Origin of the sequence: Paenibacillus sp. FSL P4-0081, from assembly GCF_000758565.1 — a bacterium.
Lineage (GTDB): Bacteria > Bacillota > Bacilli > Paenibacillales > Paenibacillaceae > Paenibacillus_AQ > Paenibacillus_AQ phytohabitans.
The window spans coordinates 2,652,888-2,710,558 of the sequence record NZ_CP009280.1; the positions used below are offsets into that span (position 1 = coordinate 2,652,888).

Annotated in this window: 50 protein-coding genes, 1 tRNA gene and 1 pseudogene (2 of these 52 cut by a window edge); 40 read left to right on the top strand and 12 right to left on the bottom strand. The window is 52.5% G+C overall.

Going from position 1 to position 57,671, the window contains the following annotated elements; genetic code table 11:
- The 5 genes from P40081_RS11140 to P40081_RS11165 form a co-directional block, all read right to left on the bottom strand.
- A protein-coding gene (locus tag P40081_RS11140) for an asparaginase (RefSeq protein ID WP_052421764.1) crosses the window boundary here: on the bottom strand, positions 1–209 show its 5' end (the start). The gene continues 934 nt to the left of window position 1, outside the view; only the first 209 of its 1,143 coding nucleotides appear in the window; the start codon lies at positions 207–209; its stop codon lies off the left edge, out of view.
- A gap of 357 nt (positions 210–566) precedes the next feature.
- Positions 567–1,562, bottom strand: coding sequence for an ABC transporter ATP-binding protein (locus P40081_RS11150; protein ID WP_042135467.1), 996 nt, complete (start codon positions 1,560–1,562; stop codon positions 567–569).
- The gene (locus P40081_RS11155; RefSeq protein ID WP_042135468.1) at positions 1,559–2,341 is read right to left on the bottom strand and encodes an ABC transporter permease; all 783 of its coding nucleotides are present in this window, start codon (positions 2,339–2,341) and stop codon (positions 1,559–1,561) included. Before P40081_RS11155 ends, P40081_RS11150 begins: the two co-directional genes overlap by 4 nt.
- Positions 2,342–2,369: 28 nt before the next feature.
- Positions 2,370–3,188: an ABC transporter permease gene (locus tag P40081_RS11160; RefSeq protein ID WP_042135469.1), complete on the bottom strand. Its 819-nt coding sequence runs from the start codon at positions 3,186–3,188 to the stop codon at positions 2,370–2,372.
- A complete protein-coding gene (locus P40081_RS11165) occupies positions 3,189–4,382 on the bottom strand; it encodes a serine hydrolase domain-containing protein (protein WP_042135470.1) in 1,194 nt (397 codons plus the stop codon).
- A 293-nt stretch (positions 4,383–4,675) separates the two neighbouring features.
- Here P40081_RS11165 and P40081_RS11170 point away from each other — a divergent pair, with 293 nt between their 5' ends.
- From P40081_RS11170 to P40081_RS11185, 5 genes are all read left to right on the top strand, one after another.
- Positions 4,676–5,095, top strand: a complete 420-nt coding sequence (locus tag P40081_RS11170; protein ID WP_042135471.1) for a DUF1801 domain-containing protein — start codon at positions 4,676–4,678, stop codon at positions 5,093–5,095.
- Between the two features lie 161 nt (positions 5,096–5,256).
- Positions 5,257–7,230 carry a serine hydrolase domain-containing protein gene (locus tag P40081_RS11175; protein ID WP_052421765.1) on the top strand — a complete coding sequence of 658 codons (1,974 nt, stop codon included), beginning with the start codon at positions 5,257–5,259 and terminating at the stop codon, positions 7,228–7,230.
- Entirely contained in the window at positions 7,217–7,345 is a 129-nt protein-coding gene (locus P40081_RS39765; protein WP_269323248.1) for a hypothetical protein, read from the top strand. The genes P40081_RS11175 and P40081_RS39765 overlap by 14 nt, the downstream gene beginning before the upstream one ends.
- Positions 7,346–7,596: 251 nt before the next feature.
- Complete coding sequence (locus P40081_RS11180; protein WP_197074348.1) at positions 7,597–8,916, top strand: APC family permease; 1,320 nt, start codon at positions 7,597–7,599, stop codon at positions 8,914–8,916.
- A 224-nt stretch (positions 8,917–9,140) separates the two neighbouring features.
- Positions 9,141–9,213 (top strand) — tRNA-Lys (locus P40081_RS11185).
- Positions 9,214–9,668: 455 nt separating this feature from the next.
- On the opposite strand, the gene P40081_RS11190 is transcribed toward P40081_RS11185, so the two are convergent.
- Positions 9,669–10,034, bottom strand: coding sequence for a VOC family protein (locus tag P40081_RS11190; RefSeq protein ID WP_052421766.1), 366 nt, complete (start codon positions 10,032–10,034; stop codon positions 9,669–9,671).
- 136 nt (positions 10,035–10,170) lie between these two features.
- Here P40081_RS11190 and P40081_RS11195 point away from each other — a divergent pair, with 136 nt between their 5' ends.
- The 22 genes from P40081_RS11195 to P40081_RS11305 all read left to right on the top strand — a co-directional run bounded on the left by P40081_RS11195 (position 10,171) and on the right by P40081_RS11305 (position 39,159).
- Positions 10,171–11,724: a S41 family peptidase gene (locus P40081_RS11195; RefSeq protein ID WP_042135472.1), complete on the top strand. Its 1,554-nt coding sequence runs from the start codon at positions 10,171–10,173 to the stop codon at positions 11,722–11,724.
- Positions 11,725–11,764: 40 nt separating this feature from the next.
- On the top strand, positions 11,765–12,130 hold the full coding sequence (locus P40081_RS11200; protein WP_042135473.1) for a DUF4180 domain-containing protein: 366 nt from the start codon (positions 11,765–11,767) through the stop codon (positions 12,128–12,130).
- Between the two features lie 186 nt (positions 12,131–12,316).
- Complete coding sequence (locus P40081_RS11205; RefSeq protein ID WP_042135474.1) at positions 12,317–13,789, top strand: YVTN family beta-propeller repeat protein; 1,473 nt, start codon at positions 12,317–12,319, stop codon at positions 13,787–13,789.
- 15 nt (positions 13,790–13,804) lie between these two features.
- Complete coding sequence (locus P40081_RS11210; RefSeq protein WP_042135475.1) at positions 13,805–14,926, top strand: glycosyltransferase family 2 protein; 1,122 nt, start codon at positions 13,805–13,807, stop codon at positions 14,924–14,926.
- Between the two features lie 53 nt (positions 14,927–14,979).
- Positions 14,980–16,407 carry an extracellular solute-binding protein gene (locus P40081_RS11215; protein WP_042135476.1) on the top strand — a complete coding sequence of 476 codons (1,428 nt, stop codon included), beginning with the start codon at positions 14,980–14,982 and terminating at the stop codon, positions 16,405–16,407.
- A 530-nt stretch (positions 16,408–16,937) separates the two neighbouring features.
- Positions 16,938–18,602: an extracellular solute-binding protein gene (locus P40081_RS11220; RefSeq protein WP_042135477.1), complete on the top strand. Its 1,665-nt coding sequence runs from the start codon at positions 16,938–16,940 to the stop codon at positions 18,600–18,602.
- Positions 18,603–18,705: 103 nt separating this feature from the next.
- Positions 18,706–19,671: an ABC transporter permease gene (locus tag P40081_RS11225; RefSeq protein ID WP_042135478.1), complete on the top strand. Its 966-nt coding sequence runs from the start codon at positions 18,706–18,708 to the stop codon at positions 19,669–19,671.
- A gap of 147 nt (positions 19,672–19,818) precedes the next feature.
- Positions 19,819–20,697, top strand: a complete 879-nt coding sequence (locus P40081_RS11230; RefSeq protein ID WP_042135479.1) for a carbohydrate ABC transporter permease — start codon at positions 19,819–19,821, stop codon at positions 20,695–20,697.
- A gap of 121 nt (positions 20,698–20,818) precedes the next feature.
- The gene (locus P40081_RS11235) at positions 20,819–21,874 is read left to right on the top strand and encodes a zinc-dependent alcohol dehydrogenase (protein ID WP_042135480.1); all 1,056 of its coding nucleotides are present in this window, start codon (positions 20,819–20,821) and stop codon (positions 21,872–21,874) included.
- Between the two features lie 2 nt (positions 21,875–21,876).
- Complete coding sequence (locus tag P40081_RS11240) at positions 21,877–23,769, top strand: NHL repeat-containing protein (RefSeq protein WP_042135481.1); 1,893 nt, start codon at positions 21,877–21,879, stop codon at positions 23,767–23,769.
- Entirely contained in the window at positions 23,766–24,830 is a 1,065-nt protein-coding gene (locus tag P40081_RS11245) for a glycosyltransferase family 4 protein (protein WP_042135482.1), read from the top strand. The genes P40081_RS11240 and P40081_RS11245 overlap by 4 nt, the downstream gene beginning before the upstream one ends.
- A 648-nt stretch (positions 24,831–25,478) precedes the next feature.
- Positions 25,479–26,384, top strand: coding sequence for a Gfo/Idh/MocA family protein (locus tag P40081_RS11255; RefSeq protein WP_042135484.1), 906 nt, complete (start codon positions 25,479–25,481; stop codon positions 26,382–26,384).
- Positions 26,385–26,463: 79 nt separating this feature from the next.
- Entirely contained in the window at positions 26,464–27,465 is a 1,002-nt protein-coding gene (locus tag P40081_RS11260) for a Gfo/Idh/MocA family protein (RefSeq protein ID WP_042135485.1), read from the top strand.
- Positions 27,462–28,466, top strand: coding sequence for a Gfo/Idh/MocA family protein (locus P40081_RS11265; RefSeq protein WP_042135486.1), 1,005 nt, complete (start codon positions 27,462–27,464; stop codon positions 28,464–28,466). The genes P40081_RS11260 and P40081_RS11265 overlap by 4 nt, the downstream gene beginning before the upstream one ends.
- 48 nt (positions 28,467–28,514) lie before the next feature.
- Complete coding sequence (locus P40081_RS11270; protein ID WP_042135487.1) at positions 28,515–29,171, top strand: RraA family protein; 657 nt, start codon at positions 28,515–28,517, stop codon at positions 29,169–29,171.
- A 25-nt stretch (positions 29,172–29,196) separates the two neighbouring features.
- The gene (locus P40081_RS11275; RefSeq protein WP_042135488.1) at positions 29,197–29,958 is read left to right on the top strand and encodes an SDR family NAD(P)-dependent oxidoreductase; all 762 of its coding nucleotides are present in this window, start codon (positions 29,197–29,199) and stop codon (positions 29,956–29,958) included.
- Between the two features lie 18 nt (positions 29,959–29,976).
- Positions 29,977–30,816, top strand: a complete 840-nt coding sequence (locus P40081_RS11280) for an amidohydrolase family protein (protein WP_052421767.1) — start codon at positions 29,977–29,979, stop codon at positions 30,814–30,816.
- Entirely contained in the window at positions 30,767–32,629 is a 1,863-nt protein-coding gene (locus P40081_RS11285) for an IlvD/Edd family dehydratase (protein WP_231575326.1), read from the top strand. The genes P40081_RS11280 and P40081_RS11285 overlap by 50 nt, the downstream gene beginning before the upstream one ends.
- A 57-nt stretch (positions 32,630–32,686) precedes the next feature.
- Positions 32,687–33,703 (top strand): NAD-dependent epimerase/dehydratase family protein, encoded by a 1,017-nt coding sequence (locus P40081_RS11290; protein WP_042140966.1) that lies wholly within the window; start codon positions 32,687–32,689, stop codon positions 33,701–33,703.
- On the top strand, positions 33,703–34,773 hold the full coding sequence (locus P40081_RS11295; RefSeq protein WP_042135489.1) for a dihydrodipicolinate synthase family protein: 1,071 nt from the start codon (positions 33,703–33,705) through the stop codon (positions 34,771–34,773). Before P40081_RS11290 ends, P40081_RS11295 begins: the two co-directional genes overlap by 1 nt.
- A 93-nt stretch (positions 34,774–34,866) precedes the next feature.
- A complete protein-coding gene (locus tag P40081_RS11300; protein ID WP_042135490.1) occupies positions 34,867–37,797 on the top strand; it encodes an insulinase family protein in 2,931 nt (976 codons plus the stop codon).
- Between the two features lie 312 nt (positions 37,798–38,109).
- Positions 38,110–39,159, top strand: coding sequence for an Atu2307/SP_0267 family LLM class monooxygenase (locus P40081_RS11305; protein ID WP_042135491.1), 1,050 nt, complete (start codon positions 38,110–38,112; stop codon positions 39,157–39,159).
- 398 nt (positions 39,160–39,557) lie between these two features.
- On the opposite strand, the gene P40081_RS11310 is transcribed toward P40081_RS11305, so the two are convergent.
- The gene (locus P40081_RS11310) at positions 39,558–40,445 is read right to left on the bottom strand and encodes a fructose bisphosphate aldolase (RefSeq protein WP_042135492.1); all 888 of its coding nucleotides are present in this window, start codon (positions 40,443–40,445) and stop codon (positions 39,558–39,560) included.
- 173 nt (positions 40,446–40,618) lie between these two features.
- On the opposite strand from P40081_RS11310, the gene P40081_RS11315 reads away from it, so the two are divergent.
- The 6 genes from P40081_RS11315 to P40081_RS11340 all read left to right on the top strand — a co-directional run bounded on the left by P40081_RS11315 (position 40,619) and on the right by P40081_RS11340 (position 46,244).
- Positions 40,619–41,278 (top strand): hypothetical protein, encoded by a 660-nt coding sequence (locus P40081_RS11315; RefSeq protein WP_042140967.1) that lies wholly within the window; start codon positions 40,619–40,621, stop codon positions 41,276–41,278.
- A 300-nt stretch (positions 41,279–41,578) separates the two neighbouring features.
- Positions 41,579–42,820: an RICIN domain-containing protein gene (locus tag P40081_RS11320; RefSeq protein ID WP_042135493.1), complete on the top strand. Its 1,242-nt coding sequence runs from the start codon at positions 41,579–41,581 to the stop codon at positions 42,818–42,820.
- A gap of 307 nt (positions 42,821–43,127) precedes the next feature.
- On the top strand, positions 43,128–44,117 hold the full coding sequence (locus tag P40081_RS11325; protein ID WP_052421768.1) for an alpha/beta hydrolase: 990 nt from the start codon (positions 43,128–43,130) through the stop codon (positions 44,115–44,117).
- Between the two features lie 56 nt (positions 44,118–44,173).
- Positions 44,174–45,151 (top strand): phosphotransferase enzyme family protein, encoded by a 978-nt coding sequence (locus P40081_RS11330; protein ID WP_179093429.1) that lies wholly within the window; start codon positions 44,174–44,176, stop codon positions 45,149–45,151.
- A gap of 16 nt (positions 45,152–45,167) precedes the next feature.
- Positions 45,168–45,557, top strand: coding sequence for an iron chaperone (locus tag P40081_RS11335; protein WP_042135495.1), 390 nt, complete (start codon positions 45,168–45,170; stop codon positions 45,555–45,557).
- Positions 45,558–45,593: 36 nt separating this feature from the next.
- Positions 45,594–46,244, top strand: coding sequence for a hypothetical protein (locus P40081_RS11340; RefSeq protein WP_052421769.1), 651 nt, complete (start codon positions 45,594–45,596; stop codon positions 46,242–46,244).
- A gap of 106 nt (positions 46,245–46,350) precedes the next feature.
- Here the strand turns inward: P40081_RS11340 and P40081_RS11345 are convergent, their stop codons facing one another.
- Both P40081_RS11345 and P40081_RS11350 read right to left on the bottom strand, forming a co-directional pair.
- Positions 46,351–46,806, bottom strand: a complete 456-nt coding sequence (locus P40081_RS11345) for an ABC transporter substrate-binding protein (protein WP_269323249.1) — start codon at positions 46,804–46,806, stop codon at positions 46,351–46,353.
- Between the two features lie 332 nt (positions 46,807–47,138).
- On the bottom strand, positions 47,139–48,830 hold the full coding sequence (locus tag P40081_RS11350; protein ID WP_042135496.1) for a M3 family oligoendopeptidase: 1,692 nt from the start codon (positions 48,828–48,830) through the stop codon (positions 47,139–47,141).
- Between the two features lie 407 nt (positions 48,831–49,237).
- On the opposite strand from P40081_RS11350, the gene P40081_RS11355 reads away from it, so the two are divergent.
- Positions 49,238–49,513 (top strand): CD3324 family protein, encoded by a 276-nt coding sequence (locus tag P40081_RS11355; RefSeq protein WP_039305165.1) that lies wholly within the window; start codon positions 49,238–49,240, stop codon positions 49,511–49,513.
- Between the two features lie 107 nt (positions 49,514–49,620).
- Positions 49,621–50,523, top strand: coding sequence for a GNAT family N-acetyltransferase (locus P40081_RS11360; RefSeq protein ID WP_042135498.1), 903 nt, complete (start codon positions 49,621–49,623; stop codon positions 50,521–50,523).
- Positions 50,524–50,841: 318 nt separating this feature from the next.
- Here the strand turns inward: P40081_RS11360 and P40081_RS11365 are convergent.
- Positions 50,842–51,167, bottom strand: a pseudogene (locus P40081_RS11365) (transcriptional regulator); the annotation flags it as partial.
- A 316-nt stretch (positions 51,168–51,483) separates the two neighbouring features.
- Between P40081_RS11365 and P40081_RS11370 the strand changes: the two are divergent.
- The 4 genes from P40081_RS11370 (at position 51,484) to P40081_RS11385 (ending at position 55,174) form a co-directional block, all read left to right on the top strand.
- Entirely contained in the window at positions 51,484–52,500 is a 1,017-nt protein-coding gene (locus tag P40081_RS11370) for an alpha/beta fold hydrolase (RefSeq protein ID WP_042140972.1), read from the top strand.
- A 230-nt stretch (positions 52,501–52,730) separates the two neighbouring features.
- A complete protein-coding gene (locus tag P40081_RS11375; protein ID WP_042135500.1) occupies positions 52,731–53,168 on the top strand; it encodes a LytTR family DNA-binding domain-containing protein in 438 nt (145 codons plus the stop codon).
- 53 nt (positions 53,169–53,221) lie between these two features.
- Positions 53,222–53,665, top strand: a complete 444-nt coding sequence (locus tag P40081_RS11380; protein WP_042135502.1) for a hypothetical protein — start codon at positions 53,222–53,224, stop codon at positions 53,663–53,665.
- A gap of 198 nt (positions 53,666–53,863) precedes the next feature.
- The gene (locus tag P40081_RS11385; protein ID WP_052421771.1) at positions 53,864–55,174 is read left to right on the top strand and encodes an amidase; all 1,311 of its coding nucleotides are present in this window, start codon (positions 53,864–53,866) and stop codon (positions 55,172–55,174) included.
- Here P40081_RS11385 and P40081_RS11390 read toward each other — a convergent pair.
- Positions 55,153–56,076: a GNAT family N-acetyltransferase gene (locus tag P40081_RS11390; RefSeq protein ID WP_042135504.1), complete on the bottom strand. Its 924-nt coding sequence runs from the start codon at positions 56,074–56,076 to the stop codon at positions 55,153–55,155. The two genes, P40081_RS11385 and P40081_RS11390, sit on opposite strands and share 22 nt — an antisense overlap.
- Before the next feature lie 108 nt (positions 56,077–56,184).
- On the opposite strand from P40081_RS11390, the gene P40081_RS11395 reads away from it, so the two are divergent.
- Positions 56,185–56,637 carry a GNAT family N-acetyltransferase gene (locus P40081_RS11395; protein WP_052421772.1) on the top strand — a complete coding sequence of 151 codons (453 nt, stop codon included), beginning with the start codon at positions 56,185–56,187 and terminating at the stop codon, positions 56,635–56,637.
- A 478-nt stretch (positions 56,638–57,115) separates the two neighbouring features.
- On the opposite strand, the gene P40081_RS11400 is transcribed toward P40081_RS11395, so the two are convergent.
- Positions 57,116–57,671, bottom strand: partial view of a S8 family peptidase gene (locus tag P40081_RS11400; protein WP_042135506.1) — the final stretch only. Its footprint extends 743 nt past the window's final position; 556 of the gene's 1,299 nt are visible here — the last part of the coding sequence; its start codon lies beyond the right edge, outside the window; it ends in the stop codon at positions 57,116–57,118.

A 57,671-nucleotide genomic window follows, 5' to 3' on the forward strand; every position in this document is an offset into this window, starting at 1 on the left:
ACCTTGGGTGTGCCGTAAGTCTGAAACAGTTCTCTGGAAGGCGAAGTGGAGGTGATCGTTCCGCCGACGCCTACCACTACGACATTAGGAATAATTTTCCCGGGTACGCTGACTTCGGCGGCCTTCGTGATGGAAGGGAATGACAACATGGTGAAGAGAACAAGTAGGGCGGTGAAGAGACGTAGACTTCTTTTGTGAATAAAATTCATAAGTGACCTCCTTTTATTTTAAATTCAATGTAATTATATATGACATAAATCATAAATGTCAAAATGATATTTTTACTTTTATGTAAAATAAATCAATAATTATGCATTAATCATGTATAAATATTAAATAAATTAATTTCAATGTTACTATATATAACACGATAAGCATATTTGGCTCCGATAACCTGTTGCCGGTGCCAGCGTGGATGTCATGAGCGGGCTTCGCAAAGTTCATTGCGGTCGGGACGGGGCCGAGAAGCTGGCGTCCGAGCTGGCTGCTGTGAAGTAAGAGGTTGTCCCGAATACAACAGAATGGGCCGATCACATCCCTGTGACGGCCCATTCTGCTTTTGTACATTAAGCTTTCGCATTCTCATAGATATTCATGACCACCTGCTGGATCGGCAGTTCCTTGACGGAGATGTCGGAGAACTGGTGCTTCCGGGAGATATTTTCGATGAAGTCACTGATAGAAATCCGTGCTGTATCCACCTCAAGCGTAATCTGAAAGTCAGACGGCCGTTCGATGACCTTGGTGTAGGTGTTGTCGAAGTCAGTGCCCTGTGCAGATTCTACAAAAGTAAAACTAACCTGTTTCTTCTCCCCCAGGAAAAGCTTCAGCCGTTGAAGCGAATCATCAAACACCTTCTCCCCATGGTTAATGACAATCACCCGGTGGGCAAGCTCTTCCACGTCCTCAAGATCATGGGTCGTCAGGATACAGGTCATATTCTGTTTCTGATTCATCTGGCGGATGAATTCGCGGATCTTGACCTTGGCGATTACATCCAGGCCAATAGTCGGCTCGTCCAGAAACAGGATGTCCGGTCCATGCAGCATCGCCATGACGAATTCGCATTTCATGCGTTCACCGAGGGATAGCACCCGGGTGGGCTTTTCAATCACAGAAGCTATATCCAGCAGCCCGGTCAGTTCTTCCAATCGGTTGTTGTAATCCTTAGTGGTAATCCCGTAGATGGCTTTGTTCATGTTGAAGCTGTCGATCGGCGGAATATCCCAGATCAGCTGGGATTTCTGGCCGAAGACGGCCCCGATTTGGCCGACATAACGCTTCCTGTCCCGGGCAGGCGAATAACCCAGTACCTGAATTTCTCCACTTGTGGGGTAGAGCGCGCCGCAGAGCATTTTGATAGCGGTGGATTTGCCCGCCCCGTTGGGCCCCAGAATGCCGCAGATTTCACCTTGCGCAATGGAGAAGCTGATATCGCTTACGGCCTGGACTAGGACTTCTTCACGCTGGAATAAGCTCCTGAAGGTCTGCCCCATGCCTGCGCCACGCCTATAGGTTGTATATGTCTTGGTCAAATGCTTCACATCAATAACCGGCTTCATCCGCCTACCCCCTCGTACAATCTGATCATATGCCGGTATACCCATACGGCTGCTGCCATAAATAAAAAGCAGGGCACAATCGCCGCGAAATCGCTCGCTTGCACCCGTCCCAGTAAAGCGGACGCCGGGAGGAAGCCTACCATTCCCACTGGAATGATCATCGTGGCTACGGCCTGAACAGCCTGAGGGAATATCGGCAGCGGATATTTGCCGACCTGCAGCACGCTGTCCGCAAGCTCGGAAATTCGCGAATTGCCTACCCATTTGAAGGACATCGCGGCCATCATCAGAGATAATCCGGCCAGGACAGCTGTCCCGGCGATGAACATGCCGGCGAACTGCAGCCAAGCGAGCGCAGAAATCGCGCCTACATGCAGGGCTGAGAAGATGAACAGCGCCACACCGCCCAGGAACAGGCCGATACTTTCGGTAGAAAATGTCGTGGCCACAATGAAAAACAGCGGGTTCAGCGGTTTAAGCAGAATCACCTCGAAGCTGCCCTCGCGAACATGCGACATGGTGGTCCAGAGAACCCCGCCGAAGACAAGGCTGGAGAGGCCGCTGGACATGGTGAACACAGACTGGATCAGCAGTACTTCATACAGGCTCCAGCCCGGGAAGCTGGTGCCTGCCCTGTAGATCAGCAGGGTCACCAGCGGAAAGAGAATGTTGCCGGCCAGCGTGATCAGGCTGCTGACGATGAAGTTCATCCGGTAGGCCGCAGCCGATTGAACAGCGGAGTACATACACTGCTTATACACTTCCAGATACCGTTTCATGTTGAGAATTGTCCTTTCATCAGGGCATTCACGCGCCGACAGCCGTGAATTGCTTCATGGCCTGGCGGCGGATAGCCTCGTTAAGTCCGAAAGTAACCAGCACTGCCACGGCCTGCAGTCCTACCGCCTGCGGAATGGACAGCTCCAGGCCGCCGAGCGAATAATGCCCGGTGAACACCATTGCCGGCATGTAGGCGATGTATTGGAACGGCAGGAAGAACTGGATGACCTGCAGCCAGTGCGGGAAGAAGTCGAGCGGAATGAGCGCTCCTGAGAAAATAGCCGATACCAGCATGAACGCGCTGCGGATTCCGCCCGACTGCACTAGCCAGAATGAAGTCAGGCCAATCGTATAGTTCACATAGAAATTCATCAGAAAAGCCAGCAGCACTGACAATAGTGTCCACGGGAAACTTGCCGGCCGCATATCGATTCCGAATATAAAAATAAAAATGAAAAGGCAGGGCACAAATTCAAACAGGAAGCCCAGGAAACGGTGCCCGAGCTTCTGGAACAAGGCGAAGGAACGGTGATGAACCGGCCGCAGATGAAAGGTCAGAAACTTGCCGGTGCGCACGAGCATGGACAGGTTCCAGTCGGCAAAATCCATAATCAGATAACCGATCAGCGCCGTTGCCCCGAAATAGCGGATCATCTGGTGGAGATCCATTCCCCCCAATGTAGCTTGCCCGCCATATACCGCTGTCCAGATGAAATATTGCACCATGAAATATACAGGGCCGACGATAACGGAAACCAGGGAATGGGTGCGGTAGGCACTCCACTCTTTATAGGTCACCTCCGCTACCGAGCGGCAAACAAGCCAGTTATGCTTAAGGCGGTTCATTTAGATCAGTCCTGACCAGATAATATTGGTTACATTGAACAGCCCTTCCGCATACCAGTTATCGTCAGTGAAAGGCACGAACCATACCGCAGCAAGCTGCTCTGCAGGGTCGATAGCCATGCAGCAGGCACCTGCACCTTCATGGAAGTAACTGCCCTCAGAGTAGAGGAAGGCAGGACCTTGTCTCATATCCAGTCCAATCCCGTAGCTCCGGTCTTTGACATTGTTACCCCAGCAGTAATCGGGCACGCCATAGAGGGTGCGGGTGGTGAGCTTCTCGACGGCCTTGCGGCCCACAATCCGGGTATCGCCCAGCGTGCCCATGCCCAGCAGCATATTGGCGAACAAGATAAGATCGGCGGGTGTAGAGACCAGGCCTCCGCCGGTACTGGACACCGTCTCCCACAGCTTTTCTGCCGGAGAGAGCTCTGGCTGAGTACCATGGATCAGGTCATGGAGCCGCTTTTCTTTTCTTTCGTTTCTTATAATGAAGCGTGCAGCCAGCTCCGGAGTCGGTTCCCACATCGTATCCTTCATTCCGAGCGGCTTCAGAATCTGCTCCTCTATGTACTGCTCGGCGGTAACGCCAGTGATTTTCTTAATAATCTCACCGAGGATACAGAAGCCGAATGAGCAATATTGCCACTCCTCGCCAACCTTTTTATTAACCCCGCAGCTCAGTGCAGCTGAAATCCAGTCCGGCTTACCCTCCTCAGGATTATACTTGTCGAAGTACTCTTCGATCAGCTGCCAGTAAGACTTATGGTAGGGGATCATGCTGCCGGCACAGTCGGGAAACAGGCCCGAGGTATGGGTCAGCAGGCTGTAGATATCGATTTTGCTGAATGGCTCCACGTTAAAGGGCTCCAGAATCGTCCCGACAGGAATGTCCAAGCGGATGAATCCGTCCTCCACAAGCTTAGCAATGGCTACTGAGGTAATGGCTTTGGTAATGGATGCGATATTATGGACGGTTGCCGGTAAAAGCGGTTCCGTCCGGTCCTCACGGTATGAGCGGGGCCCTATGGCGCCGTGCATGAATGTCTTGCCGTATCTGGATACGCAGTAAGAGGCAGCCTGGATCTTCTTGTCATCGATCAGATTCTGGAAATGGCTGTGCAAAACACCGATTCGTGAAGCGTCATAACCTACCTCTGCCGGTGAGCAGTCGGTATTACCAAGAGTGTGCAGCATAATATGCCTCCTTAAAATTTAGTAGTGCCGTGTATGGCTCAAATAAATATCTAAGCGCTTTCACTGTGACAAGCACATGCCAATCAGGATGGCAATGGCTGCTGGCACGATACGTCTAAGTATATTCCAGGGATTGGATGTTGCAATGGGGAGTTTGTTTATAACCAAACTTGACTTAGTGAGCTACTGTTATGGAATAACAAGAATGTGATATAGTGGTGGGAAATTAACAGGGAGAGACAGGATGGCGGGGAATGTTCGTGTTGAACATATATTAAAGGAGTGAATCACCTATGTACGAGCAGAAAACGAAAGAGACTGAGCAGAGCGTCACCCAGTTTATTGAACAAATAGAGAGTCCGGGGAAACGTGAGGATGCTTATAAATTATTAGATATTTTCAGCGAAACTACGGGTTATCCGGCGAAAATGTGGGGTCCGAGCATTATTGGTTTCGGAACGTACCACTACAAGTATGCGACAGGGCATGAAGGGGATGCACCGCTGGTAGGCTTCTCGCCGAGAAAAGCGAAGATCAGCCTATACTTTGCAGCGGGTGATGCCCAGCGGGAAGAGCTGCTGCAGAGGCTGGGGAAGCACACAGCGGGCAAAGCCTGTATATACGTAAACAAGCTGGACGATATAGATGCCGTTGTCCTGAAGGAATTCATTCAGCAATCTGTGAAGTTCTTAAGAGAGACTTACGGAGCTTGAAGCCTGCAAGTGACAGCAATGTCACATGAGACCTCTTAATTAGCAGGTGAATCGCACGACAGTGCTTACCTGAACCCCTACAATGAAGGAGTTGGCTGGAACGGACACTTCACTCCGCCCTTTGGAACTCCAAATTTAAGGACATTAGGGAGAGGCTGCAGTTGAAACAAGGTAATATCAAAAGGAATAACAAAAGGGATAACACCCGTATCAAGTCCGGCATTCTAAGCGCTCTGCTTATACTGGGTTGTGTTAATGTGGGAAGTGCCTATGCTCAGCAGCCGGAATCTTCAGTGAGTCCAGCCTCTATCGAACTGCATGCCGAACTCAGCCGCGCATCCGCTGCAGATGTACGAAATGGCCCCCATGATGCGAAGGAAGTCGAGGCGTTTCTGGATGGTTTTTTTGCCAGAGCGGATATTAAGGCGAAAGCCGGAGCTGCTGCGGTCTCAGTCGTTCAGGACGGGGAAACCCTCATCTCGAAGGGATATGGGGTAACCGGCAAATCAGCGAAGTCAGGGGTAGATGCAAGCAGGGATACGTTCCGGATCGGCTCCGTGTCCAAGGTGTTCACTGCAGCTGCCATTATGCAGCTGGCCGATCAAGGGAAGATCTCACTTCAGGACAATATTGAAAAATACCTGGACGGCTACACGCTAACGAGTCCTTATGATACTCCGGTAACGGTGGAACATCTGTTGACGCATACGACAGGTTTTGAAGTACGCGAACCTGCCGACGCCAGCTATCTGTACGACACTTCCCGTAAGCCGGTTTCTTTAAAGGATAGCATCTATGATGTCTTTCCTCCTGTGGTCCGCGAGCCGGGAGCCTCTTACATGTACGATAATTTCGCTTCCAGACTACAGGGTTATATCGTGCAGCAGGTAAGCGGAGAATCCTTCGGGAGCTATGTGGAGAACCATCTGTTTAAGCCGCTTGGCATGAATTCAAGCAGCTTCCGTGTAACTCCTGAATTGGCAGACCGGCTCGTGCCTTCCTATGACGGGGAGGGCGGCGCTATACCGCTATACGGCTTCTCTCCGGCGGAGTGGCCTGAAGGCAGCATGTTATCAACCGCATCTGATATGGCGCTATTCATGGAGGCTTTTCTGAATGGCGGCAAGGCTGCTGACGGTACGGTAATCCTGTCCGGGGAATCGGTTAAGGCGATGTCTTCCTACCGGATGGTTATTCATCCCGATCTGCCGGATACGACCTATGGCTTTGAATCACCTGTAATCCCGGCCCGGACGAAAGGGGAGAAGGTGATCTCCAAAGGCGGAGACATTCTAGGTTACAGCTCTTTGCTGTGGATTCTGCCTGACCGGCGTACTGGAGTGTTCGTATCATACAATACCAATCAGGATTTGCGTAATGATCTGTTCACCGCATTTATGAATCACTATTATGCAGGGGGACAATCGCCGTATGAACCGAAGGGGTATCAGATACAGGCTGCGGAGGAACTGGCCAGGTTCGAGGGCTTGTACTCCGATCTAAGAATTAAGCTGCTGACGAAAGTTCAAGCAAACGCAGACGGTACCCTAACGGTGAGTGATGTGCTCAGCCGTCATCAGATGAAGCAGATTGGCGAGCTGCTGTTCGTGGATGAAGAGGGGAATCCGCTGGCCTTCAAAGCGGATAATGAAGGTCATATCCTTTATATGAAATACTCCAATCTATATAGCTATGCGTCCAAACTCCCGGAGAATCCAGCCGGATTTCCGGATGTGCCGGCCAATCATCCGTATGCCGGCTATATTCTGAGCCTGCGGTCACTGGGCTTCTTGACAGAGGAGCTTTCGGAGCCGTTTGAGCCTGAGCAAAAAGTTACCCGCGGAGCGTTCATCCATACGTTTAATACGATATGGAGCATCCCGGAGTCATCGAATCCGTCCTTATTCAAGGACACCGGTAATTCACTGTACGGGCAGGATATTCAAGCTGCGGTCGAGGCTGGCATGCTGAATGGAACCGGCAACGGGTTGTTCGAGCCGGACCGTCCGATTCTGCGCGAAGAAGCGGCGGCAATCGTCTACCGCCTGCTTACAGCAACAGGGATCAGGGTACCGGGTTCTACCGCCGTGCTTGCACCGGGTACGTCGAAGTGGGCTGCCGATGCTGTCCGTTAAGCTGCATGGACCGGAGGTTACGGAGTCGGACGGCATGTCTGACTACGGTTCACTACGTGCGCTGAGCAAACAGGAGATGGCGGCTCTGCTGTTCCGCATGCTGCTGCCGCAATAAGAACATACAGGGAGAAGGGGCGATTCATTCGCTCTTTTTTTGTACTGCAGGTAATTTTCACATTGCCTGTTAACTTTGTAATGGTATTTCTTGTTATTCCATGCGACAATGCCATTCTGGCTATTATTTTTCTGTAATGGTGGAAGAATTTAATTACCCTCATCAGAAATTTGTCCTGTGGAATAGGGAGTGCAGAGTTGAACTTAGCCTGGAGGACGTTTGATAAATAAAAACCTGAGAATGAAAGGACAATGAATCACATTATGAATTCGAAGCCGTTAACCAAAAGTATCACCTTCATGCAAGCCCTGGCCCTTGTGGTCGGGATGATTATCGGATCGGGGATCTTTCTGAAGCCCGGGATTGTGCTGAATAACGCGGGAACTCCATGGATGAGTATCCTGGCCTGGGGTGCCGGGGGGATTATTACACTGGCTTCGGCGCTGAGCGTGGCGGAAATTGCTGCCGCGATTCCGAAGTCAGGAGGTTTGTATACATATTTAAGTGAATTGTATGGCGGGGTATTCGGCTACCTGCTCGGCTGGGTGCAGGCTGTGATCTCCTATCCGGCTTCTGTTGCCGCGCTGGCGATTGCTTTTGCCACATACTCCGGCTACTTCCTGCCGCTGAATCACTGGCAGCAGAAGCTGCTGGCCGTGGGTATTCTGGCTTTCATTCTGCTGATGAATGTCATCGCCACAAGGTTCGGCGGAATCATCCAGACTGTGGCAACTGTGGGCAAGCTGATTCCGGTAGCGGGCATCGTGGGCGTAGGCTTGTTCTCGGATCTGGCTCCCGGCTTTGGAGGAATCAGTGCATCAGCGGCAGGCGCGGGCTTCGGGGCGGCGGTTCTGGGCACACTCTGGGCGTATGACGGCTGGATCAGCGTGACCAATATGGCGGGTGAAATTAACAATCCGGCCAAAACACTGCCAAAAGTCATTTCGATCGGCGTTATATTTGTAATTGCTGTATATGTACTGTTCAACATTGCAGTGTTCAAAGCGCTGCCCTATGATCAGATTATTTCCTCCCAGACTCCGGGTGCAGATGCGGCAGAAGCACTGTTCGGAAGCGGCGGCGGAGCTTTTATTACAGCAGGCATCATTGTCTCCGTATTAGGAGCGCTGAACGGGTATCTGATGACCGCTGCGCGGGTGCCGCAGGCGATGGGGGAGAAGCGGCAGATTCCATTTTCCCGGGTGCTCAGCAGTATTCATCCGAAGTTCCAGACTCCAGCGAATGCGCTTATTTTTCAGAGTGTGCTGGCGGTGATCTACATCTTCTCGGGAACTTTCAATACGCTGACAGACCTGCTGGTGTTTGTCCTGTGGATTTTCTTTACGATGGGTGTGTTCGGCGTGTTCATCCTGCGCAAGAAAATGCCGTATGAACCAGGCCGCTACCGCGTGCCGCTCTATCCGTTCACCCCGATACTTGGCGTGGCAGGCGGAATCTATATTCTGGCCAGCACGATCATCAGTGATCCGCTGCGTTCGCTGGTGGGGATCGGCATTACGCTGGCCGGACTCCCGATTTATTATGTGATGATCCGGAAGAACCGTGTGTAGAGTAAGTCCACAGATTGTCCGAGGGTAAGCTGAATATGAAATAAACTGCGCAGTGCAAGGTGCTTCAGGGCTTTGTACTGCAGCAGTTAACGGCTGAGCAAGAGGGAATATAATTATTTGTTGACAAGGGGAGTTATATTAAGTATACTATGAAAGTATCTTTTGAGCGGGCGTTCACAGCTTAGAGATTATCGTCTTGTAGATCAGAATACATAGACACATACGGACTCTTAGCTCAGTTGGTAGAGCAGTAGACTCTTAATCTATTTGTCCAGGGTTCGAGCCCCTGAGAGTCCATCACACAAGAAACGGCAGAGATGCCGTTTTTTTATCGTTTAAGGCGTGAATAATAAAGTTGGAATATCGCTGAAGAGGCGGCTAAGGCATCCGGGAGCAGCGTTGGCGAGGGTTGGGCTGAATCAGCGCCGGAAATAGTTATGATTTTCTCCACTTGCTGATGAATAGAGAAGCCCTCGCCGGACAGCAGTTGGATAAACAGCACTTAATTTGCGGTAAAGGCCATAAAGTAGAGTGAATGTGAGAAATTAAGTGACGTTTCTCCAACTAAAATCCTGAAATTAGTCAAAAGAGCGAAATTAAGATACGTTTTTCCATTTAATACTCTATGTACTGGGTAAACTACGGCGGCGATCTCTAAGCACGACTCATTAATTAGCATTAGCCTATACTCAATTACCGTAGTTTGCTGATTCGCTTGAAATTAAACTTGATCATGCTTGTCAGAACAGGAGCTAGCAATGCTCCGCAATCTGTACTTCGAAGCCGTCCGGGTCTAGAATGTAAAAGAACCGCAGATGCGGATTCGGCGAGACGGGTCCGCGTGCTACCGGAATTCCCTCGTTACTAAGCTCCTTCATAGCCTCGTCCAGTGAACCTGCCTCGAAACCTACTGAAATACCGCACTCCGGCTTTAGCGCCGGATCACTTCCCTGAATAAGCTCGATCTTCGGTTGTCCTTCTGCACCCAGCATGACAATTTGCCTGCCTCTGCTCTCAAATCTGCGCTCAATGGGAAGGCCCAGAATCCTGTGATAGAAATCAAGGGAAGCCTCCAGATCGCGCACTCTGAGCGTAATCCAGTTCATACTCAAGTTCATGTTTCTCATATCCTTTGCTGTGAATTTTGGTAGTGTCTATTATACGCTATGTGTACGGCTTTTTTAACATACACAGTCTGCCGGTAACGTTATAATCTATCTGGAATGATTCTGTTATATTGCCGGAGGCCGGAAGATGAGGAAGTATGTGCTGCTATTGATATTTCTAGTACTTATGGGACTGCTGGCCTTCATAGGAACGATATGGCGCGAGGGTCCGCAACAAGAGGTGCCTGAATTAACAGCGGCCCGGAAGCGGGAGGATTTTGAATATCTGGCCAAGCTCGTGAAGGAGGTTTATCCGCTGGATAAGGCGCTTGAGCAGGATAAAGGTCTTGAGAATATGGACGTAATCGGTCAGGCATTCATAACCCGGGCCGGGGAATCTGCCGATAATGCTGAATTTCTCCGGCTGTTCTATGAATACATGACATTCTTGGGGCAAGCCGGCCATGCACAGGTGGTCTTTGATGAGCCGTACAATCCTATGCTTGCTTTCTTCTATAACATTGATAAACAAGCCTACCGCTCCAGAGACTACTGGCTTAACATGGCGGCCGGTGTGGAGATGTATGTGCACAGCAAAGCAGACATCCACTATGAGCAGGGTAAATATGTGCTGGCGCAGGATTATCAGGCGAGAGAGACTCTTTTTCCGCAAGGTTCAATAATTGAGCGAATTAACGGTCTGGATGTTGAGGATTATGTTAAGTCTTTGCAGACACGGCTTCATCTAGTTTGGGATGCTGCGCTTCATCGGGTATACCTGCAGACGCTACTTAGTGCTGATCCGGGGAACGGTGCTTGGATGATTGAAGCGGTCCGCCCGGATGGCACGATGGCCAAGGGGGATTTCTTGGTGTACAAGGGATATGCGGCGCCATACCGGAATGAACAGCCTGACAGCAATGTTATCCCCGTTGAGCTGGATGACCAGACCGGATATATAAGGATTTTTAGCTTTGCAGATATGTATAAGGAGCAGGACCGACTGGTTATTCAGGATTTCATGAAGAAGTCGGGAGGGAAATACAGTAAGCTGATTATTGATCTAAGGAGGAACGGCGGCGGTGATGATGATTATTGGGCGGATAATCTGCTGAAGCCTTTGTTAAAAGCGCCCGTGGATTACGAGCAATCCGCAAGCGTGAAGAAATTATTCGGTGAACGTTTCGGGCTGCGGTTTTGCCTGTACAAACAATTCGTCAACTCTACTCTGACCAATAAGGACAGATATGACGTAACAGAGGTTAAGAAAGAGCAACTCCCGGGAGTAGACTCTGCGGACTGGGACACTTATACGGTGACCAAGTACTGGCAGCCGGAAGATTCTTTTCTCTTTGACGGAAAGGTATATGTGCTTGCAGACGGTGACAGCTTCTCGGCAGCAGACAACTTCACGGCCGCTGTCCGCAAGCTGGGCCTGGGAACGGTGGCCGGAACGAATACGGCGGGTGGAGCCTGTGTCTATATGGAGCCTTACAGGTACGCTCTGCCGAACAGCGGGATTATATTTAAACTCGAAACGGACCTGAACAGCAACGCTGAAGGCCGGATTAATGAAATCTACGGGACTGCGCCGGATGTGCTGATGGACGAATCCCGCTATCCAACGGCCTATCCGGAGAGTTATGAACCTGAGGTTTTGAAGAATGAGGAGTGGATCCGCAAGGTCATGCTGAGTCTATAATGGAATGTGAGTTCTAAGTACATATTAGGAGGATTTGGTAATGAATATAACACCAGTAGTAAACGGCGGAAAAACGATAGCCGTAGTGAGCGGCAGCGAGACCTTAGTCAGTGATGTCCAGGATGCGCTGGATCTAATGGCAACGGTACGGTATGAAGTCGATTGCGACCGGATAGTCATACATAAAGCTCTGCTGAGTGAAAGATTTTTTGATTTGAAGACCCGGCTGGCCGGTGAGATTCTACAGAAGTTCATCAATTATCAGCTGAAGGTGGCGATCGTAGGAGATTTCAGCGGATACACGAGCCGGAGTCTGCGTGACTTCATTTATGAATGCAATAACGGGAAGGATGTTTTTTTCCTGGCGGATGAGCAGCAGGCGGTTGAGCAGTTAAGTAAGGTTTAGAGATACGCTATAAGAAACAACTCAAACTCCGATCCGGCTGGATCGGTTTTTTTTGTATTTTCCAGTGAGGCAAAAGAACAATATGCGCTAAAAAGGCATTACGTCTATACCTTCACTATTAAATTCGAATACTACTATATTGAAAAATTGTTTTATATCAATCTGAGTGAAAGGGGAGTGGTGACGATGAGCTTATTATCTACGGGACCGATTGAGAACAATGTCTCAGCCTCAACCGGGGTAAGGCCTACGCAGCAGGTGACAGTCAAAGTCGATAATAGAAGCAGTGTCTCCAGTTCGACGGTTGTGGTCGAAGGCTATTTTTTGGATGGGACAAGAACATTATATGTGAGTGAAACTCTGAATCTGTCCCCGAATCAAGTGATAACCAGAACTTATTACGCGGATTTGAATGCCTTTGAATTTCTTTTCACCACATCTGCTTCCGTGAACGATGAGATCCGGATTTCTGCATGGGGAAAAGACGCTACGGGTAATTTGGTGACGGCGCACAGGCTGGTTTCCGCTGAATTATTAGGAGCAGTGACGGGGGTGACGGGAGCCACGGGAGCTACGGGAGTGGCTGGTGCAACGGGTGCGAATGGAGCTACGGGAGTGACAGGAGTGAATGGGGTGACTGGAGCCACGGGAGTGACTGGAGCTACGGGAGTTACAGGAGTTGCGGGAGTTACAGGAGCTACGGGTGCGAGTGGAGAGACCGGAGCCACAGGAGCCACAGGAGTTACCGGAGCTACCGGATCAGCGGAGCCCGCCTCGGTTAATCTGATGTACGTGACCAACAACGGCGGCGACAATATTTCTGTGATAGACGGGAATACGAATGCTGTTGTAGCTACGATTGCAGTTGGTGCGGGGCCGTTTGGTGTAGAGGTGAACTCTGTAACCAACCGGATTTATGTAGCCAATGAGGATAGCGGGAATGTCTCGGTGATAGATGGAAGCACTAATACGGTTATAGCTACTGTTACTGTGGGGACTACACCAAATGGGGTAAGAGTAAATCCCAATACCAACCGGATTTATGTTACGAATTCAGGGAGCAATAATGTCTCGGTGATTGACGGGGGCAGCAATGAAGTGATTGCCAGTGTGGCCGTAGGAGCCGGGCCATTCGGTGCGTGGGTGAACCCGATCACCAACCGGATCTATGTAGCAAATACAGGCAGCAACAATGTCTCTGTCATCAGCGGAATATCCAATGCCGTTATTGCTACGGTTGCTGTTGGGGCTGTTCCTGTAGGAGTAACAGTGAATACCCGTACCAACCGGATTTATGTGACAAATTCAAACAGCAGCAATGTTTCGGTGATCAGCGGTTTGTCAAATACCATTATCGCTACGGTTCCGGCAGGTATAGTACCAAGCGGCATCGGATTGAATCCTAACACTAATCTGATTTACTCCGCCAATCAGGGCAGTAACAATGTGTCCGTCATTAACGGAAGTACCAATACCGTTGCCGCCACCATTCCAGTGGGGATCAGTCCGCTCGGTGTAGCAGTAAATCCTCTGACCAATGGTGCGTATGTGGCGAATGCCGGGAGCAATACGATCTCCGTTATCGACGGGAACAGAAATACTGTCACTTCCAGCATAACGGTAGGTACCACCCCTTTAGGAGTAGGGATCAATCCTTAACAAGAGGTGAGCGCGATGATTACAATTAGTCTGTGCATGATCGTGAGGAACGAGCAAGCTACACTGGAACGATGTATACAATCTGTACAGGAGGCCGTGGATGAAATCATCATTGTGGATACCGGATCAACGGACAGCACCAAAGAAATAGCCGGGCGATGGACGCCTCATGTCCGGGAGTATAAGTGGAAGCATCATTTCGCCGAGGCACGGAACTATTCATTTGCGCAAGCGGCAATGGATTATATCCTATGGCTTGATGCAGATGATGTGTTGCTGCCTGCGGAACTGCAGAAGCTTTTGGAGCTCAAACATTCTCTGTCTCCTGACATTGATCGGGTGTCTATGCCTTATCACTGCGACTTTGATGAATACGGGAACGCCACATTAAAGGTCCGGCGCGTAAGGCTGGTCAGACGCTCCCGGAATTACGAGTGGACCGGGGCGGTGCATGAGGATTTGTCGATAGAAGAAGGCTGTCTGGACAGTGATATTGTGATTACTCATCTGAAGAATCATAGCCGTTCAGATACTAAGCGGAACCTGAGAATTTATGAACTGCTGTTGTCCTCCGGGGTGGAATTTACAGCACGGGATACTTTGCATTATGCCATGGAGCTGCATCAGCATCGCTTCTATGAACAGGCAGTTCTCTTTTACCTGCAATTCATAGACTCTAATCAGCGTACAATAGAAGATATAATTCATGTCTGTTCGAAATTGGCAGATTGTTATTACCACATGGGAAACCGGGACAAGGAGCAGGAGTGGATTTTCAAATCGTTCACCTATGATATTCCCCGTCCGGAATTCTGCTGCCGGCTGGCTTATTTCTTTTTGGAAAAGGAGCAATTTCATCAGGCGGTGTACTGGTATAAGCTGGCTATCGAATCGCCGCCGCCTGTTAATCCTTGGGCCATCTCTAATGATGTGGCCAGAACCTGGCTGCCCCACATGCAGCTGGGCCTGTGTTACTACCACCTTAATGAATATGAACTATCCTATCATCATAACAAGTTAGCCTCCGGATATCTCCCGGATGATCAGAGCATCCTCAACAACATTAATCTGTTGGAAAAAGAAATTCTTAAGGTTAAGGAGCAGGCCGATTTGCGTTTGACAACCTTTCCATGTTGAAGCACAATAAAAAGGTGATGATGTAAATTTAAGTGGTGCAGGGAGAATAATACATGAATAATAAATCAGGACGTCAGTCCTTCCGGGAAAGACTGGATTATATGGTAAGCAAGCTCCGAACAGATATTCTTAGCGGTATTCTGCAGCCGGGAGCGTATCTTCCTGCCGAGAGCCTGCTGGCCAAACAGTTTGAGCTCAGTAACAAATCCGTCCGCAGAGGACTGGATGTCCTTGTACAAGAAGGTCTGATTCTGAAGATTGACCGTGTGGGCAGCGTGGTAATGGAGTCGGTCAGGGAGCGGATTCGCATCCATTTCGGCTGCAGCTCTTCCCTGACCAAGGACTTCAAGCTGGACGATCTCATAGCAGAATTCCACCGGCTGCATCCCGGGATTCATGTTCTGCCGCTCGCCTTGAATGACTTCGATCATGTGAATTCGGCCTTGGAGCTGATGAATAACGGAATGCTGGATGTGTTGTCCCTCAACAGTACCCAGTTTCAGGAGATGGCCGAGAACGGGTCCGCAGAGCTGCTTGAAGCGCTGGAGCCCGATCCGGGGCTGTATCCAATTACCAGCGAAGCCTTTTTGCATGAGGGACAGCTGTTTGCTTATCCGATTTCCTTCTCTCCCGTGGTGCTCTGCTACAACAAAGCCCATTTCCGTGAGGCTGACCTGCCTGAACCGGACAGTTACTGGACCTGGGATGATCTGATGGAGTCGGCACGGCAGCTGTCGGAGAAACGGGGGCGCCATGCCGTGTATTTTGTACCCGCCTCCGAGAACCGCTATTCGGTGTTTCTGCTGCAGAGCGGAATCCGGATCACGGAGGACGGAGGACACCATCCCACACTGAGTCCCGAGACCGCCAACAGTCTGGATATATACAGCAGGCTGGTGAACAATCATCAGATCTTCCCCAAATATCTGGCTGGCAATCACGAGGATGAGACAATATCGCTGTTTGTGCAGGAGCAGGTATCGATGATCCTGGCGACCTACTACAATCTGAACGAGTTCAAGGACCTTCCCCTGGATTATGACTTGGCCCCGCTTCCAACACTCAAAGCCAGGGACCCGCAAAAAACACTGCTCGTCACCATCGGTGCGGCGGTTGTGGGGAATTCCCGGCAGAAAGAGGCGGCACGGCAATTCGTCAGCTTCCTGGCTTCGGCAGAGGCGCAGCGGATGATCCGCGAACGTTCGGTCAGTATTCCGGCACGCAAACGGATTGCTGAAATGACCGTGGATGATCATTTGAACCGTCCTTCGAGATATCTGATGTACAGAGAGCTATTTCCAACATTTTCATACCTCAGAGATCTGGGGCTTCCTATTGCTGTACTGCAAAGCTTCCGCAAGCTCTTGAATGCGTATTGGTCCAGAATGATTGATGAGACCTCTATGTATGAGGAAATGGGCCGGCTGATTGCTGAAGAAAACAGGGCGAAGGCGGATAGGGCAACGGACACGCTCACCTGAGCGAGGCTGCAGCGGTTCTGGATCGGTGATTAAGCGTAATGATGGCAGGATTCTGCTATTATTACGCTTTTTTTGCTGTGTTACTGCTAGAAGTGGTGTAAAAAGAAAACATGAAATGAAAACAATGAAATATTTCATATCAAATCATGTTAGCTTTTTCACAATATTATGATGAGAAATTCGATTGATGAAATATCAATGTGATGTATAATTACATAAATGCTGATAAATAGTCAAAATTTAATTGACTTCAATGGAAGGTGAAAATATAATGTATACATCAGATGTATATCAGTAATGCGAAAATATAGATCTGAATAGCTTGGATATAAATCAAAAAGAAGTCAAGATTGAGAAAAACGTCACAATTATTGAGAAATGTACAGGCTGAAGGAGAAAATCAAGAGGAAAGGCGCTGATAGCTATTCCGTAAAAACGAAATGTTGATGTACTGTTGATTCCCTTATCGTGTGTTAGTAAATATCTCATAGGAACTATCTTACTTTTACTTATTAATAGGGGGCTGAATTATGAATGTTGCTAAAAGGAAGCTAGCTCTGCTGTTGCCGGTCCTGACACTGCTCGTTACACTGGTGTCCGCCTGTGGAGGGTCAAACAATAATGGAGGCAACGCCGCTGAACCATCGGCCTCTTCGGGTACTCAGAGTGAGACGGCTGCTCCTGTAGAAGGAAGCCGGTCCGTTGGCGGCCTTCAGGTGCCGATTGTGGCGGACAAGCTGGAGCTGTCCCTTTGGTCCCCAAGCGGGGGGAATTTCCGGGGAACCGATTTTAATGAGAAGTACTCCTTTCAGCAAATGGAAGAAAACACCAACGTTCATATCAACTTTCAGCACAGTACAGAAGCCAGCGCAGAAGCATTCAGTCTGCTGATGTCCTCCGGCAAGCTTCCGGATATCATCTATAACGATCTGTGGGGGACGGACTCCGGCAAATACGGCGCTCAGGGAGCGCTCCTTCCACTGGAAGATCTGATTGACCAATATGCACCAAACTTCAAAAAGCTCCTCGATGACCACCCGGATATCCGGGGACAAATCACCTCGCCTGAAGGGCATATCTATTATCTGCCGAACCTCGTACTCGATTCCCAGGATTTGACCCAAATGTTCCCTCAGGTCCGCAGTGACTGGGTGGAGAAGCTGGGACTCCAGATGCCGCAAACTACAGAAGACTGGTATAACATGCTTAAAGCCTTTAGGGAGCAGGATCCCAATGGTAATGGCAAAAAAGATGAAATTCCGCTCGTCACCGTCAATCTGGAGAACATTATGATGCTGTTCGCACCGGCCTTTGGTGTCGAATACGGGTTCTTCGTGGATAACGGTGAAGTGAAATTCGGGCCTAATGATCCGCGGTTCAAGGATGTTGTTGCCTATCTGAACCGTCTATATGAAGAACAGCTGCTGGACCCGAACTATCTGGTGGACACAACGTTCCAGACGCTGACCGAGAAGGTTACCACGGATGTGGCCGGTGCCTGGTTCGGCTGGTCGGGGTCCTATATGGGGAACTTCACAACGCTGATGGAAGGCAAGCATGACACCTTCAAAATTGCAGCAGCCATTCCTCCAAAGGGGCCTAACGGTGATCAGCGCCATGTCTCCTTCCGCTGGCAGGCTGCAGCCCATGGACTTGCAGTATCCTCAAAGACTGCACATCCCGAAGAAGTGATGAAGTGGCTGGACTACCAGTATTCCGAAGAAGGCATTCTGCTGAACAATTTCGGGGTGGAAGGCAAGTCTTATGATCTGGTGAACGGCGAGCCGGTATATAAGGAAGAGGTTACTCATCCTACGAACGGGCTGACCAATACGCAGGAGCTGCTGAACCATACCATCGGCGGCGGAAGCTGGGCTACAGTGGCCGATACCCGTTATGCCGAACAGATCCGTGAAGCGAACGGGCAAACGGAGAATCCGCTGGAGATTTACAAGGATTATATTGACTTTGACGCGAAGCTGCCGCCAGTGCAATTCACGGCTGAAGAAAATGAAATTGTGGTTCCGCTTATGGCTGACATTCAGACCTATGTGGCTGAAACGATCAATGCCCAGATTATGGGACGCCAGAGCTTCGAGGATTATGACAAAGTCATGAAGCAGCTGGAGCAAATGGGGATTGGCGAGGTGCTGAAGCAGTACCAGGCTGCATATGAGCGTTTTAAAGGAAAATAAGCGGAGCAGGGCTGTCTTAGCCGGGCGGGCTGCGGAAATTCCGGCAGCTCCCTGGCACTAAGATAACCGGTACCCTCGCCTCTGTCCCGGAAAGGAGCCCCCTATGGCAGTACCCGTAAATGCAATCAAGGCCAAAAGCAGGAAACAGCGGACGAAACGGAGTTCCCTTTCGCTGAAGCGTATGATGGCTAACCGTTATCTCTATCTCATGCTGCTGCCCACTGTGCTGTATTTCCTCATTTTTGAATACAAACCGATGTACGGGGCGATAATCGCCTTCAAGGATTTCAATCCTTTCGCAGGAGTGGCCGGCAGCCCCTGGGTGGGCTTCAAAAATTTCGAGAAGTTTTTTGAGAGCTATTATTTCTTCCGTTTGCTGAAGAACACCTTCCTAATGAGCTTTTATTCGCTGCTGTTCATTTTTCCGGCTTCGCTGGTCTTTGCGCTTTTGCTTAATGAGCTGCGGATCAAAAAGCTGAAGTCCTTCCTGCAGACGGTGTCTTATCTGCCGCATTTCATTTCATTAATTGTCATCTGCGGCATGATTATTGACTTCACGAAGCCCGGAGGCATTATCAACAGCCTGCTGCTCGGCATCGGAATCATCTCTGAGCCGATTCAGTTTCTAATCCTGCCGGAGTGGTTCCGCACCATTTATGTCGGTTCAGGCATGTGGCAGAGCCTGGGCTGGAACTCTATCATCTATCTGGCAGCCTTGTCCGGCATTAACCCAAGCCTCTATGAGGCTGCAGTTGTGGACGGGGCCGGGCGCTGGAAGCAGCTTACCCACATTACACTGCCGGGAATTCTGCCCACAGTGCTGATCCTGTTGATTCTGAATGTCGGGACTCTGCTGAATGTGGGCTGGGACAAAATTATATTGCTGTATAATCCGGGAACCTACGTCACGGCAGACGTCATCTCCACCTTTGTCTACAGACGCGGTGTCATGGAAGCCGATTACAGCTTCTCGGCGGCGGTGGGACTGTTCAACTCCGTGATCAACTTTACGCTGCTGGTGCTGGCGAACCGGATCAGCCGGAAGACCACCGAGAGCAGCTTATGGTGAGGGGAGCTATGCTTCCGAAGCCAGTTTAATTGCGCTGTTCACACAGGAAGTATAGCTCCATTAAACTCTGGCGTATGCTTCCGAAGCTAGTTTTGTACGAAGCTGATCAGTGAAGTCATCCTAACAAAACTCTTAGGAGGGAAGACAGTGGTAATCAAACGCAGCATTCCGGAACTGATATTTGACAGCTGCAATGTTCTGTTCCTAATCTTCTGTTCCTTCCTGTTCCTGTATCCCATGTGGTATGTACTGGTATCCTCATTCAGTGATGCGCATGCAATCGCCGCCGGCGAGATCAGCTTCTGGCCGAAGGGCTTTAATGTGGATGCGTACAAGCTGGTTTTTGAGGACCAGCGGATCTGGACCGCTTACGGAAATACGTTCATTTATGTCATCGCGGGCACTTTTATCAATTTGGTTCTAACCACTCTGGGCGCTTATCCGCTGTCCAGAAAGAATCTGGAGGGGCGCAGCCTGATCATGGCGTTCATCGTGTTCACGATGTTCTTCAGCGGGGGGCTGATTCCGGCCTATCTGAATGTGCGTGAGCTCGGACTGTACGATACAAGATGGGCGCTGCTGCTGCCGGGCGCGGTCAGTGCTTTTAACCTGATCGTCATGCGGACCTTCTTCCAGTCCATACCGGAGAGCCTCGTGGAATCGGCCAAAATCGACGGTGCCCATGACTTCCGCATTCTGCTGCGGATTGTGCTGCCGTTATCGATGCCTGTACTGGCGGTAATGACGCTGTTCTATGCGGTGGGACACTGGAACAGCTGGTTCTCGGCGATGATCTATTTGCAGGACCGTGATCTGTTTCCGCTGCAGCTGATTTTGCGGGAAATTCTGATTCAGTCCTCCGCGCAGAATATGCTGGCCGGCGTTACGCAGGATGAGGTGTTCCGCATCAGTGAATCTATCAAGTTCGCGACGATTATTATCGCAACGGTGCCTATTTTGATGATCTATCCGTTTTTGCAGAAGTATTTCGTCAAGGGCGTTATGATCGGAGCACTGAAAGAGTAAGCGGACAATGGAGCAGAACAGAGCAGTAATAGAGCAGAAACACAGCAGAAACAGAGCATAAATAGAGAAAACAACATTCGCACCGTAATCTGCGCGAAGCAGTCGGGAGGAGAGAGGCTATATGAAGGCGGTACTATCCCAGAATGGTGAAATTAACGTGGCTGAGATTCCCGCTCCGGTGCTGGAGGACGGATTCGTGCTCGTTGAGACAGAATATTCGGCCATCAGCCCCGGAACAGAAATGATGATGAATGGTGCTCACCGCCCGAAACCTATAGTTCTCGGATATAGTGCGGCAGGGATCATCCGCTCCCGTGGACAGGGAATGGAGCATTGGCCAGTTGGCCAGCGGGTGGCCTGTTACGGGGGGCCTTATGCGAAACACGCGGAATGGCTGCTGATGCCACAGCATCTCATGGTGCCGGTTCCGGAGCATGTCAGTCCGGTGGAAGCGTCAACGGTGGGTCTTGGAGCCATCGCAGTGCATGCCGTAAGGCAGGCTGACCTGCAGTTCGGCGAGACGCTGGTGCTGATTGGAGCAGGAATTCTCGGCCAGCTGATTGCGCAAATTGCCAGGGCTGCCGGCTGCCGGGTCATCGTCTATGATCTGCTTGAAGCGCGCTGCAGTATCGCCGAGAGCCTTGGCATCCGCCACATTGCAGTGAGTCCGGAGCAGGTCAGCTCGCATCTGGAACAATTGACGGCGGGAATGGGAGCGGATGCCGTAATGATCTGTGCCGGGGGCAAATCCGGCGGGCTTGTCGATCAGGCGCTGGAATGGGTGAGGAACCAGGGGAAGGTGCTGCTGGTCGGAGATGTGAAGGCGGACTTCTCGCGGGAGCTGATGTTCGGGAAGGAAGCGCAGGTACTGATCTCCAGAGCAGGCGGTCCGGGCCGTTACGATCCTGTCTATGAAAAGCAAGGGATTGATTATCCTTACGGCTACGTCCGCTGGACCGAAGGACGCAACATGGCGGAATACATCCGGCTGATCGCTGAAGGCGATATTCAGGTAGGACCGCTGATCAGCAAGGTGTTCCCCCTGGAGCGTTCAGCCGATGCGTTCTTACAGTATGCACAATCTCCTGCAGAGCTGCTGGGAGCAGTGCTCGCCTATCCTGTAACCGGTGTTCAGGAAGCAGAGCCTGCTGCAGCCCAAGCCCGGGAGGGGCAATAATCATGGAGGCGCTGAGGATCGGCGAGCCGCTGAACGGGCTTGCGGTATGGGCATCGGCCTATGGCAAGCGGCAGGGGCAGGACCGGATCTATGCCGTATCCTCCGGCAGTCCCTGCATGCTGTTTGTACTTGATCCTGCTGGTACCGAGCCAGTGCAGCAATTCGCGCTGGAAGGCTCGGATCATTGCTGGGGAGTGGTTGCGGCGGTCAGCGGAATCTACATCGGCGGCAGCGGGATTCTATACAGATTTACGCATGAACAGGGCATCGAGAACCTGGGGGAGATGATTCCAGGCGAATTCTACACCTGGCGGCTTGCCGCCGACAACGCAGGCAACATCTATGGAGGCTGCTATCCCGGCGGCAAAGTCTTTCAATATAACCCGTCCACGGGACAGTTCAGAGATTACGGCGCCATGGTGGACGGAGAGCAATATGCCCGGTGCATGCAAGCCTGGGAGGGCAAGCTATATGTGGGGGCTGGAACCCGGTGTCCGCATATTGTGGAACTGGACACAGAGACAGGTGAACGGAGTGAAATCAGCCTGCCGGAAGAGAGCCGCACAGAGCAGCTGGTGTATGATCTGAATATTGTACACGGGAAGCTGATAATTCGGATAACACCGAGTTCTAGATTATATATCTATGATCTGAAGCTGCGCCGGTGGGAGAATTCTATCGATCATGTAAGTGGACTCAGTGTGTCGCCGCCTGACCGTTACGGGAACATCTATTTCATCAAGGATGATGTTCTGCAGCGTTATGCATTGGCAACGGGCGTGCTTACCCCTACTTCATTTGCCATGCCGGAACCGGCAGGAGACTACGGCTGGCTGGAGGGCCATCCGTTGAATCCGCAGGCAAGCTGCCTGGCAGGTGTGCGCAGGGACGGGACCTGCTGGATCTATGATCCGGAGCATGACCGGCACACGGTCATGGATTTCATGCTGCAGGGGCAGCCGGTTCACCTGCAGTCCCTGGCCTGGGGGCCGGAAGGGAAGCTGTATACCGGCGGTTATTTCGCCGGGGGATTGGCCAGTTACGATCCGGCCACCTCGGAAATCGTTTCCCGCCGGGGGATCGGGCAGATCGAGGGCATGATGGAAGCCGGCGGCATTATGTATCTGGGAGTGTACCCCAAAGCGAATATCTTCGCCTATGACCCGTCACGGGAATGGAATCCCGGCCTTAATCCCAGGCTGGCTTTCTCCCTGCAAGGCGAAGAACAGGACCGTGCTTTTGCCTGGACCCGGGCGGGAGAAGAACTGGCTATCGGAACCGTACCGTCCTACGGCCGTCATGGAGGTGCGTTAACCCTGTTGCATCCAGAAACCGGGGCGCGGGAAGTACTCAGGGGGCTGCTGCCGCAGCAGAGCATCGTGTCACTGACTGCAAGTGAAGACCTTTTGTTCGCCGGAGGCTCTGTCTGGGGAGGGCTCGGCATAGCGCCGGAGCGGACGGAAGCGTCCCTGATGATCTGGGATGTGAACACCCGCCGCAAGGTGTGGGAGGGCGTACCGGTACCGGGAGAAAAGGCCATCCCGGCGCTGGCGCTGGATGATGAAGGCAAGGTATGGGGACTCACTGCAGGGCTGCTCTTCCTGTTTAATCCGTTCACGCTGGAGACTGAAAGGACGATTCGGGTATGCCCGGCGGATTGGGAAGAAATGACCCACTTCTGGCGGGGAGGCAACGAGCTGCTGTACAGGGAAGGCATATTGTACGGAACCGCAATGAAAACCCTGTTCCAATATGATGTGCGCCAGGACAGGCTTGAGGTGCTGGACGACGATGCCCGGCTGCTTGCGGTGGACGGCGAAGGGGAACTGTTTTTTGCCAGAGCAACCGCGCTGTACCGGATGCAGGCCTTGACGGCAAGTCAGGAGGAATCATGAAAATCCTATATTTCTACAAATTTTGCCTGCTGGGCGGAGTCACCACGCAGCTGGCGAACAGGCTTAAGTTTCTGCGCGGCCGTGCGGAGGTGCATTTTGCTTTTCTTGAGGACTACGGCGGGGCCGGCGCTTTTGAAGGCTATGCGCATGTCCGTATCCTCGGAACACCTGATGAAATCAGGAGCTACATTAAGGAGCATGACTTTGACGTAATCATCACCATTGATACCTATGAGCTGTATGAAGCGCTGGGCCCGGCGGAAGCACGGAAGCTGATCATTCACGAGGTGCACACCACCTATGAGGAGCCCTTGCGGATACTGGCTGAATCCAGGGACAGTCTGCCCTTTCACTATGTCATCACACCCTCGGCCTATATGAAGGAAATGCTGGAGGGAATCGGGATTACAGATGCTTGTCATATCAATAACTGCCTGGATACGGAACTATTCAAATACGAACCCCTCTCCGGCGAGCGGCCGCCTACCATTCTGTGGGTAGGCAAGCTGGACCGGCATAAAAACTGGGAGTCCTTCATGAACATAGCAGGCAGGCTGAATGCGCAATTCCCGGACCTGCAGTTCCTGCTTGTCGGCGGTTACACCGCTCCCGAAGAAATTACCGGCAAACTCCGGGCGAGAGTGCAGGAGCTGGGAATCCGGCATTTTGAGTGGCTGCCCAAAGTGGATTATGAAGAGATGCACCATTATTATTCTGCGGTTGCCGGGAGTGGCGGGGTGTATATCAGTACTACCAGCAATGAATCCTTCGGGATGACCGTCCTGGAGGCGATGGCCTGCCGGTGTCCGGTTGTCGTGCCGGAGGTCGGAGCGTTGCCTGAGCTGCTGGATGATGAGCTGAGTGTATCGCTGTATGCTACCGGAAATGAAGAGGAATGTGTCCGGCGTGTGGCCCTTCTGCTCGAACAGAACGCCCTGCGGGAACGCTTGATGACCAGGGGCGAGCAGAAGGCAAGAACGGTGTATAGCATTGAAGAGGTTGGAAAAGCATACATGGCGCTGCTGGAACATTTCGTAAGGGAACGTGCATACCACAGTTAATCTAAGTTGTCCGCAGGCACAAGGGGGCGTTCATTAACTGCTATATAGATTGAACTTAATAATATACGGACTGGGAAAAGCGGCGGAAGGGAATTTGGAACTGGAGCTGTATGAAGGTAGCATCCGCCTGAAAGCTATCCATAGGAAAGCTAGCATCGGAAGCATAAGCTGGCTGAGATTTTCCACTGCGAACAGCGGATTAGATCAAGAAACCTGGGGACGGACAGCGGCCGGAGGGCCAAATATTCTTTGGAGTCACGGCAACCCATGACCCGATTACGGCATATGTCTGGGCGTTTGCGGTAAACGGTAAACGGTAAGCGGTAGGCAGTAAGCTGTAAACGGTAAACGGTAAACGGTAGGGCGGTATGCGGTATGCTTAATTGCACTTTGTACAACTAAATCGCCTGATTTACAACCAATAATCCGTTTAGTTGTATTTCGTGCAATTAAACTGCCTCGCTACCTTGGTTCCCGCCCATTCAGGCAAATTTAGTTGTACAGACTGCAGTTATAAGAGGCGAGCCTCCCTTTTTGCTGTTTTTAATTGTACTTTATACAACTATTCCTGAATGTCCATTTGGAACAGAACACATCAGTTGCTGCAAGTACTAGTTAACCCCAGTCTACGCGGGCGGAGGTGCAGAGATGAAAGAGCTGAACATTGGTATGGTGGGTATGGATACCTCACACAGCAGAATCTATGCTTCGCTGCTGAACCATGTGTCCCATCCGCTGCATGTACCCGGCGGGAGGCTGACTTGCGGGTATGCCGGAGGCTCGGCGGATTTCCCGTTAAGCGCCTCAAGGGTGGAAGCGATCAGCAGGGAGCTGCAGGAGCACTACGGTGTCGAGCTGGTGGCTTCCATTGCTGAAGTAGCCGAGAGAGCAGATGCGGTCCTGCTGACTTCTGTAGACGGAAGAGTACACCGTGAACAGTTCGCGGTGCTCGCACCCTACGGCAAGCCGGTGTTCATCGACAAGCCGCTTGCGGTTACCAGCGCGGATGCCCGGGCCATCATGGAGCTTGCTGCAAGCTACGGGACACCCGTTTTCTCCAGCTCGATGGTCCGGTTCGGCGGGCCGCTGAATGAGGCGCTGAAGGATGAGAGTGCAGGCTCCATTGTAGGAGCAGACTGCTGCGGTCCGCTCGAGCTGCAGCCGACCCAGCCGGGATTATTCTGGTACGGCATTCATACCGCAGAGATGCTGTACGCGGCACTTGGCGGAGGCTGCATATCGGTGAGAGCCCAGAGTAATGAAACCCAGGAATGGGCAGTCGGGCAGTGGAGGGACGGACGGATCGGCACCATGCGCGGCAACGTAACCGGAGGCACCGATTTCACTGCTGTGCTGCACAGGGAACGGGGCAGCACCGCAGTAAATGCGCTGGGCGGGCACTATGAAGCAGGCCATCAGAATCTGCTAAGGCAGTTTCTGTTGATGGCGGGGGGAGCGTCTCCGCCCATAAGCCCGGCGGTTACGCTGGAGCTGATCCGCTTTCTGGAAGCGGCTAATGAGAGCAGAGTAACGGGGCAGACTGTGCTTCTGTAAGGAGCTTAATCGTACCCGATGATACGGACAGGCTGTTCTTTTATAATAAGGAGTTACATTCGGAAAGGGGAGAAACGGAATGCTCAAGACAGCAGTGATCGGCTGCGGCGGTATGGGGAACATTCATGCGGACAGATATATGTCCATGCCTGAGGCTCAGCTCATCGCGGTATGTGATATCAACGGGGAAGCGGCCGAGAGGCTTGGATTGCTGGCAGGTGTGAAGTATTATCTGACGGCACAGGAAATGCTCGAACGGGAGAAACCGGAGGTGGTCAGTATAGCTGTACCCACCTATCTGCATGTGCCGATGGTACGGCTGGCAGCGGACTACGGTGCACATGTGATCTGCGAGAAGCCGCTGGCGCTGACCTCCGCGGAAGCCGAGGAGGCGGTCCGTTACTGTAACGGTAAAGGTGTCCGGTTATTTGTCGGACATGTGGTCCGCTTCTTCCCCGCCTACAGCCAGCTTGCGGAAGGGATCAGGCAGCATGGCGGAGGCGGGGGCGGCATCTACCATGCCAAGAGAGCAGGCTCGCATCCCGGCCAGGTTCAGGAATGGTTCCGCGACCCGGCGCTGAGCGGCGGCGTGATTGTGGACCTGATGATTCACGATATTGATTATATCCGCGGGACCTTTGGTGAAGCGGAGGAGGTGTATGCCTTCGAGCACCGGACGGAGACGATGAATTATGCTTCCGCGACCTTCCGCTTCGGGAACGGAACGCTTGCTCAGCTGGAGGCCTTCTGGGGGTATCCTGGCGCGTTTCATACTGCGTTTGAATATGCCGGTGCAGAAGTCATTATCTCGGGCGGAACCCCGGACGGGGAAAGCGTGCATATCCGGCGGGCAGCTGCCTCGGGGTCTGCTCCGGGGTTCGTGGAGACTCCGGCAAGCGTGCTGCTGAAAGACCCCTACTATGAAGAGCTGGAGCATTTCCTGCGGTGCATTGCCAGCGGTGCGGAGCCTAAGGTCACGGCAGAAGATGCCGTTCAGGCTGTACGCTGGGCGGAAGCTGCCGTGAGCTCAGGGGCAACCGGACTTCCCGTTAAGCTCGATGCCAAAGGAGGGATTCTATGAGACGTCTCAATGTGGGAATGCTCAGCTTCGCCCATGCCCATGCCTATGATTATCTGGCCTGTCTTCAACAGATGCCGGACGTGAAGGTAGGCGGAATCGCTGATCCCGTGCCGGAGCGGACAGAGGAATTGGCCAGGCGCCATGCCATCCCTTACTACAGTGATTACCGCGAACTGCTGGCCGATGCGTCGATAGATGCGGTGATCATATGCTCGGAGAATGTTCATCATGCGGAGCATACCCTTGCCGCTGCTGAAGCAGGCAAGCATGTTCTCTGCGAGAAGCCGCTTGGCCTCTCTGCCGGGGAGATGCAGCGGATGATTGCAGACTGCGAAGCCAAAGGGGTCCAGCTGATGACCGCTTTTCCCTGCCGCTTTCTAACCCCGGTGGTCCGGGCCAAGGAGGCATTTGACAGGGGGGAGATCGGAGAGATTATAGCTTTTAAAGGAACCAACAGAGGCTCGTTCCCGGGTCCGGCGTGGTTCGCCGAGCCTTCGCTTTCGGGCGGTGGCGCTGTGCTGGATCATACAGTACATGTGATGGATCTGATGAATTGGTTCACCGGCTCACCGGTCGAGCAGGTCTATGCCTATGCGGGAACCTTATTCGATCCTGAGCACAAGCGGACGATTGATGATTCCGGCATGGTGCATGTCACTTTTGCAAATGGCGTGTTCGGCGTTCTGGACCCGAGCTGGTCGCGTAATCCCGGATTTCCCACCTGGGGGGATGTAACCCTGCAGATCATCGGGACAGAGGGAGTCATCTCCATCGATGCCTTCAATCAGAAGAACAATGTGTATGGCAGAGCATCCGGCAAAGGCAGCTGGTCCTTCTGGGGAGACGATATGAACGGACTGATGCTGCAGGCATTCGTGCAGGCACTGCTGGAAGGCACGCCGGTACCGGTGACCGGACTGGATGGTCTCAGATCGGCGGAGGTCGCATTGAATGCCTACCGTTCCGTACAGGAAGGACAACCGGTTAAGCTGCACAGGTAATGCCAGGATTTGAGGGTATGTAACCACATTAAAGAGGCGGGATGAACAATGGACGATCAGAAGCTATTCGATACGATGTGTGAAACGCTCTATTCGGCGGTTATCTCCGATACGCTGGATCAGCTGGGCTACCGCAATCAGGTGATGCGCGAGAATATCAATCCGGTCGATCCCTCCTGGGTGGTGGCCGGACGTGCCAAAACCATTCTGTCGGTGGATATCCACCATCTGCCCGAAGATCCCTACACTAAGGAAATTGAAGCGGTAGACAGCGTCAAGCCGGGAGAAATTGTGATCGGCTGCACGAATGAATCCAGGCAGAATGGCCTGTGGGGGGAGCTGCTGTCAACGGCCTCCAAGATGCGCGGCGGGCGGGGAGCGATCGTGGATGGCTTAATCCGGGATACAGCCAAAATTCTGGAGCTGGGCTTCCCCGTCTTCGCTACCGGCACCAAGCCGGTAGATTCGCAGGGACGCGGGATCGTTATCGACTACGATATTCCCGTGCAGTGCGGAGGTGTGCTGGTGCAGCCCGGCGACATTATCTTTGGCGACCGTGACGGTGTCGTGGTGATACCGGGCGCCATCATTGATGAAGTGTTCGCACTGGCGACGGATAAGGCGACACGCGAGAATCATACACGCGATGAGCTGCTGGCGGGCTTTACGCTGCGGCAGGTCTATGATAAATACGGAGTACTCTAAACCACGAAGGCGGGGTGTCTACATCATGAGGCTGGCTGGAAAAAGAGTGCTGGTAACCGGCGCCGGGCGGGGCATCGGGCTGGCGATTGCCCGCCGTTTCCTGGAAGAGGGGGCCCGCGTGGTCCTGCTGGACCGCAGCGAAGCAGAGCTGCTTACTGCCGCTGATGAACTGGCAGACTACAGCGGAAGCTGGACCACGGAGGTCTGCGATCTGCGCGACCCGGCACAGCTTGAGGCGTCTGCGGCCAGGGCCTTCGCGCATTTTGGCGGAATTGACATCGTTGTGAATAATGCAGGAATTGCCTATAGAGAATCCTTTCTCGATATTTCCTTGGAGCACTGGAATGCAGTCTTCGAGATCAATGTCCGTGCGGTGTACAGGCTTGGCCAGCTGGCTGCGAGGCAGATGATTGGCCAGGGCGGCGGCGGTGCAATTATTAATATGAGCTCCAAAAACGGAATATCGGCCAGCGCGGAGCTTGCGCATTACAATGCTTCCAAGGCTGCCGTTATCCTGCTGACAGAGTCTATGGCGGTAGAGCTGGCTCCGTATGGTATCCGGGTCAATGCAGTGGCGCCGGGCTTCGTGGATACCCCGCTGGACCGCAGGCTGCGCGAGGAAAGCGGACTGCCGTCCCATTCGGAGCATACTCCGATGAAACGGGCAGCGGCTCCAGAGGAGGTTGCCAGCGTGTTTCTCTTCCTGGCCTCAGACGAAGCGGCGTATGTGACGGGAGAAACGGTCCGTGTAGATGGCGGACATCTGGCTAACGGAAGTGAATTGTAGATTGAAGGAGGTGCAGAGATGATTTTTGATTCACATACTCATTTGTTTGGACCGGGAATGGTGGCCGGACCTACGGATGCCGCGATCAAGCGCGCCTGGGGCCCGGATATGAATATTGAGGCTACACCGGAGCAGCACCGGGGCAACCTGGAAGGATTCTCGGGAGCCATAGTACTGGCGATGGCGGCGTCTGCCACCGGGCTGGTGGTGCCGAATGAATATGTGGCGGAATACTGCCGTACGGACCCGGGAAGGCTGTTTGGTTTTGCCAGCGTGGATCCGAATGATCTGGACTGTGTAGGCAAGTTCGAAACGGCTGTCCGCGAGCTCGGGCTGAAGGGACTGAAGCTGGCCCCGATCTATCAGAACTTTTATCCGGAGGATCCGAAGCATATGGCGCTCTATGCTAAGGCGGAGCAACTGAACGTTCCGGTTCTATGGCATCAGGGAACATCCTTTGTCCCGGAGGGATATCTGGATGCTTCCCGCCCGGCGATGCTTGATCCAATTGCCAGGGCTTTTCCGAAGCTGAAAATGATCGTAGCCCATATGGGTCACCCCTGGGTGGATGAATGCATCTCGCTGGTGCGCAAGCATCCTAACCTGTACATGGACGTGTCTGCACTCGGCAGCCGTCCGTGGCAATTCTATAATGCACTGGTCTCCGCTGCGGAATACGGGGTGCAGGACAAGCTGCTGTTCGGCTCGGACTATCCGTTCTTCGGTACGCAGCAGATGCTGGATGCCTTGTACCGGATCAATGATCCGGTGGAGGGAACCAGGCTGCCGCGTGTAGCGGAGGATTTCATTGAAGACATTATTCACCGGCCGACACCGGAAATCCTCGGGCTGGTCTAATTTGTACAACAGCAGGCTGGAAGCCAAAGGGAGATGGAGCATGGAGGAGCATACGGAAACCAGCCGGGCGGACAGTGACGGGAGCGGTGCTGCCGGACGCAGACTGAAGAGTGAAGCCTATTTCCAGGAAAAAGATCTGTGGGGCTTCATTCACCGTTCGTTTACAAAGTCGATGGGATATACAGAAGAGGATCTGCGGAAGCCGGTCATCGGCATCTGCAATACCTTCAGTGAGCTGAACAAGTGCCATTCGCACTTTAATGAGCTGGTGGATTATGTGAAGCGCGGGGTCTGGCAGGCTGGCGGGGTGCCGATGGAATTCCCGACGATATCGATCGGCGAGCCATATGTCAAGCCGACGACGATGCTGCTGCGCAACCTGATGGCGATGGACACGGAGGAAATGATGAAGGGCCACCCCATAGACGGGGTGGTGCTGCTCGGCGGCTGTGACAAAACAGTGCCTGCCCAGCTGATGGCCGCGGCCAGTGTGAACATTCCGGCCATTGTGCTCACGGGCGGGCCGATGCTGAACGGCCGCCTGGGCGGACGCAGCCTGGGTGCCTGCACCGACTGCTACGGCTTCACGCTGGAGCATAAAGCGGGAAATATTACGGACGAGGAGCTGGCGGTGGCGGAGGACGCCATCTGCCGCAGCGACGGGCACTGCATGGTGATGGGCACAGCCAGCACCATGGCCTCGATTGCCGAAGCCATTGGCATGGCGCTGCCGGGGTGCGCGGCGATCCCCGCGCCGGACAGCCGCCGCAGGCATCTCTCCGAGCGGACCGGCAAGCAGATTGTGGAGCTGGTGCGGCGGGATATCCGCCCGCGCGACATCATGACGGCAGAGGCAATGGAGAATGCCATCACGGTCACGATGGCCAGCGGCGGCTCCACGAATGCCATCATCCATCTGGTGGCGATTTCCCAGCGGCTGGGCCGGAAGCTGCCGCTGGAGACATTCGATGACATCAGCCGCCGGACGCCGTTCATTCTGAATCTGCGGCCTTCGGGCAAATATCAGATGGAGGAGTATTTCGAAGCAGGCGGCGTGCCTGCGCTGATGAAGGAGCTGGAGCCGCTGCTGCATGGCGGCTGCCTGACCGTAACCGGGCGGACGGTTACGGAGAATCTGGTCCAGGCGGTCACGCTGGACCGGGAGGTGATCCGCAGCGTGGCGGAGCCGCTGGACAGAGAGGGCGGAATTGCCGTGCTGCGCGGCAATCTGGCCCCGGACGGCGCGCTGATTAAGCAGACTGCGGTATCAGCGCATCTGAAGCGGCACACCGGGCGCGCCGTGGTGTTCGAGAGCCCGGCGGATCTTCAGCTGCGGATCGACGACCCGGAGCTTGCGGTAGATGAGCACAGTGTACTGGTGCTCAAGAACGCCGGCCCCAAAGGTGCACCCGCGATGCCGGAGATCGGGCAGATCCCGATTCCGCAGAAGCTGCTGGTGCGCGGCATAAGAGACATGGTCCGCATCTCTGATGCACGGATCAGCGGCACCTCCTACGGCGCCCTGATCGTGCATGCGGCGCCGGAAGCGGCTGTAGGAGGAACGCTGGCGCTGGTACAGGACGGCGATGAAATCGAGCTGGATATTGCAGCGAGAAGACTGGTCCTGAAGGTGCCGGATGAGGAGCTGGCCCGGCGGCGGGCTTCCTGGAAGGCGCCGGAGCCCCATTATGACAGAGGCTACGGCCTGCTGTTCCATGAGCACGTGCTGCAGGCGAATCTGGGCTGTGATTTCGATTTCCTTCTGCCGGCAGAGCTTCGCCGGGAGCTGCTGGACGGAGCCAAGCAGGACTAACCATAAATTTTATCCACCTAAAGGAGAATTCTTATGCAAATGCCAACGCAAGCTGTGATCCGGTCTGTTCAGGAGCTGGAAGACCGGCTGGCCCGTCCGTCTGCCGCACTGCTGGAGGAGCTCGCCCGGCTCGACGGGGATATCATGCTGCTCGGAGTAGGCGGCAAAATGGGCCCGAGTCTGGCCAGGCTGGCCGTAAATGCCATCCGGGAGGCAGGGCTGGACAAGAAGGTGATAGGCGTCTCCCGCTTCTCGAATGATGCATTGAAGCAAGAATTAATTGAAGCCGGAGTGGAGGTGATCGCGGCGGATTTGTCTGACGACAGCGCGCTGCGGGCACTGCCTGACACGAAGAATATCCTGTACATGGCCGGCAATAAATTCGGCACAACAGGCAATGAGCATTTCACCTGGATGATGAACGCCTATCTGCCGGGGCGTGTGGCGGAGCGCTTCCGCGATTCGCGGATTGTCGTCTTCTCGACAGGCAATGTCTACCCGTTCACGCCGGTGGGCCAAGGCGGAGCAACAGAACGCACCTCACCGAATGCGAACGGCGAGTATGGACAGTCCTGTCTGGGGCGTGAGCGGATCTTCGAGCATTTCTCGCATAAGAACAATACGCCGATGTTCATCTACCGGCTCAATTATGCCATAGACCTGCGCTATGGCGTTCTGCTGGAGCTTGCCCGATCCGTTAAGGAGCAGCGGCCCATCGATCTGACGATGGGACACGCCAATGTCATCTGGCAGGGGGATGCCAATGAGCTTGCCCTGCGCGCCTTGCTCCGCTGCAGCTCGCCGCCGAATGTCATGAACATCACCGGACCGGAGACGGTGTCGCTGCGCTGGGCGGCCGCGGAAATCGGCCGCAGGCTGGGAACTGAGCCTGTCTTCACGGGTGCTGAAGCCCCGGAAGCCCTGCTGAGCAATGCTGCGAAGGCCGCGGCTTCCTTCGGATATCCCCGGGTATCGCTGGCACAGATGATCGATTGGGTGGCGGACTGGGTGGCTGCGGGCAGTGAGACCTGGAACAAGCCGACACATTTTCAGGAACGGGAGGGCAACTATTAATGGGAGCGAGCAGACAACAGTTAACTCCGGAGCTCTATGAAGCGCTGCATGAAGGTCTGGCGATTCCGGCGCATCCTCTGGCCCTTACGGCAGAACGCAAGCTGGATGAGCGCCGCCAGCGGGCATTGACCCGTTATTATATCGCCTCCGGGGCAGGCGGAGTTGCTGTAGCCGTGCATTCCACGCAGTTCGAAATCAGGGACCCCGGGATCGGGCTGCTGGAGCCGGTGCTCAGGCTGGCTGCGGAAGAAGTGGAGCGTGCCGGCCTTACCCGTCCTTTCCTGAAGGTGGCAGGCATATGCGGAGACACGGAGCAGGCTGTCCGGGAAGCGCAGCTCGCCGCAGGTCTGGGCTATGAGGCGGGACTTCTCAGCATGGGCGGACTGCAGGACTGGAGCGAGGAGCAGCTGCTGGAACGCACAAGGAGAGTGGCGGATGTGATTCCCGTCTTCGGCTTCTATCTGCAGCCTTCCGTGGGCGGCCGGATCTTAAGCGTTGACTTTTGGCGGAGCTTTGCAGAGATTGAAGGCGTTATCGCGATCAAAATGGCACCGTTCAACCGTTATCAGAGCCTCGATGTGGTCCGGGCGGTGATGGAGTCCAGCCGCAGCAGCGAAATCGCTCTCTATACCGGCAATGACGATAATATCGTTACGGATCTGCTCACCACCTACCGCTTCAAGGTTAACGGGGAACCCATGGAGAAGAAAATTGTCGGCGGGCTTCTCGGTCACTGGGCGGTCTGGACAAGCAAAGCGGTTCAGCTTCTGGATACGATCCGGAAAATCCGCAATGAGGCTACCCTGTCATCCAGCTGGCTGACCCTTGGCATTGAGGTGACCGACAGCAACGCGGCCTTGTTTGATCCGGCCCATCAATTTCACGGTTGTATTCCGGGCATTCATGAGGCGCTGCGCCGCCAGGGACTGCTTGAAGGCTTATGGTGCCTGAATCCGGAGGAGCAGCTCTCACCCGGGCAGCTGGAGGAGATCAGCAGAGTCACCAGGGATTACCCCCATCTCACGGATGATGAATTCGTGGCAGCGCATTTGGAGGAATGGCTCCGTTAAAAGAGGCGTCTGCACATTCCCCAGTGGAACCCGAAAGCCCGGATATGATAAGCTCATGGCATCAGGCCAGCCCTGAACCAAGGAGGGAAATCTATGAGCAGCTTAATCACAGGCCAAGTCTATTCCGGGTTTCAAGTCATGCATCAGGAGTATATCCGGGAAATCGAATCCTCGGTATATACGCTGGAGCATCAGCAGAGCGGCGCGCGGCTGCTATACGTACAGAATCAGGATGATAACAAGGTGTTCAGTGTCAGCTTTCGGACTCCGCCTGCAGACAGCACGGGAGTGTTCCATATTCTGGAGCATTCGGTCCTGTGCGGCTCGGATAAATATCCGGTAAAGGAACCGTTTGTAGAGCTGCTGAAAGGCTCAATGAAAACATTTCTGAACGCCTTTACCTTTGGCGACAAGACGATGTATCCGGTGGCCAGCCGGAATGAACAGGATTTTGCCAACTTGATGGAGGTTTATCTGGACAGCGTGTTCCAGCCGAACATTTACAGCCAGCGGGAGATTTTTGAGCAGGAGGGCTGGCATTACGAGCTGCCGCGCTCCGGGGATGAGCTGATCTATAAGGGTGTCGTCTACAATGAGATGAAGGGCTCTTATTCCTCACCCGTCACGGTGTTGATCGACCGGATCAAGAAGTCGCTCTACCCGGATACGGTATACCGGCATTCCTCCGGCGGAGACCCGGAACATATCCCTGCGCTGACCTATGAGCAGTTCCTGGAGGCGCACAGCCGTTATTACCACCCGTCCAACAGTTATTTCTATCTATATGGAGACTTGAATATCGAAGCGAGGCTGCAATTAATCCACGAGGAATATCTCAGCCGGTATAACCGCAAGGATATCGATACGGGGATTGCCCTGCAGCAGCCGACAGGAATAACCGGGCTTACGGCGGAGTATCCCATTCTGGAGACCGAAACCGCCGCTGACAAGACTTACGTGAGCCTGAACTATGTAATCGGAACCTCCCTGGACCGGGAGCTGAATCTGGCCTTTGCCATTCTGAAAAGCATGCTGGTGGACAGCAACGCCGCTCCGCTGAAACAGGCTTTGCTGGAGAGCGGACTCGGCAAGGATGTGGTTTCTTTTTACTCCGACAGTATGGTCCAGCCTATGCTTGGCATTGCCTTGACCCATTCTAATCCCTCCGCCAAGGAGGCCTTCGTGAATCTGGTCAGAACGACGTTAAGCCGCCTTGCCGCGGACGGCCTGGATGAGAAGCTGGTGCTGGCTGCGGTGAACAGCAAGGAATTTGAACTGCGCGAAGCAGACTTCAACCAGTACCCGAAGGGCCTGACCTATAATATGGAAGTGATGAAGGCCTGGCTGTATGACGGCTTGCCGTCCACGTATCTGGAGTATGAAGCTGCAATTGCGTCTATCCGCGAACAAAGTGCTAACCGGTATTTCGAGCGGCTGATCGAGACCTACCTGCTGAATAGCGATCACTGCAGCGTCGTTGTCCTGAAGCCTTCCCAGACCCTTGCGGCAGACAAGGAAGCGGCGGCCCGAAGCTTTTTGGCTGAATATAAAGCCTCGTTGACGCCGGTACAGCGCGAAGAGCTGGTGCTGAATACGGAGAAGCTGCTGGCCCGGCAGAACCGTCCGGATGCCGCGGAGGATCTGCAGAAACTTCCGAAGCTGTCCCTTCAGGACATTGACCGCAGCGCTCCGCCCGGGGTGCCCACTAAGGAGCATAGGCTGGATGGAATCAGAGTGTTGCATCATGAAGCGGTTGCGGGAACCATCGCCTATATTAAGCTGTATTGGGACACCCGGGTTCTGGCGGCAGAACAGATTCCTTATCTGGAACTGCTGGCGAGGGTACTGGGGCAACTGGAGACTGCGGCTTACAGCATTGAAGAGCTGACCAGTGAAATCGGGATCACAACCGGCGGCATCCGCTTTCAGAATGAGATATTTGGGGCCGGCACAGCTGGCGAAGGAAGCTACCAGCCCAAATTCAGCGCCCGCATCAAGGTCATGCAAGGCAACATCGGCGGTTCCCTGAAGCTGCTGCACGAGCTGCTCTACAATAGCAACTTGAATAATTTATCCAAGCTGCAGGAGATTGTCCGCCGGGAAGCCTCCGGCATGGAAGCAATGCTGAACCAGAAAGGCAATGAAATCGCAGCCGGCCGGGTGCTCTCTTATTTCACGGATAGAGGGATGTATGAGGAGCAGCTCGGCGGTATGGCCTATTACCGCTTCATCAAAGAGCTGGCCAGCCGGATTGACCAGCAGGCTGAACTGCTTGCTGACACTCTGAAGGAAATCTGCGGGCTTCTGTTCAATACGCAGAATGTAACACTGTCCGTAACCGGAACGCTGGATACGTATGCGGAATTCACTGCACACCTGGCGCAGCTGGATCTGCGGGACCAGCAGGTTCAGTTCTTGCCGCTGCTGTCTGCGCTGGACCAGGCGGGCAACGAAGGGTTCATGTCTGCCAGCCAGGTGCAGTATGTGGTCAAAGGGTATGACTTCACGAAGCTGGGGTTTGCTTATTCCGGCAAGCTGCAGGTGCTCAAAAGAATCCTCAGCCTGACCTACCTGTGGAATGCTGTCCGGGTCAAGGGCGGAGCTTATGGCGGCAATCTCGTTCTGCGCAGAGACGGTGTGCTCCTGTTTACTTCTTACCGTGATCCGAATTTGCAGGAGACGCTGGAGATTTATGACCGGGCATATCTGTTTGCCGGGGAATTTGCAGCAGATGAAGAGGAGATGACGAAGGCGATCATCGGTACGCTGGCGATGGTGGACCAGCCGCTGAGTCCCGGTGCACAAGGACGGCAGGCGGACCGGCATTATTTCGAGCAGATTACCGCTGCAGACCTGCAGCAGGAACGGAATGAAATTCTGTCAACAACCTCAGGGGATATCAGGCAATATGCCGGCCTGCTTCAGGCAGTGACGCAGCAGAATTACTTCTGTGTGGTCGGCAATGAGTCGAAGCTGAAATCGGTCCGCGATCTATTCGGCAGCCTGGAGGAACTGGTGAAGTAATTGGCGTATTCTTCTGCAGTCCCGGTTAACATAACCGGGACTGTTTTCAGGTTATAGAGTAGCGGTGATGTATCTCCAGAAGGCTATTACAGACCACCGGTTATGCCGGACTCGCCCTAGGTTAATCAGCAAGACAGCCCAAGGCGGCGGAGGACTCCGGTTTTTTGCCGCGCGGAAATTTAGTTTTTGAATATTTAACTATTTAGATTTAAAATATAAGGATTACTGACTATGCGTATGCTTTCGAAGCAAGTTTTGCTAAGGGGACTCCCATGGAGCAGATGCTAACATAACTTTTAGGAGGAACAACAAGTGGAACTTGGAATAAGCACCTTTGTCGAGACAACGCCTGATGTGAATACCGGTGAGACCCTGAGCCACGCGCAGCGGCTGCGTGAAGTGGTGGAGGAAATCGTGCTCGCGGATCAGGTGGGACTGGATGTATACGGCGTAGGTGAGCATCACCGGCCTGATTTTGCAGCTTCATCGCCTGCGGTTCTAATGGCTGCTGCTGCACCGCTGACGAACAGAATCCGTCTAACCAGTGCAGTCATGATTCTCTCGTCAGCTGATCCGGTGCGTGTATTTCAGGATTTCGCCACACTGGACGGGATTTCGAACGGCCGTGCCGAGATTATGGTAGGCCGTGGCTCATTTGTGGAGTCATTCCCGTTATTCGGCTATGATCTGAAGGATTATGAAGCACTGTTTGACGAGAAGCTCGATTTATTGCTGAAGCTCCGCGAGTCGGAGAAGGTGACCTGGAGCGGGAAGCACCGCCCAGCAATACATAATCTGGGGATTTACCCGCGTCCGGAGCAGAATCTCCTGCCTGTATGGATTGCGAGTGCCGGAAGTCCGGAGTCTGCGGTCCGTGCCGGCACACTGGGCTTGCCGTTTGCCCTGGCGATTATCGGCAATGTGAATCCTTCGGATTATGCCACGCATGTACGGCTGTACAAGGAAGCAGCGGCCAAGGCCGGTCATGATGTGTCACAGCTGCCGATTGCCTCGCACTCCCATGGCTTCATTGCGAAGAGCAATGAGCTGGCGCTAGAGAAGTTTTTCCCGTCCACTCACGCGAGGACGAATGTCCGGGCGGTGGAGAAGGGGCTGCCGCCTTATCACCGTGCGGATTATGAAGCGGCGAGCAGCTTTGACGGAGCGTTATATGTTGGCGATCCTTTGACGGTTGCCCGCAAAATCATCCACCTGTACCAGCACGTGGGGATCACGCGGTTCCTGCTGCATGTGCCGCATGGCTCCATGCCGCATGCGGAGGTCATGGAGGCGATCCGCCTCTTCGGAACTGAAGTAGCGCCACTTGTGCGGGCGGAAGCCGCTCGTTTGAAGAACGTATAGCTGCTGTTTCCGCGAGAAACTTCTCATTGATCGCAAAATCCTGCACAAAGTACAACATTTTCTTCACTAACCCGGCCATAATCGGAATATGTTGTATGAAATACAGCATTACTCCTCCATCAAGCGGTTTAGCGGGAGAATTCCTGTATTTCATACAACAATTCACCCGTAGCCCCAGGCATCGCAGGCTCAAAGTTGCAATCCTTACAACATTTTAGATTTATTCCGTTCCGATGGACCTTTAGCAATGGGGCGGTTACTGCTCTGGGATTGGTCTTATGTTTGGCTTATTTAACAAAGAGACCCCGGGACATTAGTCCCGGGGTCTTCGTCTGCTAATCAAGCAACTCTATAAATTGGGTGGGAAACTTAAGAGAAAAGGCGGAGCAGCGGAGGCTTCAAGTTATGGAAGCCTCGTAGATTGCAAGGGTGGACGCAGCAAGTATGCTATTAAATTCATCGTCACTCTGCTGATCGCTGAGGCCCTGGGACAAGGCGCGCGAGAAGCTGGCGATGAGTCCATGCTGGCGGGCCAGCTTCTCATTCGCTTCTGCCTGGGTATAGCCACCGGATAATGCCACGATGCGGACTACATGCGGATCTGCGGCGAGTTCGCTGTACAGATTATCTTCAGTTGGAAGAGACAGCTTCAGCATGACCTTGACGCCCTCTTCCAGAGCGGATAACTGGGCGGCCAGTTCGCGCTTCAGCAGCTGCTCGGACCCTGCTTTGTCCGGGCTGAGAATGTCTACCTCCGGTTCGATAATCGGAACCAGCCCGTAACCGGCGATTTGCCCCGCGACAGCAAACTGCTGTTCTACGACTTGCCGGATACCCTCCGCGTTAGCTTCATGGATTACTGAGCGCATCTTGGTGCCGAAGATATTCCTCTTGACTGCCCGTTCCAGCAGGTCATCAAGACCGGGAATGGGCTTCATGAGCTGAACCCCATTTTCCTGCGCGGCCAGTCCCTGATCGATTTTCAAAAAAGGCACGATGCCTTTCTGTTCCCATAAATAATCGGCGGTTAATTGTCCGTCTATGAAACGGTCCATCGTGTTCTCAAAAAGAATAGCGCCGAGGATATGCTCCGAATTAAATGCGGGACTCTGAATAATGCGTGTTCTCATCCCGTGGACCATCGCGTACATCTCTTCGTCACCGGAGTAGCGGTCTTCCTTAATGCCGTATTGCAGCAGCGCTTTGGGTGTGCTTCCCCCGCTCTGATCCAGAGCAGCTATAAAGCCCTTGCCTGTGTGAATTCTGTCCAATTGTTTCGTATTCATGGATATTTGTCCTTCCCTTCTACGAAATGAAATGGTGACTCCATCTGTTTAGTATAGCACTTTTGGTTGGGGACATACATTTGAGCCGGCAGAGCTTTCCATTTGAGTTGAGAGATATGGTATGTTACCTTGTTCAATAGGATGGTATGATAGGAAGCGGGGTGAAAATAATTATGACAAATGAAACAACCAATGAGACAGCCAGTGAGACAACTAATGAGGCAACAAACGGTGAAGCAGAAGCTGCCGAGAAGGTCATGACCGAAGAGAAATGGAACGAGCTGCTGAAGGCTGTTTTTCATAACGGCATTGTAGCTCTAAAAATGAGTTTCAGTGAAGTGGAAGGCCAGGTTCTGAATTTGGATACTTACGGCCCGGTGTTTGTGTATCGTGTCAAGGACAGTGCCAATGATGATTATTACTGCGGGTTCTTCCTTCGTGAGTTGGCCGGCAGATTCCAGTCCGGAAGCAGTCCGGAGATCTGGATGGCCTCCTTCTTCCACGAATTGATGAAGACCAAGGGAGGCAACTCCTTGCCTAAACCTCTTCCGAATGAAGAGGAAGCCAAGGCCGTTGTTGATAATGTGCTGGTTCCCATGTGCATCGCCGCTGTCCGTGAAGAGTTCGCACCGGAGCAGGTCCATGCAGGCCTCGCCTTTAACCCGGAGCACGGCCCGGTCTTTGAAGCAGGATTCCCTGCAATCACTGACGGGAACAACGTATGCGCGATCCCGCTTCATCTGTTGCTGACGCATTTGCAGCTGAACCGCGATCCTTCGGAGCTGCTGCTGCAGGGCTTGTACAAAATCCGTGAAGAGCACGGAATGGAGTAGAAATACAGGTAATAGCAAAAGATAAGTACAGGCCGCTCCTCTATGGAAGCGGTCTTTTGCTGCGAAATTAAGAGTGTATAGGTTACACACAGTCACTTCTCCTTCTGTTTCTGCCGGGTTCGCTGAATTGTCAAAATTACAGTTCTTACCGGGAGTAAAAACGATATATATGGGGTGTAGCGGATGAAGACGTTCTCAAATGCCATTTTCGAAACCGGTTGGGTTAGGTTTCAACTGCACGAACGTACGCGTGCATTGAAATAGGATGGGCAACCTTGAATAGCAAAGAGGAGGACAACGATGTTGAGAAGAGGAAAAGTCTTAAGTTTGTTTCTGCTGTTCACGCTTTTGATCGCACTGGTGCCTACGGGGAATTCCAGCGCAGCTTCAACCTGGAATCTGGCCTGGGGCGATGAGTTCGACGGCTCTTCCCTGAACACCGCCAACTGGACTGCCGAGACCGGCACCGGCAGCGGCGGCTGGGGAAACAATGAATTGCAATATTATACGAACCGGGCACAGAATCTGCAGGTTACCGGCGGCAACCTTGTAATTACAGCGCAGAAGGAATCCTATGGCGGCATGAATTATACCTCAGCACGGATCAAGACGCAGGGCCTCAAGAATTTCACCTACGGCAAAATAGAAGCCAGAATCAAGCTGCCTTCAGGTCAGGGATTATGGCCTGCATTCTGGATGCTGGGCTCCAATATCACCACGGCCGGCTGGCCGGCCTCCGGGGAAACGGATATTATGGAACGGGTGAATAATAACGCCTTCGTCAACGGTACAGTGCATTGGGATGCAGGCGGGCATGCCGAATATGGGCAGGTGTCCGGAAGTCTGGATTTCTCCCAGTATCATGTGTACAGCGTGGAGTGGGATTCGAAATATATCAAGTGGTTCGTGGACGGCAACCAGTTCAATCAATTCTATATTGAGAACGGAACAGGCAATACAGAGGAATTCCAGAAACCGTTCTTCCTGCTGCTGAACCTTGCGGTAGGCGGCAATTGGCCGGGCGCACCGAACAGTGCTACCAGCTTCCCGGCACAAATGCTGGTTGACTATGTGCGTGTGTATCAGGAAGGCGCTCCATCGAGCGGCATTGTCAGCGGCGGAGTATACACATTAATGTCCAAAGTAAGCGGCAAAGTGCTGGATGTGAAGGATGTCTCCACGGCAGACGGGGCCAAAGTGCACCAGTGGACTAATTATACTGCCAGCAACCAGCAGTTCAGAGTGGAGAGCACAGGGGATGGCTTCTACAAGCTTACTGCGATGCATAGCGGCAAGGTGCTGGATGTTCCGAATGCCTCTACTTCGAGCGGAGTCCAGCTGCAGCAGGCCAATGACAATGGCAGCAATGCCCAGCGCTGGAGCATCATCGATGTAGGCGGCGGCTACTACAAGCTTATATCCAAAGCGAGCGGGCTGGCTATGGATGTCTCCTCGTCCTCTACAGCGGATGGTGCGGCAGTGCAGCAATGGACCGACAACGGAACAGATGCCCAGAAGTGGCTGCTCACCAAGATTAACTAGGGTAGCCTGGCTATAACTCTAAGGCTTATACCATCTTCCCGCTCATCAGACCGGGATGCGAATGGAGATTATTTACAGGGGTACGAAAGACCGCGGAAGCTGCGGTCTTTCGTGCTTGTATATGCTTGTACGTGCTTGTACTAGAATAATATTATTCAAAGCGGATATTCTTGCTGAAGCGGACTAAGTTCCGGCTTGATCCAGCTCCAGCCGGCAGAATAGTCATACCACAAATATTCATTGATGTGATAATGTCTATTGTAAGCGTTATTATACGGTGGGATAAATGGAATATTGGAGGCGATTTATGCAAAGCCGCGGAAATGCCGGGTCTAAGCTAATGGGGCTAACGATGCTAATCATGCTAATATGCTGCATGTCGCTTGTGAGTTGTTCTTCCGGTACAGATTCAGCGGCCGTCCAGACAGCTTCCCCGGAAGCGTCCCCAGCCGCAGCCGAAGGGACTGCGTCAGCAGCACCGCTGCAGACCCCCGGAATTCAAAATTTAACATTCCACAGTGAGGCGCTGGATCAGAAGATGCGGCTCAGTATTTACCTGCCCGTAGGGTACAGCACGGAGCAGCATTACCCGGTCCTCTATCTCATCCACGGCTATGGCGGCAAAGAAACGGATATGATCGCTGGCCTCGGGCTGCATCTGAATGCAGAAAGGCTGGCCCAAGCCGGTCAGATCCATCCGCTCATTATCGTCTCCCCGCAGATGGATAACAGCTATGGGCTGAATTCTTCTCCTACCTATGCAGTGAACGATCCGGGTGATCCCCTGACGACCTATAACGGGATGTATGAAGATTATCTGGTGAAGGATGTTGTGAATTATGTGGATTCGCATTTCAGCACGATAGCTGAGCGGGATTCGCGCTATATTGGCGGTATTTCAATGGGCGGCTTTGTCAGCCTGCATGCCGCGCTGCTGCACAGCGATGTCTACAGCAGGGCAGGCGGGCATAGTCCGGCGCTGTTTCTGGATGACTGGTCTTCGGTGGGCGGTGAATACGGCCTGATCCGATTCCTGTATCCGACAGAAGCGGAGCGGCAGGAGCGTGATCCGCTTATTTTGGCGAAGGATAGGGATTTAAGGGGTCTGGCAGTATACCTGGATTGCGGGGAAGAGGACAGCTACCGGTTCTATGAAGGTGCAGAGCAATTATATACACTGCTTAAGGATAAGGGCGTGCCGGTTGAATATCACTTAAGAGCAGGGAAACATGACGGGGAGTATTGGAGAGCCCACTTGGATGAGTATTTGATTTTTTATGCCGGAAGGACTAACTGACGATGATGCTTACGTATTATAAATTGAATTTTGAAAAGCTATGTGCTACATATAACTTGGGGTCACTGCGCACTGAGCCGGAGCAAATCTTCGGCGGGTTCCTGCACCGGATGTACCGGATGACCACGGATCAGGCAGAGTACGCAGTGAAAGCGCTGAATCCGCAGATTATGCTGCGGGAATCGGTGATGAATAACCTGACAGCCGCCGAGAAGGCCGCGGAGCTCGCAAGCAGACATGGAATCAATGCTCTCCCGGCTCTGCTGCATGAGGGGAGCTGTATGCATGAAGTGGACGGGCAGTATTATCTGCTGTTTCCATGGATTCAAGGCCGCTCTATATCTGCAGGCAACGCGGGGCTGGAGCACTGCAGCACTATGGGGGAAGCTCTCGCGGCTATACATGCCACAGACTTCTCTCCGCTCCATAATGAGCTCCATAGGGATAGCACAGCGGAACAATTGCAGACCGATTGGAAAGGGTATGCCGTACAAGGTCAAGTGATGGATCTTCCATGGTCCGCTTCCCTTATGGATGCTCTGGACAAGCTCTACCGCTATGAGGAATTGGTGAATGCTGCTATGCCGATCCTTAATGGCAACAGGATTATCAGCCACCGGGATCTGGACCCGAAGAATGTGCTATGGGATCATGACGGCCGGCCCGTTATTATTGACTGGGAGGCTGCGGGCTGGATCAACCCGGCGCAGGAGCTGGTTGAAGTGGCACTCTATTGGTCAGACTTTGAGAGTGGTCACATCCGCAAGGAGGCCTTCTGTACGCTGATTCAGGCTTACCGTAATCATGGGGGAGAGACGCGTGACCCCTGGCCGGAGGTGCTAAGCAGCGGTTACCACGGGAAGCTAGGCTGGCTGGATTACAGCATCCGGCGGTCGCTGGGGCTGGAAGGCCCGGATGAAGCGGAGCGGGAGCTTGGGACAAGCCAGGTGCTGCCTACGCTGCAGGCGCTGAAGGATTATGAAGCGTTCATTCCGCTTTGCCTGCAATGGCTTACGAACTTAAGTATGAACTAGAAGGAGTTGGGCCCCGATGGAAAAGAATAAAGTCACCTATGAATCTGTCGATCAATATATTTCCGCCTATGCACCAGAGGTCCAGGAGATTCTCCAGACCTTGCGCAAGGTCATCCGGGAGGCAGCGCCTGAGGCAGAAGAGAAGATCAGCTATCAGATGCCGACCTTCTTCCTGCATAAGAATCTGGTGCATTTCGCCGCATTCAAGAATCACATTGGATTCTATCCGGCACCGCAGGGAATTGAAGCGTTCAAAGAGGAACTTGCGAAATATAAAGGGGCCAAAGGCTCTGTGCAATTTCCGATTCATGAGCCGCTTCCGTATGAACTCATTACGAGGATCGTTAAATTCAGAGTGGAAGAAAATCAGCAGCAGGCAGCGGGTAAGGCACAGAAGAAGAAATAAGTGGTTTCAGGCAGAACGGGAGGCTGAACAAAACATATGATGAGGGTAATGGCAAGAGCATGCCTGAAGGATTCAGGCGAAGCGGGCAAGGATTATTTGCGGTCCGGCGGCGAAGCGGCAAGGCTGATCCGGGAGGGCCGCCTGATGACGGCTGCGGGATTCTGCTGGAATCACAATGTGTTCCTCTACTATGAATGTATGGAGGAAGCGATCCTGCCGGAAGAACTGCTGCCGCAGGCGGCGCAGTATCTGGCCGACTGGCCGGGAGAAGCTCAGCCCCGCCAATGGATTCCGCTGATCGATGTGTTTCACTTCAATGCGCCAGCGGATGCTGCGCACTGGCGGCGCAAGACCAAGCCTGAGCAGATGGTCGGAAGAGTGGCGCATCTGAAGCCGGAGAGGGTAGCGAGCTATGTCTATTACCACTATCAGCTGCAGGAGGAACAGGCTTTCCATGGACCGAAATACGAGGTGATCGGAATACATGAGAACCTCCTGTTCGGCTATCAGGAGTTCCCGGCAGTGGTGGAGGTACCCGTACTGCTTGGGAAGCTGGCTACATCCGGAACTCCGGAAGTGTGGGCGGACTCGCGGATGGATCTGCATTTCCAGCCATGGCCGGACGGCCATCTCTACTTCAAGCCGGTGGAGACTCTGTTTGCCCTGCAGGAGCCGCCGCTGGAATAGAGCTGTTATACATAGATTACATCCAAAAAGCACTCCGACGCTGGTACTGGCCGGGAGTGCTTTTTGGGGTTTGGGGTATAGCTTGGCTACCTGTTTCCCGAATAAATTATAAGCCTGCAAGCCATGCGGCCAATTCTTCAGTCTGGCTAAGAATAGCTATCGGGTCCCAGTAACCGGAACGTTCGCTTGTCCATAAGAACACATGATTATTCTTGACTGCGGGAAGTGCTCCCCAGATCGGGTCCGCCTGAAGTTCATCCAGCGTTTCAGAATCGGAGGTCAGAATAATATAATCTCCCGCATACTTGGGCAGGACCTCCGCAGAGAATGAAGCCCAGCCGGGATCGGCCATTTCCGCTGCAATCTCCGCAGGCGGCTTGAACCCGAATCCGTTGTATATCGGGTGGCCGCCTTTGCCGAAAGAGGTTCCGACGGCCATCAGGCTATTGTCGCCCGATTCAATAACGGAGAAGGTGCTGTCGGCAGGTATGACTTGGAGCACCTTTTCTTTGGCTCTGGCGGTATAGGGTGGAAGGCACTTTATAGGAGAGCGGGGATTCACCAGCCCTGATTGTGACCCGGCGGATATCTATGACCTTGCAATTCGCCTGATTCCATAGAGTGATTAGATCGTTGATGTCCAAACGCAGCCTCGCCTTCCCCTTGTCCTTAAGGACTTTTGAGAGTAAGCATAACATCTTCAGTGAAGTAAGCAAACCACTCAAGACAACGGAGCCACTGATAAACAATCCTATTCTATAAAACTGAAAAATGGGGGAGCACATTTTCCCGGAATGCAAAACGAGCCTTGGAAGTGATTCCAGAGGCTCGTTATTAGAATCTTTTATTTAAGTTAATTGTTCAGTGGCTTTGTTGCCATAGGAGATTCCCTGCTTACAGCGCCTTATCATCAATGCTGTTCAGCCAGCTCTCAATATCCCCGATGACGGAGCTGACGCAGCCGTCCTCGAACGGTGAGATCAGTCCGGCGAGCTCTACCAGCTTCGTGAAGGACTGGCTTCCTCCAGCCTTGCAGAGGCGCAGATAATCCGACCATGCGGATTTGAAATCCTCATTCGAGCGTTTCCAGAACTGGAAGGCGCAGAGCTGGGCCAGCGTATAGTCAATATAGTAGAACGGGGAACGGTAGATGTGCGCCTGTTTTTGCCAGAAGCCGCCCTGCTCCAGATAGACGTTGCCGTCATAATCACGGTGGGGCAGATATTTCTGCTCGATTTCCCGCCAGGCCTGCTTACGTTCAGCCGGAGTCGCCTCCGGGTGCTCATAGACAAAATGCTGGAACTCATCAACAGAGACACCATAAGGAATAAACAACAGACTCTCTGCCAGGTGGTTGAAGCGGTATTTGTCCGCATCCTGTTCGAAGAACTGGTCCATCCACGGCCAAGCGAAGAATTCCATACTCATCGAGTGGATTTCTGCGGCTTCAAAGGTTGGGAAAGCATATTCCGGAACACCGGAGTTGCGGCTGGAATACACCTGGAAGGCGTGCCCCACTTCATGGGTCAGCACATCAATATCCGCTGAGGTTCCGTTGAAGTTGGAGAAAATAAACGGTGCCTGATAGTCGCTGAAGTAGGTACAGTAACCGCCGAATTGCTTGCCCTTCTTGCTGACCAGATCCATCAGCCCGTTGTCCAGCATGAAGGTGAAGAACTCATCGGTTTCCGGTGACAGCTCCTTGTACATCTTCGCTCCGTTTGCCACAATCCAGTCAGCATCGCCCTTGGGTGTAGCATTCCCGGAATTGAAGCTAATGCCCTCATCGTAAAATTTCAATTCATCCAGACCCAGACGCTCATTCTGGCGCTGCTTCAGCTTCGTTGCAAGAGGAACGATATTCTCAAGCACCTGCTTGCGGAAATTAGCAACCATCCCGGCATTGTAATCCGTACGCATCATCCGTTCATACCCCAGCTCCACAAAGCTGCTGTATCCAAGCTTGGCAGCTATGCTGGCCCGTACCTTGACGAGCTCATCATAAATCCGGTCGAGTTCCGGTTCATGCTCTGACATGAAGGCATATCTGGCTTCAAAAGCTCCCTGGCGCACAGAACGGTCAGTCGATGAATCATAAGGGATCAGCTGGGCCAGGGTACGCTCTTCACCGTCAAATCTAATTTTGGCTGAGGCGATCAATTGGGCGTATTCGGAGGACAGCTTGTTCTCAAGCTGTAAGTCTCCGATAACTTCAGGGCTGAAGGTACGCAAGGAAATTTCGGCCAAGCTTAGCAGCTGCGTTCCCCATTCCTGTTCAAATTCGGCTCTGTACCTGGAATTTACAAGTGCTCTGTAATAATCCGTTATGTACTCCTGGACCACCGGACCGATCTCGTCCATGTAATCCTGTTCAGCCTTGTAGAACTCATCCTCGGTATTAATCGAGTGGCGGACGCTGACCAGTGTCTCCATCGTACCAAATTTGCTGCGGAGCTCATTCATGGCGGCAACCGCAGCCTTCTGCTCCTCCAGACTGCCATTCTCCAGGCCTTTCAGCAAGGTTGTGAAATCGGTCTTAAATTGCTCCACATCCGGACGTTCATAACGGTATTCTGAGAATTTCATTGGATTATCAGCACCCTTTCTTTACCATATAAACCCCATTATATAATCGACTCCCGCAAAAAACCAACTTTTAGACAGTAAAGTTTAATTATATTTAATTTCTCAAGGCGAAAGGACAGTGAAACTTCCACGTTGTGTTACGGATAGTATTATTTTAGAATAGTAATGATCTGCATCCATAAAATGTAACTGTTACGGCGGCGCTCAGCGCTGCCCTGGGAGGTGAAGGACCATGTTTAGAATGAACCACTATGTGAACGGCACGCTCCATGCAAAGCCTGTGGAATAACTAAGGCGAAAGCTTGGCATGGAGCGGATAGTATTCGCCTGAAGTAACAGATAGGTACAGTTATTCATACAGGCTTTGCCCTTAAAAGATCAATTTTATTTTAAGGAGCGGGCCAAAGATGAAATGTGTAAATGCAGCAACGTTATTGCCAGATCACCTGCTGAAGGAAATTCAGCAATATATTCATGGGGAAGCCTTGTATATCCCCACCCGTCCGAGCAGCCGCAGAAAATGGGGCGAAAGCTCCGGTGCAGCCGGTTACTATAAGATCCGGAACGGGGAGATACGCAAATGCTTCCGTGAAGGCGCGGACATGAGCCAGTTGTGTGAGCAATATGGATTATCCATAGACAGCATCCGAAAAATCGTATATTCCAAGAACCCGCAGAGCTGATCTGCGGGTTCTTGCTGTGAGATAAAACAATTCTAGAAGAGCTTGGTATATAATGTCCTCTGCCTGTTCCGTAGAATGAAGGCATGACAGAGCCTCTGGAGGACGAAATGACTAAGAGAACAGGGAGAGCAGAATATAGAGCCTATACTCCGCAAGATATGATGAAGGTGCGGGGGTATATTTCGCGGGTCTACTCCAGGCTGAAACGGCTGAACAGCTGGTCCATTGCCCGCTGGGAGTTTGAAATATTCTTTATTCACAAGAGAGCGGGCATGTTGCCCGGCTGGGAGCAGCATATAGGACTGTGGGAAGATGAGGCGGGTGAGCTGGCCGCCGTTGTCTGCCGTGACGGAGACTACTATTTTCAGCTGGATACGCTGGAGCCGCAGGAGGAGTTGCTGAGCGAAATGTTCGGTTTCATAGAAAAGAGTTCCAGTCCGGACAGCCCTAAGCTGGCTATTCCAAAATTCATGCCCGCGCTGGAAGCGATGGCGCGCAGCCGGGGATATAAGCTGCTGCGCAATGAAAGTGATAATATCATTTCGGTCGCGCTGGATCAGGAATTCCGGGCAGACCTTCCCTATGGCTTCACCCTTTGCTGCGGGGATGAAGTCAGTGACCGTGCGAAGGCGCAGGGGCATATTATGGCTTTTGACTATGCAGGCACGAAGAAAGCGGAGCAGACGCTGCAGCATTATGGCGGACTTCGTGAAGCACCGGGGTACCTTCCCGGGCTGGATCTGTCGCTGGTGAACGCTGCGGGAGAGGTCGTGGCCTTCTGCAATATTTTTGTGGATGAAGCGAATAGGATCGGCATGCTCGAACCGGTTGGAACACATGTGAATTACAGAAGACAGGGGCTGGGCAGAGCCGTGATATATGAAGGCCTGAACCGTCTGCGGACGCTGGGCATGGTCAAAGCGTATACGGGGCCTATGCAGCCCTTTTACCGGAGGATTGGCTTTGCGCTGGAGGAAGAGATGACCATCTGGGAGAAACAACGCGGGTGAAAATGCGGGAATGAAATTGCAGGAATGAAATTAGGGAGAATAGTGTGGACTCTCTCCTGGGGAGACTTTTGCAGCCCAGGCTCAATTGTAGGATAACCTTTGATAAGACGGGATTTGAAACAGTCAAGATGTTCAGCGGGGCAGGGACGGGTATCTGGCGCCACTTAGCGGTTGTAGCCGAGCTGAAAATCATATATAGAGAGTACAGTAGTTGAATTTGTACAGTGGCCGAAAGCCGCCGAAAGCCGCGGAGAGTCGCGGACTGAGATTCCGTTATTTTGGATTTATGGACGGTTTTGGGTTGTTCGCGGACTGAATGCCATCCAGTGCGAGTAGACAATGCCGTCTGCACAGGTCTTTGAATCTTCTGACATCCTGGCATGAGGGCCGAAGCCCTGGATCTCGATTCCGCCTTTTGCTCCACCGGGCATATACGCCAGATCCAAATAGCGGTAGCCGTTATTGAAATCCCGGACCTCCCATTCCGGAAAGAGATGATTGAAATTTCCGATAGCGGGAAACCAGACAGTGCGCAGAAATTCTCTGGTTCCGTGCCCTAGGCCTTTTTGGAGCAGCTCCAAGCGTATTGCACCTGTCTCCGCATGAATCTGTTCCTGCAGCCATTCTTCATAAAATCTCGACATTGCCGTATCTCCCCTTGCGAATAGTTTGTCCCCTGAGTTTGAGCTGAGCTGATCCGATCCGAAAAACAAGAAAAGCCGCCGCAATACAACGTATCCGGTAGGCTAGCTCCAGACAAACGTTCTATTGCGGCGGCGTGTGCTTCACGACCTATAATGGTTATTATACCTCCCCATATTCAGGCCAGAAAGCGACTTGGATCATACTTGATCTTCCAATGATGTGATAAGGTGGGAAATCAGGACTTGGTAAAATACTAAGGAGGATTCAAGATTGAAGAAACACAGAAGCAAGCGGAGAACCGCTTTGCGGATATTGATGATTGGCCTGCTGCTAATCGTCCTGCTAATTGGAGTGGGATTCGTCTTTCCGACATGGACTCCAGGTATTAAAGGAAGCAACAGTATAAGTACTCTGCAGCAGATTAAGATTAACGGCGCCAGGCAGGAAGTGATGATACGGGGGAAGGACCGGAGCAATCCGCTGGTGATTTTTGTACATGGCGGGCCAGGGGTCCCGGAGACTCCGTATGTAAGGAAATATCAGAATCTGCTGGAGCAGAATTTCACGGTTGTCCAGTATGATCAGAGGGGCAGCGGGAAGTCCTATCATTTCTCCGAGGATTATTCGAATTTGACTTCAGAGTTATTGGTTGAGGACTTATTGGCCCTCACTGAATATCTTGAGCGGGAGTTTGACCAGAAGAAAGTGCTGCTGATCGGCCACTCCTACGGTACATACATAGCAACACAGGCGGTAAGCAAGGCGCCGGACAAGTTCAGTGCCTATATCGGGATTGGCCAGACGGCCAATTGGGTTAACAGCGAGCTGGAAAGTCTGCAATTCATGATCGATCAGGCGAGGCTTGCCGGCAATAACGCAGAGGCGGAGGAATTGGAGCACTTGAGGGAACCGGTTAGAACAGGAGACGCGATCAGTCCCCGTGACAAAATCAGCAAATACGGCGGTTCAGTAAGACAGATTGACGACATCACCGATCTTTTCAAAGGTTTACTGTTCGGAACGGAGTATAATTTGCTGGACGCCGTCCGCTTTTTCAAGGGGAATTCGATCTCGGAGCTTAAACTGCAGCCAGAATTGTCAGAGCATGATATGACGGAGCTGGTGGATCACATGGATATACCCGTTTATTTTGTCATGGGGAAATTTGATCTGATGACCTCGGTGAGCGAGGCGCGCAAATACCTGGATGAGCTGGAGGCGCCGTATAAGGAGTTCGTGGTGTTCGACGAGTCGGCACATTATCCGCAGTTTGAAGAGAAAGAGAAGTTTGCACAGTGGCTGAACGAGACATGGGCTAAATTACCGCAATAGCGTACGTTCTCTGGGCGGTACATTAGCAATTGCAGCGGAAGCCGAGATTGAACGGCGCACTATCCTAATCCAAAGGACGGTGCTGCCGTTTCTTTTTTGTATATAGTATCCTGACCTGCAGAAATTGCAGCTTGAAGCCGCTGTAGCGCAGCTTGCGCAAAGGCCATTGTATAAGTTTTTTAGCAAAAATATACTGTAACTGTAAGGAGAAGCGCAGGAGGCGATGGGCGATGAAAATTACAATTGAGAACGTTCCAGAGGGCGGTGAGCCTGAAATTATTCTAAGGTGCAACGACCCGGATGAATCTTTGCTCAGGTTAATCTACTCCGTGAACTCCAGCTCCAGAAAGCTGATCGGGATGACCGAGTTGCAGCTGCATATCATTAGTCCAAGGGATGTGTATTACTTCGAGGCGGTGGATCATAAGGTGTTCATTTATTGCCACGAGAAGGTGTATGAATCCCGGCTGAAGCTGTATGAGCTGGAGATGGATTACGAGCACGGCGACTTTTTCAGAGCATCCAAATCGACCATCCTGAATATTGCCAAAATCAAATCACTGAGTCCGGTACTCTATGGAAGATACGAAGCGCTGCTGCAGAACGGTGAAAAGGTCTATATCTCCAGACAATATGTCCCTGTGCTTAAACAAAAATTAGGGTTGTAGCGGATGATTCGTGCTGGAAGAAATGAGCTGCTTAATATTCGGGAGGGAATATCATGATTACAACCGGTAAATATATATCTTTTTTCGTGAAAGATCTGTTAACGGCCTGCGGATTTTTGACGGTACTTGCGGCGGTTGTGCTGGCTCTGAGTTCTACGGAGACGATCAACGGCTCGCTGTTTATGCAGCTGTTCCTGGGGGCCTTGGCATTTACCTGCTTCCGCTATGCACTGGTGAATACCTATGAGGTTGATAAAAAAGTACAGACAATCAGCTTCTACATTTGTTTTATCCTCGCCGATGTTTTTGTGATTCTATGGCTGTGGCTGTTCGCTACAGGTCCCCGGCTGCTCGATAACGGAGTACTGGTGCCGTTCGTCATCGTAATTCTCGTAGTCAAAACCATGGTTTACACAATGATGCACATTGACGGTAAAAGGGAAGCCAAGCAGCTGAACCAGAAGCTGGAGGAGTATAAGAAGGACGGGGATAAATAAGCAGTAAGAAGTTAGCAGATAGCCTCCACACGTGCAGCCTTATAAACGAATATTCGAAAGCCGCCTTGGTGCCGGATCTGCCAGGGAGGCTTTTTATTTGGTTTATTGTATTTAGAGAACACAAAAATCCTGTTACCATTCTGCAAATTAAGCGTAACTAAGACGGTGTTATACATAATCTTCCATGGAGCTGATATCATGCTGCTTAACAGATCATCACTGATAGAGATGATGAATGGTACGGGTGAGCCAGAAGTCCGGCTTGAGAAATCACTTAATTTGTACCTGGAGCGGTTCGGTCAGCTTGAGCCGCAGATCCGCGCTTTTGTTCCTGAAGCGGACGCTGAACAACGGCTTAACCGGGAAAAAGCGCTGCTGCTGCATACTTACAGCGAAGCTGACAGCAAACTGCCTTTATTCGGCATTCCTGTGGCGGTTAAGGACTTGCTGCATGTGGAGGGACTGCCTACCCGGGCCGGTTCGCAGCTACCCGCGGATCTGCTGACCGGACCAGAGGGCTCTTTGGTCCTAAGACTCCGCTTACTCGGCGCGTTGATTGCCGGGAAGACAGTTACCGAGGAATTTGCCTATAACGGGCCTATTGCAACGCGTAATCCGCATAACACCGCGCATACTCCCGGCGGGTCAAGTGCAGGCTCAGCCGCTGCGGTTGCTGCGGGAATCTGCCCGCTGGCGGTCGGTACCCAGACACTGCGCTCAGTCATCGCTCCTGCATCCTTCTGCGGCGTGGTCGGATTCAAGCCGAGCTATGGCCGGGTTCCGCTGGACGGGGTGCTGCTGCTCTCGCCTTCTTTTGACACCATCGGCTTCTTCACTCAAGATTTGCCTGGTATGGAGGTCGCCGCAGCTCTGCTTGTACCGGATTGGGAAGCCATTCCCGCTATATCTGACCGCAAGCCGGTCCTCGGCGTTCCTGCCGGGGTGTACATGGAGTTAATGAGTCCGGAAGTAAAAGCTGTCTTCATCGCTCAGATAGGGATACTCGAACAGCTGGGCTACCAAGTCTGCCACGTGGATATGCCCTGGAAGGATGAATTCATCTATGGAGATGCCATGATTCGGTTTATCGAGGGAGAACTGGCGCGGGAGCATGAGCATTGGTTCGCGGAGCATAGGGAGGAATACGGACTTCCAGTTCAGGAAGCTATCGTTAGAGGCAGGCAGATTCCAGATGAGGAGCTGGAGCAGTACCGGGGACAGCAGATGATTCTGCGGCGTGATCTGAAGGAACTTATGGTTCAGGAGGGCATCGACCTGTGGGTGTCGCCAGCCCAAGGAGGCACGGCACCCAAGGTAGAGGAGAATAATACAGGCTGGGCAGGAATGCCTGCCATCTGGGGATTCGCCGGATCGCCGTCAATCAGTCTGCCGGCTGCAATGATCGGGAGTATGCCGCTCGGCTTCCAGTGCATCGGCACCCATGGAGAGGACGAGACACTGTTAGCTTGGGCGCGGGAGCTCTGGCCTCACTTATGCACAAGCGCATAAGCCTCCAGCAATTTCTCCACAGGGATATCATTAATCCGCAGGCTGGATATTTCACATTGCGAGATATTTACTCCGGACAGATCACAGCCGGTGAACTGGCTTCCTGACAGATCGCAGCGCTCGAACAGAGCGGGCTTACCAGAGGCTCCCAGACTCGTATCATGAAAATGCACACCATCCAATGCAGCCAGCGCAATTTCGCTGCCGCTTAATCTGGAGTCGGCAATCAGTATGCCGGTCAGATTAAGATTCGTGAATTTCGCACCGCTCAGGTTGCAGTCCGTAAACAGGCTACCGTATAGATTGCTGTTATTGAAGCTGGCCGTCGCAAGATTCATGTTGTAGAAATCAGCCTTATCCATTGCACAGTTCTCAAACTCCGCTCCGGAGAGCCGCTGATCTTCAAACCGGATTCCCTGCTCCTCTGGAGCTGGCAGGGATCCGGTTATTTTCATATAGCCGTATTCATCCGGGGATTCGTAGATTCGCATATACCCGGATTTTTCATAGAAATAGTGGTTGCTTAGCTGTTTGCTTGAGGTTTCCAGCTTCCATGTACGCATTGCAGGATACTGCTCTTCAAGGAAGGAGAGAATCTTCGAACCATAACCCCGGCCTTGATAGGAATGATCGATGTATATTTTGTCAACCCGGGCATGTCTGCCTACTATATGTACGTTTGCACCACCAATGATCTGCGAGCCGTCTTCAATTACATAATAATCAGTTTCTCTTATGGCATACCTGTGTTGCTCAATTGAATCATAACCCGGCGGGCGGAGATTGTTGTCCTGCAGCGCTTCCCCCGGCAGCCAGCGCTGCATTTCCCGGTCAAATGTTCTTTTCATAACCGCAGCCAGTTGTTCGGCATCTTCGGCCATAGCTTTGCGAATATTAATCATAGACCCTCACTCCAGTTGGCTAATAGAATTATCTACAATTATAACGAAGCCTGCAGCGGAATGCCGGACAGAAATTGCGGATGTTAAATACATACTCAGGAGGGACCTATGGAAATAAGAAAAGCTGTTGTAGCTGATGCGGCGGTCATTTTGGAGAATAGGCTTGTTTTTATTGAGGAGGTTACGCATGCCGTATTGCCGGCAAATTTCAAGGAAGAGACTTATGCTTATATTCAGGAGAATCTCGCCAATGGGAGGCTGGTTTGTTATATCGCTACTGAGCAGGACAGAATCATCTCCATTGCAGTCATGAGCACCTATGAAGTTCTGCCCACAGTCAGCAACCCCTCCGGTAAAAAAGGATATCTCTATAATGTGCATACTGCTGCAGCGTTCAGGAGACAAGGCTTGTTTACCCGTGTGCTCCATACACTAATTGAAGAGGCTGAACGCCTCGGTATAGCTGAAATATTCCTCGATTACACCGCAGACGGGAGAATGCTGTACGAGAAATTAGGGTTTAAGCATTTGGAGAAAGAAATGGTTCTGAAAATACGTTAACGGATGAAATAATTGAGTGAAAGGATTGAACCGTCTGGAGGCTTGGACCAGAGATGACCTGTGGGTGTTGTTGTATAAGTTAAAATCCTGCACGAAATACAACATTTCCGCTAGAATATCGACCCAAATCCCAAATTGTTGTATAAAATACAGTATTTTCTTTCCGCCAAGCTGATTAACGGGGAGATTCTTGTATTTCGTACAACAATTCTTATAAACTCTCAGGTAACTCTGCATTCGAGTTGTAATCCGTACAACATTTAGCAAACACCCGTTTGACCGCGGGCCATTCATTGTTGATTTGAGATAAAAAATGCCCTTAAGCAAAAAGGAAGCGGGCTGCTCCCGTTACGCTAAAGGGCTGCTTCCGTAAGCTAAAGGGCTGCTTCCGTAAGCTTAAGGACTGCTTCCGTTACGCTAAAAGGCTGCTTCCGTTATGCTAAAGGGCTGCTTCCGTTATGCTAAAGGGCTGCTCCCGTTACGCTAAAGGGCTGCTCCCGTTATACTTGCCGCCAGGCTTAGAGGCGCAGCGCTTCAGGAAGCGAACATCGATCTCGCCGCTGCCAGCAGTATTGGGCTTTAGGCCAAGGGAGAAGGCGTTCCGCTTCAGCAAGGACTTCACCTGGCCGGGCGTCAGGCAAGGGCGGAGCTGCAGCAGCTGCGCCGCTGCACCGGACACGATCGGCGTGGAGATGCTGGTGCCGGATAGCTTGAAATACTTCCTGCCAACCTTGTTTCCCGGCAGCTCGCGGACCAGCTGGGAGCCGGGTGCACGCAGGGAGATCACCGAATCGCCGGGGGCAACAAGATCAGGCTTCACCTTACCGCCGGGAGCCGGTCCTCGGCTGGAGTAGACGGCGATACGGTCGTCCTTTTGCGTCACCGTCCGGCGGTCATTCACGGCTCCGACGGTGATGGCGGAGGGACTGATTCCGGGCGACTCAACCGTTCTGCGCCCGGGTCCGCTGTTGCCGGCTGCGATGACTACTGTGAGTCCGGCTTTGACGGCTTTTTCGACGGCCTGGACGAGAATA

Coding starts and splice junctions, on each gene's coding strand:
- P40081_RS11370 (WP_042140972.1), top strand. CDS start 51,484: ATGATTGGCCTGCTGCTAATCGTCCTGCTAATTGGAGTGGGATTCGTC.
- P40081_RS11215 (WP_042135476.1), top strand. CDS start 14,980: ATGAATAATAAATCAGGACGTCAGTCCTTCCGGGAAAGACTGGATTAT.
- P40081_RS11385 (WP_052421771.1), top strand. CDS start 53,864: ATGCTGCTTAACAGATCATCACTGATAGAGATGATGAATGGTACGGGT.
- P40081_RS11200 (WP_042135473.1), top strand. CDS start 11,765: ATGAATATAACACCAGTAGTAAACGGCGGAAAAACGATAGCCGTAGTG.
- P40081_RS11155 (WP_042135468.1), bottom strand. CDS start 2,341: ATGAAACGGTATCTGGAAGTGTATAAGCAGTGTATGTACTCCGCTGTT.
- P40081_RS11260 (WP_042135485.1), top strand. CDS start 26,464: ATGCTCAAGACAGCAGTGATCGGCTGCGGCGGTATGGGGAACATTCAT.
- P40081_RS11300 (WP_042135490.1), top strand. CDS start 34,867: ATGAGCAGCTTAATCACAGGCCAAGTCTATTCCGGGTTTCAAGTCATG.
- P40081_RS11360 (WP_042135498.1), top strand. CDS start 49,621: ATGACTAAGAGAACAGGGAGAGCAGAATATAGAGCCTATACTCCGCAA.
- P40081_RS11235 (WP_042135480.1), top strand. CDS start 20,819: ATGAAGGCGGTACTATCCCAGAATGGTGAAATTAACGTGGCTGAGATT.
- P40081_RS11225 (WP_042135478.1), top strand. CDS start 18,706: ATGGCAGTACCCGTAAATGCAATCAAGGCCAAAAGCAGGAAACAGCGG.
- P40081_RS11150 (WP_042135467.1), bottom strand. CDS start 1,562: ATGAAGCCGGTTATTGATGTGAAGCATTTGACCAAGACATATACAACC.
- P40081_RS11350 (WP_042135496.1), bottom strand. CDS start 48,830: ATGAAATTCTCAGAATACCGTTATGAACGTCCGGATGTGGAGCAATTT.
- P40081_RS11315 (WP_042140967.1), top strand. CDS start 40,619: ATGACAAATGAAACAACCAATGAGACAGCCAGTGAGACAACTAATGAG.
- P40081_RS11265 (WP_042135486.1), top strand. CDS start 27,462: ATGAGACGTCTCAATGTGGGAATGCTCAGCTTCGCCCATGCCCATGCC.
- P40081_RS11210 (WP_042135475.1), top strand. CDS start 13,805: ATGATTACAATTAGTCTGTGCATGATCGTGAGGAACGAGCAAGCTACA.
- P40081_RS11180 (WP_197074348.1), top strand. CDS start 7,597: ATGAATCACATTATGAATTCGAAGCCGTTAACCAAAAGTATCACCTTC.
- P40081_RS11395 (WP_052421772.1), top strand. CDS start 56,185: ATGGAAATAAGAAAAGCTGTTGTAGCTGATGCGGCGGTCATTTTGGAG.
- P40081_RS11160 (WP_042135469.1), bottom strand. CDS start 3,188: ATGAACCGCCTTAAGCATAACTGGCTTGTTTGCCGCTCGGTAGCGGAG.
- P40081_RS11390 (WP_042135504.1), bottom strand. CDS start 56,076: ATGATTAATATTCGCAAAGCTATGGCCGAAGATGCCGAACAACTGGCT.
- P40081_RS11310 (WP_042135492.1), bottom strand. CDS start 40,445: ATGAATACGAAACAATTGGACAGAATTCACACAGGCAAGGGCTTTATA.
- P40081_RS11295 (WP_042135489.1), top strand. CDS start 33,703: ATGGGAGCGAGCAGACAACAGTTAACTCCGGAGCTCTATGAAGCGCTG.
- P40081_RS11335 (WP_042135495.1), top strand. CDS start 45,168: ATGGAAAAGAATAAAGTCACCTATGAATCTGTCGATCAATATATTTCC.
- P40081_RS11340 (WP_052421769.1), top strand. CDS start 45,594: ATGATGAGGGTAATGGCAAGAGCATGCCTGAAGGATTCAGGCGAAGCG.
- P40081_RS11245 (WP_042135482.1), top strand. CDS start 23,766: ATGAAAATCCTATATTTCTACAAATTTTGCCTGCTGGGCGGAGTCACC.
- P40081_RS11195 (WP_042135472.1), top strand. CDS start 10,171: ATGAGGAAGTATGTGCTGCTATTGATATTTCTAGTACTTATGGGACTG.
- P40081_RS11165 (WP_042135470.1), bottom strand. CDS start 4,382: ATGCTGCACACTCTTGGTAATACCGACTGCTCACCGGCAGAGGTAGGT.
- P40081_RS11255 (WP_042135484.1), top strand. CDS start 25,479: ATGAAAGAGCTGAACATTGGTATGGTGGGTATGGATACCTCACACAGC.
- P40081_RS11270 (WP_042135487.1), top strand. CDS start 28,515: ATGGACGATCAGAAGCTATTCGATACGATGTGTGAAACGCTCTATTCG.
- P40081_RS11220 (WP_042135477.1), top strand. CDS start 16,938: ATGAATGTTGCTAAAAGGAAGCTAGCTCTGCTGTTGCCGGTCCTGACA.
- P40081_RS11190 (WP_052421766.1), bottom strand. CDS start 10,034: ATGAACTTGAGTATGAACTGGATTACGCTCAGAGTGCGCGATCTGGAG.
- P40081_RS11280 (WP_052421767.1), top strand. CDS start 29,977: ATGATTTTTGATTCACATACTCATTTGTTTGGACCGGGAATGGTGGCC.
- P40081_RS11205 (WP_042135474.1), top strand. CDS start 12,317: ATGAGCTTATTATCTACGGGACCGATTGAGAACAATGTCTCAGCCTCA.
- P40081_RS11380 (WP_042135502.1), top strand. CDS start 53,222: ATGATTACAACCGGTAAATATATATCTTTTTTCGTGAAAGATCTGTTA.
- P40081_RS11170 (WP_042135471.1), top strand. CDS start 4,676: ATGTACGAGCAGAAAACGAAAGAGACTGAGCAGAGCGTCACCCAGTTT.
- P40081_RS11325 (WP_052421768.1), top strand. CDS start 43,128: ATGCAAAGCCGCGGAAATGCCGGGTCTAAGCTAATGGGGCTAACGATG.
- P40081_RS11375 (WP_042135500.1), top strand. CDS start 52,731: ATGAAAATTACAATTGAGAACGTTCCAGAGGGCGGTGAGCCTGAAATT.
- P40081_RS39765 (WP_269323248.1), top strand. CDS start 7,217: ATGCTGTCCGTTAAGCTGCATGGACCGGAGGTTACGGAGTCGGACGGC.
- P40081_RS11240 (WP_042135481.1), top strand. CDS start 21,877: ATGGAGGCGCTGAGGATCGGCGAGCCGCTGAACGGGCTTGCGGTATGG.
- P40081_RS11355 (WP_039305165.1), top strand. CDS start 49,238: ATGAAATGTGTAAATGCAGCAACGTTATTGCCAGATCACCTGCTGAAG.
- P40081_RS11320 (WP_042135493.1), top strand. CDS start 41,579: ATGTTGAGAAGAGGAAAAGTCTTAAGTTTGTTTCTGCTGTTCACGCTT.
- P40081_RS11275 (WP_042135488.1), top strand. CDS start 29,197: ATGAGGCTGGCTGGAAAAAGAGTGCTGGTAACCGGCGCCGGGCGGGGC.